The organism is Variovorax saccharolyticus (assembly GCF_030316765.1).
In the GTDB taxonomy this organism is placed as follows: domain Bacteria; phylum Pseudomonadota; class Gammaproteobacteria; order Burkholderiales; family Burkholderiaceae_C; genus Variovorax; species Variovorax saccharolyticus.
The window spans coordinates 1-55,742 of record NZ_JASZYT010000008.1 but is presented as its reverse complement, the minus strand read 5'-3'; the positions used below and the strand labels follow the sequence as shown (position 1 = coordinate 55,742).

General features: G+C 68.4%; 54 protein-coding genes and 1 riboswitch (1 of these 55 running past the window's edge). Of the genes, 17 read left to right on the top strand and 37 right to left on the bottom strand.

What is annotated here, in order from left to right:
• The 13 genes from QTI45_RS23000 to QTI45_RS22940 all read right to left on the bottom strand — a co-directional run.
• Positions 1–695, bottom strand: partial view of an MFS transporter gene (locus QTI45_RS23000; protein ID WP_286370124.1) — the start only. 997 nt of this gene lie to the left of the window's left edge; the window shows 695 of its 1,692 coding nt (coding positions 1–695); its start codon is at positions 693–695; the stop codon falls past the left edge of the window.
• Positions 696–838: 143 nt separating this feature from the next.
• A complete protein-coding gene (locus QTI45_RS22995; RefSeq protein WP_286370125.1) occupies positions 839–1,483 on the bottom strand; it encodes a 2-hydroxychromene-2-carboxylate isomerase in 645 nt (214 codons plus the stop codon).
• On the bottom strand, positions 1,480–1,674 hold the full coding sequence (locus tag QTI45_RS22990) for a DUF1289 domain-containing protein (protein WP_286370190.1): 195 nt from the start codon (positions 1,672–1,674) through the stop codon (positions 1,480–1,482). Before QTI45_RS22990 ends, QTI45_RS22995 begins: the two co-directional genes overlap by 4 nt.
• Positions 1,675–1,727: 53 nt before the next feature.
• Entirely contained in the window at positions 1,728–2,216 is a 489-nt protein-coding gene (locus QTI45_RS22985; protein WP_286656004.1) for a YbaK/EbsC family protein, read from the bottom strand.
• A gap of 60 nt (positions 2,217–2,276) precedes the next feature.
• On the bottom strand, positions 2,277–3,197 hold the full coding sequence (locus tag QTI45_RS22980) for a hydroxymethylglutaryl-CoA lyase (RefSeq protein WP_286370127.1): 921 nt from the start codon (positions 3,195–3,197) through the stop codon (positions 2,277–2,279).
• 118 nt (positions 3,198–3,315) lie between these two features.
• Positions 3,316–4,245: a 2-hydroxyacid dehydrogenase gene (locus tag QTI45_RS22975; RefSeq protein WP_286370191.1), complete on the bottom strand. Its 930-nt coding sequence runs from the start codon at positions 4,243–4,245 to the stop codon at positions 3,316–3,318.
• 24 nt (positions 4,246–4,269) lie between these two features.
• Complete coding sequence (locus QTI45_RS22970; RefSeq protein WP_286370128.1) at positions 4,270–6,264, bottom strand: acetyl/propionyl/methylcrotonyl-CoA carboxylase subunit alpha; 1,995 nt, start codon at positions 6,262–6,264, stop codon at positions 4,270–4,272.
• Positions 6,257–6,928 carry a DUF4126 domain-containing protein gene (locus QTI45_RS22965; protein ID WP_286370129.1) on the bottom strand — a complete coding sequence of 224 codons (672 nt, stop codon included), beginning with the start codon at positions 6,926–6,928 and terminating at the stop codon, positions 6,257–6,259. The genes QTI45_RS22970 and QTI45_RS22965 overlap by 8 nt, the downstream gene beginning before the upstream one ends.
• The gene (locus QTI45_RS22960) at positions 6,925–7,719 is read right to left on the bottom strand and encodes an enoyl-CoA hydratase/isomerase family protein (protein ID WP_286370130.1); all 795 of its coding nucleotides are present in this window, start codon (positions 7,717–7,719) and stop codon (positions 6,925–6,927) included. The genes QTI45_RS22965 and QTI45_RS22960 overlap by 4 nt, the downstream gene beginning before the upstream one ends.
• Positions 7,716–8,228, bottom strand: coding sequence for a DinB family protein (locus QTI45_RS22955; protein ID WP_286370131.1), 513 nt, complete (start codon positions 8,226–8,228; stop codon positions 7,716–7,718). Before QTI45_RS22955 ends, QTI45_RS22960 begins: the two co-directional genes overlap by 4 nt.
• Positions 8,229–8,233: 5 nt before the next feature.
• Positions 8,234–9,844 carry a carboxyl transferase domain-containing protein gene (locus QTI45_RS22950; protein ID WP_286370132.1) on the bottom strand — a complete coding sequence of 537 codons (1,611 nt, stop codon included), beginning with the start codon at positions 9,842–9,844 and terminating at the stop codon, positions 8,234–8,236.
• Complete coding sequence (locus tag QTI45_RS22945; RefSeq protein ID WP_286370133.1) at positions 9,841–11,544, bottom strand: AMP-binding protein; 1,704 nt, start codon at positions 11,542–11,544, stop codon at positions 9,841–9,843. The genes QTI45_RS22950 and QTI45_RS22945 overlap by 4 nt, the downstream gene beginning before the upstream one ends.
• Positions 11,545–11,554: 10 nt before the next feature.
• Positions 11,555–12,727 (bottom strand): isovaleryl-CoA dehydrogenase, encoded by a 1,173-nt coding sequence (locus tag QTI45_RS22940; protein WP_286370134.1) that lies wholly within the window; start codon positions 12,725–12,727, stop codon positions 11,555–11,557.
• A gap of 171 nt (positions 12,728–12,898) precedes the next feature.
• Between QTI45_RS22940 and QTI45_RS22935 the strand changes: the two genes are divergently transcribed.
• Both QTI45_RS22935 and QTI45_RS22930 read left to right on the top strand, forming a co-directional pair.
• Positions 12,899–13,891 (top strand): AraC family transcriptional regulator, encoded by a 993-nt coding sequence (locus tag QTI45_RS22935; RefSeq protein ID WP_286370135.1) that lies wholly within the window; start codon positions 12,899–12,901, stop codon positions 13,889–13,891.
• 89 nt (positions 13,892–13,980) lie between these two features.
• A complete protein-coding gene (locus QTI45_RS22930; protein WP_286370136.1) occupies positions 13,981–14,184 on the top strand; it encodes a hypothetical protein in 204 nt (67 codons plus the stop codon).
• A gap of 9 nt (positions 14,185–14,193) precedes the next feature.
• Here the strand turns inward: QTI45_RS22930 and QTI45_RS22925 are convergent, their stop codons facing one another.
• The 13 genes from QTI45_RS22925 to QTI45_RS22865 form a co-directional block, all read right to left on the bottom strand.
• A complete protein-coding gene (locus QTI45_RS22925; protein WP_286656003.1) occupies positions 14,194–15,570 on the bottom strand; it encodes a patatin-like phospholipase family protein in 1,377 nt (458 codons plus the stop codon).
• Between the two features lie 5 nt (positions 15,571–15,575).
• A complete protein-coding gene (locus tag QTI45_RS22920; RefSeq protein ID WP_286370138.1) occupies positions 15,576–16,268 on the bottom strand; it encodes an HAD family hydrolase in 693 nt (230 codons plus the stop codon).
• Between the two features lie 55 nt (positions 16,269–16,323).
• The gene (gene thiC, locus QTI45_RS22915) at positions 16,324–18,204 is read right to left on the bottom strand and encodes a phosphomethylpyrimidine synthase ThiC (protein WP_286370139.1); all 1,881 of its coding nucleotides are present in this window, start codon (positions 18,202–18,204) and stop codon (positions 16,324–16,326) included.
• 81 nt (positions 18,205–18,285) lie between these two features.
• A riboswitch (TPP riboswitch) is annotated at positions 18,286–18,391 on the bottom strand.
• Between the two features lie 27 nt (positions 18,392–18,418).
• Positions 18,419–19,399 (bottom strand): rhodanese-like domain-containing protein, encoded by a 981-nt coding sequence (locus tag QTI45_RS22910; RefSeq protein ID WP_286370140.1) that lies wholly within the window; start codon positions 19,397–19,399, stop codon positions 18,419–18,421.
• A 43-nt stretch (positions 19,400–19,442) separates the two neighbouring features.
• Positions 19,443–20,279: a DUF3047 domain-containing protein gene (locus QTI45_RS22905; RefSeq protein WP_286370141.1), complete on the bottom strand. Its 837-nt coding sequence runs from the start codon at positions 20,277–20,279 to the stop codon at positions 19,443–19,445.
• Between the two features lie 216 nt (positions 20,280–20,495).
• Positions 20,496–20,933 (bottom strand): YchJ family protein, encoded by a 438-nt coding sequence (locus QTI45_RS22900; RefSeq protein WP_286370142.1) that lies wholly within the window; start codon positions 20,931–20,933, stop codon positions 20,496–20,498.
• 81 nt (positions 20,934–21,014) lie between these two features.
• A complete protein-coding gene (locus QTI45_RS22895) occupies positions 21,015–22,145 on the bottom strand; it encodes an acyl-CoA dehydrogenase family protein (protein ID WP_286370143.1) in 1,131 nt (376 codons plus the stop codon).
• A gap of 22 nt (positions 22,146–22,167) precedes the next feature.
• Complete coding sequence (locus tag QTI45_RS22890) at positions 22,168–22,797, bottom strand: pyridoxamine 5'-phosphate oxidase family protein (RefSeq protein WP_286656002.1); 630 nt, start codon at positions 22,795–22,797, stop codon at positions 22,168–22,170.
• A 4-nt stretch (positions 22,798–22,801) separates the two neighbouring features.
• Entirely contained in the window at positions 22,802–24,052 is a 1,251-nt protein-coding gene (locus QTI45_RS22885; RefSeq protein ID WP_286656001.1) for a glutamate carboxypeptidase, read from the bottom strand.
• 47 nt (positions 24,053–24,099) lie between these two features.
• Positions 24,100–25,284, bottom strand: a complete 1,185-nt coding sequence (locus QTI45_RS22880; RefSeq protein ID WP_286656000.1) for an acetyl-CoA C-acyltransferase — start codon at positions 25,282–25,284, stop codon at positions 24,100–24,102.
• A gap of 34 nt (positions 25,285–25,318) precedes the next feature.
• Positions 25,319–27,130, bottom strand: coding sequence for a bifunctional isocitrate dehydrogenase kinase/phosphatase (gene aceK / locus QTI45_RS22875; protein ID WP_286370146.1), 1,812 nt, complete (start codon positions 27,128–27,130; stop codon positions 25,319–25,321).
• Between the two features lie 14 nt (positions 27,131–27,144).
• Complete coding sequence (gene can, locus QTI45_RS22870) at positions 27,145–27,846, bottom strand: carbonate dehydratase (RefSeq protein WP_286370147.1); 702 nt, start codon at positions 27,844–27,846, stop codon at positions 27,145–27,147.
• Positions 27,847–27,890: 44 nt separating this feature from the next.
• Positions 27,891–28,286 (bottom strand): MerR family transcriptional regulator, encoded by a 396-nt coding sequence (locus QTI45_RS22865; RefSeq protein WP_286370148.1) that lies wholly within the window; start codon positions 28,284–28,286, stop codon positions 27,891–27,893.
• Positions 28,287–28,381: 95 nt separating this feature from the next.
• Between QTI45_RS22865 and QTI45_RS22860 the strand changes: the two genes are divergently transcribed.
• The 4 genes from QTI45_RS22860 to QTI45_RS22845 all read left to right on the top strand — a co-directional run bounded on the left by QTI45_RS22860 (position 28,382) and on the right by QTI45_RS22845 (position 32,614).
• The gene (locus QTI45_RS22860; protein ID WP_286370149.1) at positions 28,382–29,440 is read left to right on the top strand and encodes an MBL fold metallo-hydrolase; all 1,059 of its coding nucleotides are present in this window, start codon (positions 28,382–28,384) and stop codon (positions 29,438–29,440) included.
• Positions 29,437–30,753, top strand: coding sequence for a leucine-rich repeat-containing protein kinase family protein (locus QTI45_RS22855; protein WP_444813144.1), 1,317 nt, complete (start codon positions 29,437–29,439; stop codon positions 30,751–30,753). Before QTI45_RS22860 ends, QTI45_RS22855 begins: the two co-directional genes overlap by 4 nt.
• 89 nt (positions 30,754–30,842) lie before the next feature.
• Complete coding sequence (locus QTI45_RS22850) at positions 30,843–31,745, top strand: pseudouridine synthase (RefSeq protein WP_286370151.1); 903 nt, start codon at positions 30,843–30,845, stop codon at positions 31,743–31,745.
• A 98-nt stretch (positions 31,746–31,843) separates the two neighbouring features.
• Complete coding sequence (locus tag QTI45_RS22845) at positions 31,844–32,614, top strand: SDR family oxidoreductase (protein ID WP_286370152.1); 771 nt, start codon at positions 31,844–31,846, stop codon at positions 32,612–32,614.
• Positions 32,615–32,650: 36 nt separating this feature from the next.
• Here QTI45_RS22845 and QTI45_RS22840 read toward each other — a convergent pair whose 3' ends face one another.
• From QTI45_RS22840 to QTI45_RS22815, 6 genes are all read right to left on the bottom strand, one after another.
• Complete coding sequence (locus QTI45_RS22840; protein WP_286370153.1) at positions 32,651–33,529, bottom strand: M48 family metallopeptidase; 879 nt, start codon at positions 33,527–33,529, stop codon at positions 32,651–32,653.
• Positions 33,530–33,538: 9 nt separating this feature from the next.
• The gene (locus tag QTI45_RS22835) at positions 33,539–34,306 is read right to left on the bottom strand and encodes a lysophospholipid acyltransferase family protein (RefSeq protein WP_286370154.1); all 768 of its coding nucleotides are present in this window, start codon (positions 34,304–34,306) and stop codon (positions 33,539–33,541) included.
• Positions 34,306–34,881 (bottom strand): D-glycero-beta-D-manno-heptose 1,7-bisphosphate 7-phosphatase, encoded by a 576-nt coding sequence (gmhB, locus tag QTI45_RS22830; protein WP_286370155.1) that lies wholly within the window; start codon positions 34,879–34,881, stop codon positions 34,306–34,308. The genes QTI45_RS22835 and gmhB overlap by 1 nt, the downstream gene beginning before the upstream one ends.
• A 10-nt stretch (positions 34,882–34,891) precedes the next feature.
• Positions 34,892–37,033 (bottom strand): glycine--tRNA ligase subunit beta, encoded by a 2,142-nt coding sequence (gene glyS, locus QTI45_RS22825; RefSeq protein WP_286655999.1) that lies wholly within the window; start codon positions 37,031–37,033, stop codon positions 34,892–34,894.
• 3 nt (positions 37,034–37,036) lie between these two features.
• A complete protein-coding gene (gene glyQ, locus QTI45_RS22820; protein WP_286370157.1) occupies positions 37,037–37,942 on the bottom strand; it encodes a glycine--tRNA ligase subunit alpha in 906 nt (301 codons plus the stop codon).
• Positions 37,943–38,155: 213 nt separating this feature from the next.
• Positions 38,156–39,223: an asparaginase gene (locus QTI45_RS22815; protein WP_286370158.1), complete on the bottom strand. Its 1,068-nt coding sequence runs from the start codon at positions 39,221–39,223 to the stop codon at positions 38,156–38,158.
• Between the two features lie 173 nt (positions 39,224–39,396).
• On the opposite strand from QTI45_RS22815, the gene QTI45_RS22810 reads away from it, so the two are divergent.
• The 7 genes from QTI45_RS22810 (at position 39,397) to QTI45_RS22780 (ending at position 46,007) form a co-directional block, all read left to right on the top strand.
• Positions 39,397–40,074, top strand: coding sequence for a TetR family transcriptional regulator C-terminal domain-containing protein (locus QTI45_RS22810; RefSeq protein WP_286370159.1), 678 nt, complete (start codon positions 39,397–39,399; stop codon positions 40,072–40,074).
• Between the two features lie 199 nt (positions 40,075–40,273).
• Positions 40,274–40,861, top strand: a complete 588-nt coding sequence (locus tag QTI45_RS22805; protein ID WP_286370160.1) for an NAD(P)H-dependent oxidoreductase — start codon at positions 40,274–40,276, stop codon at positions 40,859–40,861.
• A gap of 23 nt (positions 40,862–40,884) precedes the next feature.
• Positions 40,885–41,751 (top strand): creatininase family protein, encoded by an 867-nt coding sequence (locus tag QTI45_RS22800; protein WP_286370161.1) that lies wholly within the window; start codon positions 40,885–40,887, stop codon positions 41,749–41,751.
• A gap of 60 nt (positions 41,752–41,811) precedes the next feature.
• Positions 41,812–42,801: an ABC transporter substrate-binding protein gene (locus QTI45_RS22795; RefSeq protein WP_286370162.1), complete on the top strand. Its 990-nt coding sequence runs from the start codon at positions 41,812–41,814 to the stop codon at positions 42,799–42,801.
• Positions 42,802–42,839: 38 nt separating this feature from the next.
• Positions 42,840–43,676, top strand: a complete 837-nt coding sequence (locus tag QTI45_RS22790) for an ABC transporter ATP-binding protein (RefSeq protein WP_286370163.1) — start codon at positions 42,840–42,842, stop codon at positions 43,674–43,676.
• Between the two features lie 58 nt (positions 43,677–43,734).
• The gene (locus tag QTI45_RS22785; RefSeq protein WP_444813142.1) at positions 43,735–44,643 is read left to right on the top strand and encodes an ABC transporter permease; all 909 of its coding nucleotides are present in this window, start codon (positions 43,735–43,737) and stop codon (positions 44,641–44,643) included.
• A 5-nt stretch (positions 44,644–44,648) separates the two neighbouring features.
• Positions 44,649–46,007: an FAD-binding oxidoreductase gene (locus QTI45_RS22780; RefSeq protein ID WP_286370165.1), complete on the top strand. Its 1,359-nt coding sequence runs from the start codon at positions 44,649–44,651 to the stop codon at positions 46,005–46,007.
• Here the strand turns inward: QTI45_RS22780 and lnt are convergent.
• The 4 genes from lnt to QTI45_RS22760 all read right to left on the bottom strand — a co-directional run bounded on the left by lnt (position 46,004) and on the right by QTI45_RS22760 (position 49,892).
• Positions 46,004–47,572, bottom strand: coding sequence for an apolipoprotein N-acyltransferase (lnt, locus tag QTI45_RS22775; RefSeq protein WP_286370166.1), 1,569 nt, complete (start codon positions 47,570–47,572; stop codon positions 46,004–46,006). The two genes, QTI45_RS22780 and lnt, sit on opposite strands and share 4 nt — an antisense overlap.
• Positions 47,569–48,447 carry a CorC family transporter gene (locus QTI45_RS22770; protein ID WP_286370167.1) on the bottom strand — a complete coding sequence of 293 codons (879 nt, stop codon included), beginning with the start codon at positions 48,445–48,447 and terminating at the stop codon, positions 47,569–47,571. The genes lnt and QTI45_RS22770 overlap by 4 nt, the downstream gene beginning before the upstream one ends.
• A 137-nt stretch (positions 48,448–48,584) precedes the next feature.
• On the bottom strand, positions 48,585–49,310 hold the full coding sequence (locus tag QTI45_RS22765) for a GNAT family N-acetyltransferase (RefSeq protein WP_286370168.1): 726 nt from the start codon (positions 49,308–49,310) through the stop codon (positions 48,585–48,587).
• A gap of 108 nt (positions 49,311–49,418) precedes the next feature.
• Positions 49,419–49,892: an Lrp/AsnC family transcriptional regulator gene (locus tag QTI45_RS22760; RefSeq protein ID WP_286370169.1), complete on the bottom strand. Its 474-nt coding sequence runs from the start codon at positions 49,890–49,892 to the stop codon at positions 49,419–49,421.
• 141 nt (positions 49,893–50,033) lie between these two features.
• Here QTI45_RS22760 and hppD point away from each other — a divergent pair, with 141 nt between their 5' ends.
• Together hppD and QTI45_RS22750 are read left to right on the top strand one after the other, a co-directional pair.
• Positions 50,034–51,161, top strand: coding sequence for a 4-hydroxyphenylpyruvate dioxygenase (gene hppD / locus QTI45_RS22755; protein ID WP_286655998.1), 1,128 nt, complete (start codon positions 50,034–50,036; stop codon positions 51,159–51,161).
• A gap of 26 nt (positions 51,162–51,187) precedes the next feature.
• Positions 51,188–51,988: a transporter substrate-binding domain-containing protein gene (locus tag QTI45_RS22750; RefSeq protein WP_286655997.1), complete on the top strand. Its 801-nt coding sequence runs from the start codon at positions 51,188–51,190 to the stop codon at positions 51,986–51,988.
• Between the two features lie 20 nt (positions 51,989–52,008).
• Here the strand turns inward: QTI45_RS22750 and QTI45_RS22745 are convergent, their stop codons facing one another.
• Positions 52,009–52,893 (bottom strand): lipase family alpha/beta hydrolase, encoded by an 885-nt coding sequence (locus QTI45_RS22745; protein ID WP_286370172.1) that lies wholly within the window; start codon positions 52,891–52,893, stop codon positions 52,009–52,011.
• 106 nt (positions 52,894–52,999) lie between these two features.
• Between QTI45_RS22745 and QTI45_RS22740 the strand changes: the two genes are divergently transcribed.
• Together QTI45_RS22740 and QTI45_RS22735 are read left to right on the top strand one after the other, a co-directional pair.
• Positions 53,000–54,691, top strand: a complete 1,692-nt coding sequence (locus QTI45_RS22740) for an AMP-binding protein (protein WP_286370173.1) — start codon at positions 53,000–53,002, stop codon at positions 54,689–54,691.
• Positions 54,688–55,611, top strand: a complete 924-nt coding sequence (locus QTI45_RS22735) for an MBL fold metallo-hydrolase (RefSeq protein ID WP_286370174.1) — start codon at positions 54,688–54,690, stop codon at positions 55,609–55,611. Before QTI45_RS22740 ends, QTI45_RS22735 begins: the two co-directional genes overlap by 4 nt.
• The last annotated feature ends 131 nt before the right edge of the window (positions 55,612–55,742 follow it).

Genomic DNA, 55,742 nt, shown 5'->3' with positions numbered 1-55,742 from the left:
CCCTCGGCCTTCATCTTCTGGAAGGCCGGCGACTCGGACAGCGACAGCCGGATCCAGACCGAGATGCCGAGCAGCAGGATCGAGACCAGGAACGGAATGCGCCAGCCCCAATCGGCGAAGGCGGCTTCGCCCATCCCTTCACGGACACCCAGGATCACCAGCAGGCTCAGGAACAGGCCGAGCGTGGCGGTGGTCTGGATCCACGAGGTGTAGGCGCCGCGCTTGCCGTGCGGCGAGTGCTCCGCCACATAGGTGGCGGCACCGCCGTACTCGCCGCCGAGCGCCAGGCCCTGCAGCATGCGCAGCGCGATCAGGATCACGGGGGCCGCGACGCCGATGGTCGCGTAGCTGGGCAGCAGGCCGACGATGAAGGTCGACAGGCCCATGATCAGGATCGTGACCAGGAAGGTGTACTTGCGGCCGATCATGTCGCCGAGACGGCCGAACACGATGGCGCCGAAGGGGCGCACCAGGAAGCCGGCAGCGAAGGCAAGCAGCGCGAAGATGAAGGCCGCGCCGGCGTCGAGGCCGCTGAAGAACTGGCGCGCGATCACGGGCGCGAGCGAGCCGTACAGATAGAAGTCGTACCACTCGAAAACGGTCCCGAGCGACGAGGCGAAGATGACCTTCTTCTCCTCCTTGCTCATGGGCCGGGGAACGTTTGCCGCTCCCCTTGAATCTAGTGTGGCTGCCATGTCGTCTCCTGTTGAATTTGCGCCCACGGCGTGGGACGTGCAGCATTCTTGGAGTGGCGACTGACCCGAGGCTGTCGCGAAACTGAACGGCGGCTGACGAATTAGGGTGTAACCCGCGCCTTACGTTTCAGATCGCAGTAAAACTACTTATTGCTGCTGCGCAGCAGCGATGGACGCTGGTCGGCGGCCGCCCAATCCGGGCCGTCGAACCAGGCTTCGCCGCGCAGGTAGGCGCGCAGCATCGCGAGGCCGTCGAAGCCCCAGAACAGCCGGCCATCGACCTCGAAGGCCGGCACGCCGAAAACGCCCCGCGCGATGGCGTCGTCGGTACTGGCCTTGAGCTGCGACTTGACCGCGTCGCCGCCCGCGTCGCGCTGTTGCCGCAGCGACGCCGCCAGCGCCGCCAGGCGCGTCGCGTCGCCGGGCTCCTCGCCGCTGCGCCAGACATCGCGGAACACCGTCTCGGCCACCTGCCGGCTGATGTCGCCGTCGGCGCTGGTCGCCAGCGCCAGCCGCAGATGCGGCAAGGGGTTGTAGGGGTGGGTCGCGGGCATCCGGATCGGAATGCCGTGTGCCTGGCCGAGCCACAGCACGTGGCGGTAGGTCCAGCTGCGCTTGGCCGGGATCTCGGCCGGCCCGAGCTGGCCATGGTGCTTGAGCAGCGCACCGAGCAGCACCGGCCGGTAGGCCACGCTGTAGCTCGATCCCTCGAGCGCCTGCGGCAGGTGCTCGAAGGCCAGGTAGGCATAGGGCGAGATGAAGTCGAGATGGAAGCTGATGTGCTTCACGGCGTGCTCCCTGCGCCGAAGCCGGCCTCGGCGCGCAGTTCGATGGCGCGCCAGACGCTCCGCTTGCCGGCGTCGTCCATGCGGCTCCAGCCGGCGATCTCGGCGATGGTGCGCAGGCAGCCTTCGCAGAAGCCGCTGGAGGCGTCCATGCGGCAGATCGAGATGCAGGGCGACGGCAGGTCGCGGGCCATGGCGCGCGCTGCCAGCGCGCGCTCGGGCAGCGTCGACAACGTGGCGATGACGCTCACACCACATCCTCGACCGGCGCGCCGGTCAGGCCTTCGAGCTGCTGCGGATGCAGGCGCACCACCGCGCGCGGATGGCCGGCCGCGGCCCAGATCTCCTCGAAGCGGAACAGCTCGCGGTCGATCAGCATCACCGGCGCGGTGGCATGCGCGAAAGGCGAGACGCCGCCGATCGAGAAGCCGGTGCGGGACTTCACGAACTCGGCATCGGCGCGCCCCAGCTTGCCGACCAGCGCCTCGACCTTCTTCTCGTCGACGCGCTTGTCGCCCGAGGTCACGACCAGCACCGCGGCATCGTCCGACTTGCGCCGGAAGACGATGCTCTTGGCGATCTGCGCCACCTCGATGCCAAGGGCATCGGCGGCCTGCTGAGCGGTGCGCGCGGCGTCGTCGAGCATCTGCGGCGCGTGCGGATGGCCCTTGTCCTGCAGCAGTCGGGCGACGCGCTGCACGCCCTCGGGCAACGAGGTCAACTCGGCACCGCACATGTCAATGCCCGCCCGGCCACGGGCAGCGATAAGCGAAGCGATGAGCGTGGGGGCATGTCATCAGACGGTCCTCTTGTTGCGGATCGCCTTGGAGGCCCGCGAGTTCGGCTCGCGACTCAGCGCCTCGCTGATGTAGACGCCGGCGTCGATCAGCTTGTCGAGGTCGATGCCGGTCTCGATGCCCATGCCATGCAGCATGTAGACCACGTCCTCGGTCGCGACGTTGCCGGTCGCGCCCTTGGCGTAGGGGCAGCCGCCGAGGCCGGCCGACGAGGTGTCGTACTGCCAGACGCCCATCTCGAGGCTGGCCAGCGTGTTGCCCAGTGCCTGCCCGTAGGTGTCGTGGTAGTGGCCCGAGATGTCGTCGACGCCGAAGTGCTTGAGCGTGGCCTCGATCGCGCGCTGAACCTTGACTGGCGTGCCGACGCCGATGGTGTCGGCCACACCGACGTGCTGCACGCCGATCTCCTTCAGGAGGCCGGCCAGCATGTCGACCCGCGACGGTGCGATCTCGCCTTCGTAGGGGCAGCCCACGGCGCAGGACATGGCGGCGCGCACATGGATGCCGTGTTCGCGGGCCGCTGCCACCACCGGGCGGAAGCGCTCGATGCTCTCGGCGATCGAGCAGTTGATGTTGCGCTGGCTGAAGGCTTCGCTGGCGGCGCCGAAGACCACGATCTCGTCGGGCCACTCTTCGCGCGGCGCGGCGATCGCGGCCTCGAAGCCCTTCATGTTGGGCGTCAGCACCGAATAGCGCACGCCGGGCTTGCGGCGAATGCCGCGCATGACTTCGGCGTTGTCGGCCATCTGCGGGACCCACTTGGGCGAGACGAAGCTCGTGACTTCGATCTCCGTCAGGCCGGCGTCCTGCAGCCGGTGCACGAGGCCGATCTTGATCTCGGCCGGCACGGGTTGCTTCTCGTTCTGGAGTCCGTCGCGCGGGCCGACGTCGACGATCTTGACTTTGGAGGGGAGGTTCATGGGGCGCTCGCAGTCGGTGAGAAAGGTGCAGCAGCCATTTTCTCCGCATCCGGATCGGCATGGCGCTCAGTGGGATTTGGGCAGGCGGGGATCATCTGTGGGCCGAACCGGGCAATGTTCAATACCCCCGCGCCGCGTCCACCACGCCCGCCACCGCCTCCCCGCGCTCCATCGCCCGGATCTTCCCCGCGATCTGCGCGATCGACGTGTCGCGCTCGGTCCGCGCCGAGCCGTGCGGCGTCACCATGATCTTCGGATGCGACCAGAACGGATGTCCGGCCGGCAGCGGCTCGACATTGAAGACATCGAGCGTGGCGCCCGCGAGCTGGCCGCTGTCGAGCAGCGGGATCAGGTCGTCGTCGACCAGGTGGGCGCCGCGCGCCACGTTGATCAGGTAGCCGCCGGAGCGGCCGCCGTTCAACTTCGACAGCGTGTCGCGGTTCAGGATGCCGCGCGTCTCGGGGGTCAGCGGCAGCAGGTTCACGAGCACGCGGCTGGCACCGAGGAAGTCGTCGAAGCGGGACTCGCCGGCGAAGCAGTGCAGCCCTTCGATCCGCTTGGGCGACCGGCTCCAGCCGTTGACCGGAAACTCGAACTGCGCCACGGCCTTGGCCACGCGCTCGCCGAGCACGCCTAGCCCCATCACGCCGACCGCGAAATCCTTGCGCTCGCGCGGCTTGCGATAGCTCCAGCGGCCGGCTCGCGCCTCGGCCTCGTAGGCATCGAACTCGCGGAAATGCCGGAACAGCGCATGGCAGACGTACTCGGCCATCTGCACCGACATGCCGGCATCGTCGAGCCGAACGACCTGGGTCTGCGGCGCCACCTTGAGCTTGAGCAGCGCATCGACACCGGCGCCGATGTTGAACAGCCCGCGCAGTGCCGGCTGCTCGTCGAGGAATTGCTGCGGCGGCGCCCAGACCACGGCATGGTCGGCGGGTGCGGCGCCGGGGGTCCAGTTCTCCACCACGGCTTCAGGCAGGGCGGCGCGGAGGCCCTCGATCCAGGGATCGGGACGGTTGTCGGTCAGGCAGACGGTGATTCGGATCGGGGAGGAAGTCATCTCCGAAGCTTAAACCGCGATGCGCAGCAACTCGGCCCCCTCGGCGACCTGGTCCCCCGGCACGTACAGCAGCTCCTCGACCGTGCCATCCGCCGGCGCCGCGATCGTGTGCTCCATCTTCATCGCCTCCATCACGGCCAGCGGCTGGCCGCGGCTGACCTTGTCGCCGGCCTTGACCGCGAAGGACACGACCTTGCCGGGCATCGGCGCAGTCAGCCGGCCGCCTTCGGCATGGGTCTCGCCCGCATGCGCGAGGCGGTCGATGGCGAGGATCCGGGTCGCGCCCGCGGCGCCGAACACATAGGCCGTGTCTTCGTCCTGGTAGACATCGAGCGTGTGGCGCTGGCCATTGAACTGCAGTTCGAGCTCGCCCGAGGGAAAGCTGCCGATCACCAACGGCCCGGCCACGTCGCCGACCTGCAGCCACAGCGCGCCATCGTGCAGGTAGCGCAGCGTGGCGCTCTTCAGCTCGCCGCGGAACTCGAATTCGAAGGGCCGCGTCGCCACGCCATGCGACTGCCAACCATCGCGCCGGCTGAAGGGATCGCCATTGGCACTCGCCGCTTCGGCCAGCAGCGTGCGCGCGATCGATGCCGCGGCCGCCAGCGGCAGGCCCAGCGGCTCCTGGTCGAACAGCACGGCGCGCTCGCGCTCGATCAGTGCGGTGTCGAGCTTCGCGTTGGCGAACGAATCGGTGCGCAGGATGCCGCGCAGGAACTGCACGTTGGTCGCCACGCCGACGATGTGGGTCTGCGCCAGCGCGAGGTCGAGCCGGGCCAGCGCTTCCTCGCGCGTGGCGCCGTGCACGATCAGCTTGGCGATCATCGAATCGTAGAAGGGCGAGATCACGCCGCCTTCGCGCACACCGTCGTCGATGCGCACGCGGCTGCGCTGGAAGGCCGTCGCCTGAGGCTTGCGATAGACGCGCAGCGTGCCGGTGGCGGGCAGGAAATTGTTGTCGGGGTTCTCGGCGCAGATGCGCGCCTCGATCGCGTGGCCATGGATCTGCAGCTGCTCCTGCTTCAGCGGCAATGCCTCGCCCGAAGCCACGCGCAGCTGCCACTCGACGAGGTCGAGCCCGGTGATCGCCTCGGTCACGGGATGCTCCACCTGCAACCGCGTATTCATCTCCATGAAGAAGAAATTCATCTCGGCGTCGCCGCGCTGCTCGACGATGAATTCCACCGTGCCGGCGCCGACGTAGTTCACGGCCCGCGCCGCCGCCACGGCCGCCTCGCCCATCTGCCTGCGCATCGCCTCGGTCATGCCGGGCGCGGGCGCTTCTTCAAGCACCTTCTGGTGGCGGCGCTGCACCGAGCAGTCGCGCTCGAACAGGTAGACGTAGTTGCCCTGCGTGTCGCCGAAGACCTGGATCTCGATGTGGCGCGGCCGCTGCACGTACTTCTCGATCAGCACCGCGTCGTCGCCGAAGCTGTTGATCGCCTCGCGCTGGCACGAGGCCAGCGCCGCGGCAAAGTCCGCGGCCTTCTCAACCACCCGCATGCCCTTGCCGCCGCCACCCGCGCTGGCCTTGATCAGCACCGGGTAGCCGATGCGGTCGGCCTCGCGCTGCAGCAGCGCCGGGTCCTGGTCGCTGCCGTGGTAGCCCGGCACCAGCGGCACACGGGCCTTCTCCATGAGCTGCTTCGACTCCGCCTTGAGGCCCATGGCCTTGATCGCCGACGGCGGCGGGCCGATGAAGACCAGGCCCGCATCGGCGCAGGCCTGCGCGAATTCCTCGTTCTCGCTCAGGAAGCCGTAGCCCGGGTGCACCGCCTCGGCGCCCGTGGCCTTGGCGGCCTCGAGGATCTTCTCCCAGCGCAGGTAGCTGTCCTTGGGCGCACTGCCGCCGAGGTACACCGACTCGTCGCAGGCGCGCACGTGGTTGGCGTGGGCGTCGGCGTCGGAGTACACCGCCACCGTCCGGATGGCCATGCGGCGCGCCGTCGAAGCCACGCGGCAAGCGATCTCGCCACGGTTGGCGATCAGGATCTTCTTAAACATTCGATGAGTCTCCAGGAGGATTTTTCTTGAGCTGGAAGGCGGGCACCACGCCGGGATCGGACCGGCCGCTGAAGATCCGCGCCACACGGCCTAACAAGGACTTGAGGAAGCGCCAGCTCTTGCGGATCAACCAGACGCTGAGCACCAGCACGGCGATGAACAGCAGCCCGAACACCAGCGGATGCGCCACCGCCAGCCACAGGCCGACCGGCACCGCCGTGTCCTCGACCAGCGAGGCGCCCACATTGGTGAAAGGCTCGGGCGAGGTGTTGATCGCGGCCCGCGTGGTGGCCTTGGCCGCATGCGCGGTGGCCGCGAAGCCGCCGCCGAGCAGGGCCGCCACCAGCGCCATCGCCGCGTGGTCGGCGCCGAACACACCCGCCGCGAGCGCAGCCCCGGCAGGGATGCGGATCGCCGTATGGACCATGTCCCAGATCGAATCGAGGCCCGGGATCTTGTCGGCGAAGAACTCGACGAAGACCATGAAGCCGCTGGCCGCCAGCACCACCGGGTGCGCGAGCAACTGCAGGCCGCTCGGCAACGGAATCCAGCCCAGATAGCCGGCGAGGCCGGTCAGCAGCACCACCAGGTACAGGCGCACGCCGCTGGCCCAGCCGAGCGCGGCGGCCAGCGCGAGCAGTTGCGGCATGTCGAGCGAGTTCATGGATTCAACCAGGAAGGCTTGCGCTTCTGCAGGAACGACTGCACGCCCTCGCGCCCCTCGTCGCTGGCGCGGATGTCGGCGATGCCCTCGACCGTCTTCGCGATCAGCGCATCGTCGATCTCCCGGCCCGCCACGTCGGCAATCAAGGTCTTGCAGGCCCGCACCGCGGCCGGGCTGGCACCGGTCAGCGCCCGCGCGATCTCGGCCACCTTGGCATCGAGCGCGTCGGCCGCCACCACTTCGTGCACCAGGCCGATGCGATGCGCCTCGGCGGCCGCGAAGCGCTCGGCCGTGAGGAACCAGCGCTGCGCCGCCCGCGTGCCCATCGCGCGCAGCACGTAGGGGCTGATGGTCGCCGGCACCAGGCCGATCTTGACTTCGCTCAGGCAGTACCAGGCGCTGTCGACGCTGACCGCGATGTCGCAGGCGGCGACCAGGCCCATGCCGCCGGCATAGACGTCGCCCTGCACGCGCGCGATGGTGGGCTTGGGGCAGTCGGCGATGGTGCGCAGCATCTCGGCCAGCTTGCCGGCATCGGCGATGTTCTCGTCGCGCGTGTAGTCGGCCATGCGCCGCATCCAGTTGAGGTTGGCGCCGGCGCAGAAGGCCGGGCCGTTGGCGCCGAGCACGATCGCCCTGACCTGCGGCGCGGCACCGGCCTCGGTGAAGGCCTGCGTCAGCTCGGCGATCACGATGTCGTCGAAGGCATTGCGCGCCTCGGGCTGGTCGAGCCAGATGCGGGCGATCGCGCCGTCGATCGACAGCTTCAGCTTGGTGAAGGACGTGCTCATGAGGATTTCGCTTCCTGTTGCAGCAGATAGACCCAGTCGAGCTCAGGGCCGGGCCGGGCCATGGCGGTCAGCGCGGCACTGAGCTGGCCGCGATGATGCGTCGCGTGGTTGAAGACATGGCCGAGCGCCGGTGCGAATGGAATGCGCACCGCGTCGCCGTTGTTGCGGGTGTAGGCGAGATCGCCGTCGAAACGCTCGGGCGCCTGCTCCGCCAGCCAGGGGCTCCATCGCTGCACGGCCCGACCCAGCGCATGGCAGGCCTCGCCGCGATCCGCGTGCAGCTCGGTGTCCAGCGGCAGGCGCAGCGACCGGCCTTCGGCGAAACGAGCGAACCAGATGTCGTCGGTCACCAGAAGATGGTTGACCGTGCGGTGCACCGAGCGAAAGTAGAGGCCGCATTCGCGGTGCCAGTCCGCATCGGACAGGCCCGCCAGGTTCGACCCGATCAACCGCTCGGTCGCCCACACGTGGTAGCGGGCCAGGCTGGCGAAGTAGTTCGCGAGCGTCATGGCGCTCACATGCGGAAGATGCCGAACTTCGGCTCGGGGATCGGCGCATTGCGCGACGCCGCCAGGCCCAGCGCCAGCACGCGCCGCGTGTCGGCCGGGTCGATGATGCCGTCGTCCCAGAGGCGCGCGGTGGCGTAGTACGGATGGCCCTGCACCTCGTACTGCTGGCGGATCGGCGACTTGAAGGCTTCTTCCTCCTCGGCGCTCCACTGCCCGCCCTTGGCCTCGATGCCGTCGCGCTTGACCGTGGCCAGCACGCTCGCGGCCTGCTCGCCGCCCATCACGCTGATGCGCGCGTTGGGCCACATCCAAAGGAAGCGCGGCGAATAGGCACGCCCGCACATGCCGTAGTTGCCGGCGCCGAAGCTGCCGCCGATGATGATCGTGAACTTGGGCACGTTGGCGGTGGCCACCGCGGTCACCATCTTGGCGCCGTGGCGCGCGATGCCCTCGTTCTCGTACTTGCGCCCGACCATGAAGCCCGTGATGTTCTGCAGGAACACCAGCGGCGTCTTGCGCTGGCAGCACAGCTCGATGAAGTGGGCGCCCTTCTGCGCCGACTCGCTGAACAGAATGCCGTTGTTGGCGACGATGCCGACCGGCATGCCCTCGATCTCGGCGAAGCCGCAGACCAGCGTGCTGCCGAAGCGCGACTTGAATTCGTGGAACTCGCTGCCGTCGACGATGCGGGCGATGATCTCGCGCACGTCGAAGGGCTTGCGGGTGTCGGTGGGGATGACGCCGTAGAGCTCGTCGACCGGGAAGGCCGGCGCGCGGATCGCAGCCGCCGGCGGCGCCTCGGCCGCGGCCTTGCGGGCGTTGAGGTTGGCGATCGCCGAGCGCGCCAGCGCCAGCGCATGCAGGTCGTTCTGCGCCAGGTGGTCGGCCACGCCCGACAGCCGCGTGTGGACGTCGCCGCCGCCCAGGTCTTCTGCGGTGACGACCTCGCCGGTGGCCGCCTTCACGAGCGGCGGGCCGCCCAGGAAGATGGTGCCCTGGTTCTTGACGATGATGCTCTCGTCGCTCATCGCCGGCACGTAGGCGCCGCCCGCGGTGCAGGAGCCCATCACGACCGCGATCTGCGCGATGCCCTGGGCGCTCATCTGCGCCTGGTTGTAGAAGATGCGGCCGAAGTGGTCGCGGTCGGGAAAGACCTCGTCCTGGTTCGGCAGGTTGGCGCCGCCGGAGTCGACCAGATAGATGCAGGGCAGCCGGTTCTGCTCGGCGATCTCCTGCGCCCGCAGGTGCTTCTTGACCGTGACCGGGTAGTAGGTGCCGCCCTTCACGGTGGCGTCGTTGCAGACGATCATGCAGTCGACGCCGCTGACCCGGCCGATGCCGGCGATCAGGCCCGCGCCGGGCGCTGCGCCGTGGTACATCGCATGCGCGGCGAGCGGCGCCACTTCGAGAAAGGGCGTGCCCGGGTCCAGCAGCTGGGCCACGCGGTCGCGCGGCAGCAGCTTGCCGCGCGCCGTGTGCTTGCTGCGCGCGGCCTCGCCGCCGCCGGCCTCGACCTTGGCGAACTGCACGTGCAGGTCGTCGACCAGCGCGCGCATCGCGGTCGCGTTGGCCTGGAATTCCGCCGAGCGGGCGTTGAGTTGGGTCTCGAGCTTCATGCAGTCTTGTCCTCGTCCAGCCCCAGCTGGTGCTTCATTGCTTCGCGAATCTTGAACTTCTGGATCTTGCCCGTGACCGTCATCGGAAACTCGGTCACGAACTCGATGTAGCGCGGCACCTTGTAGTGCGCGATCTGGCCCTTGCAGAACTTGCGCACCTCGTCGGCCGTCACGCTCTGGCCCGGCTTGGCGATGATCCAGGCGCAGAGCTCTTCGCCGTACTTCTTGTCGGGGAGTCCCACCACCTGCACGTCCTGCACCTTGGGATGGCGATACAGGAACTCCTCGATCTCGCGCGGGTAGATGTTCTCGCCGCCCCGGATCACCAGGTCCTTGATGCGGCCGACGATGTTGACGTAGCCCTCGGCGTCCATGGTGGCGAGGTCGCCGGTGTGCATCCAGCCCTCGGCGTCGATCGCCTCGCGGGTCTTCTCCGGATCTTCCCAGTAGCCGTGCATGACCGAATAGCCGCGGGTGCAGAACTCGCCCGAGCTGCCGCGCGGCATCAGCTCGCCCGTGACCGGATCGATGATCTTGATCTCCAGGTGAGGCTGCACCGTGCCGACGGTCGACACCCGCTTCTCGAGCGGCGTGTCGGTCGAGCTCTGGCAGCTCACCGGGCTGGTCTCGGTCATGCCGTAGGCGATCGTGATCTCGCGCAGGTGCATCTGGTCGACCACCCGCTTCATGACCTCGGTCGGGCACGGCGAGCCGGCCATGATGCCGGTGCGCAAGGTCGAGAAGTCGAATTCCTTGAAGCGCGGATGGTCGAGCTCGGCGATGAACATGGTCGGCACGCCGTGCAGGCCGGTGCACTTCTCGTCCTGCACGGTCTGCATGACGGCCAGCGGGTCGAAGCCGTCGTTCGGATAGACGATGGTGGCGCCGTGCGTGATGCAGGCCAGGTTGCCCAGCACCATGCCGAAGCAGTGGTAGAGCGGCACCGGGATGCACAGGCGGTCGACCGGCGACAGCCGCATGCATTCGCCGATGAAGAAGCCGTTGTTGAGGATGTTGCGATGCGTCAGCGTCGCGCCCTTGGGGAAGCCCGTGGTGCCGCTGGTGAACTGGATGTTGATCGGATCGCTCGCCTTGAGCGTCTTGGCGATCAGGTCGACCTGCGGGTCGTCGGCATCGCCGCTGTCGTGCAGCGCCGAGAAGCGCATCAGGCCCGGCAGCTCGCCTTCGGCGCCGGCCGCATCGATCCATGCCACGGTGCGCAGGTGCGGCAGCCGCGCCGCCTTCAGTGCGCCGGGCGCGGCATCGGACAGCTCGGGCGCCAGCTCGCGCAGCATGCCGACGTAGTCGCTGGTCTTGAAGCTCTTCATCGTGACCAGCGCCTTGCACGCCACCTTGTTGAGCGCGTATTCGAGCTCAGAGGTGCGGTAGGCCGGGTTGATGTTGACCAGCACGATGCCGACCTTGGCCGTGGCCAGCTGCATCAGGACCCAGGGCGCGTTGTTGTGCGACCAGATGCCGACCCGGTCGCCCGGCACCAGCCCCAGCCCCAGCAAGGCGCTGGCGAGACGGTCGACTTCGCGCCGGAGTTCGCGGTAGCTGTAGCGCTTGCCCTCGTGCACGCTGACCAGCGCTTCGTGGTCGCCCTGCCGGGCCGCCATGTCGTCGAAGAAGTCGCCGAGGGTCTGTTCGATCAGCGGTGTGTCGGTGGCGCCCTGCGCCATGCTCAGCGTCGGGTTCATCGCGCCTCCGTCAGGCGGTCTCGGCGAACAGTTCGCGGCCGATCAGCATGCGCCGGATCTCGCTGGTGCCGGCGCCGATCTCGTAGAGCTTGGCGTCGCGCCAGAGCCGCTCGACCGGGAAGTCCTTGGTGTAGCCCACGCCGCCCAGCGCCTGGATCGCCTCGCCGGCCATCCAGGTCGCCTTCTCGGCCGAGTACAGGATGGCGCCGGCCGCGTCCTTGCGGAAGGTGCGCGCGTGGTCGCTGCGGTCGCAGGCCTTGCCGACCGCGTACACGTAGGCGCGCGTGGCCTGCCAGGTCGAGTACATGTCGGCCAGCTTGCCCTGCATCAGCTGGAATTCGCCGATGCTCTGGCCGAACTGCTGGCGCTCGTGCACGAAGGGCAGCACCGCATCCATGCAGGCCGCCATGATGCCCAGGGGGCCACCGGAGAGCACCGCGCGCTCGAAGTCGAGGCCGCTCATCAGCACCTTGGCGCCCATGCCCTCGCCGCCCAGCACGTTTTCCTCGGGCACCTCGCAGTTGTCGAAGTAGAGCGGGAAGGTGTTGGAGCCGCGCATGCCGAGCTTGTCGAGCTTGGTGCCGGCCGAGAAGCCCTTGAAGCCCTTCTCGACGATGAAGGCGGTCATGCCGCGGGCGCCCATCTCGGGCTCGGTCTTGGCGTAGATCACCAGCGTGTCGGCATCGCCGCCGTTGGTGATCCACATCTTGCCGCCATTGAGCACGTAGCGGTCGCCCTTCTTCTCGGCCCGCAGCTTCATGCTGACCACGTCGGAGCCGGCATTGGGCTCGCTCATCGCCAGCGCGCCCACGTGCTCGCCGCTCACCAGCTTGGGCAGGTACTTCTTCTTCTGGGCCTCGCTGCCGTTGCGGTGGATCTGGTTCACGCACAGGTTGGAATGCGCGCCGTAGGACAGCCCGACCGAGGCCGAGGCCCGCGAGACTTCTTCCATGGCCACGATGTGCGCCAGGTAGCCGAGCTCGGTGCCGCCGTATTCCTCTTTCACGGTCATGCCATGCAGGCCGAGGTCGCCGAGCTTCTTCCAGAGGTCGGCCGGGAACAGGTTCTCGCGGTCGATGTCGGCGGCGCGCGGCGTGATCTCGTGGGCGGCGAAGTCCTGGATCGCGTCGCGCAGGGAATCGATGGTGTCGCCCAGGTCGAAGTTCAGGCCGGGATCGTGCATGGGTTTGTCTCCTTGGTCGGGTCCGCGCCGGAACTCTCCCGGGCGGCAGCTCGCAGCTTACGCTGTGTGCCGGTGCATTTGGCGCCACAATGGTTGCAAATCGCGCCACCCAATCTGCCAATCCGCATGCCCTCGTCACCCCTCCAGAGCACACGACGCGCAGCCACGCCGATGGCCTTCGTGCAAGCGATCGTGCGGGCCTACGAGCGCTATGGGGTCGACCCTTGCGCGGCCCTCGCGGAGGCACAGATCGCGCCGCATGAACTCGCCGATCCGGCCGCGCGCGTGACCGCCGCCCAGTTCGAGCTGCTGTCCGGTTTCGCGATGCAGCAGCTCGACGACGAGGCGCTCGGATGGTTCCGGCGCCGGCTGCCCTGGGGCAGCTACGGCATGCTGTGCCGGGCCTCGCTGGGGGCGCCCGACCTGGGCGTGGCGATCAAGCGCTGGTGCCGGCACCTGCGCTTGCTGACCGACGACATCGGGCTGGACCTCTCGGTCGCCGATGGCCTGGCGACGGTGTCGATCACCGAGCACCGCCCGCTCGGCGACTTCCGCGAGTTCTGCCTGGTGTCGAACCTGCGCTTCCTGCATGGCTACGCCTGCTGGGCCATCGATTCGAGGGTGTCGCTGAACGCCGCCGCCTTTCCGTTCGAGGCGCCGCCGCACCGCGAGGCCTACCCGCTGATGTTCGGCGGCAGCCTGCGCTTCGGCGCCGACAAGGCCAGCTACAGCTTCGACCCGCGCTACCTGGCCTTGCCGCTGCGGCGCGACGAGGCGTCGCTGCGCACCATGCTGCGCCGCGCCCTGCCGCTCACGGTGCTCCAATACCGCCGCGACCGCCTGCTCGGCCAGCGGGTGCGCGAACTGCTGCGCAGCCGTACCGCCGAAGCCGCCACCGCCGAGGCGCTGGCGACCTTGCTGAACCTGTCCAGCCGCACCCTGCACCGACAGCTGATGGAGGAAGGCGTGTCGCTGCAGGCGCTGAAGGACGAGATCCGGCACGAAACCGCGGCCGACCAGCTGCGCCGCACCGACCGGCCGATCAAGCAGATCGCGCTGGCGGTCGGATTTCGCAATGAGAAAAGCTTCTCCCGCGCCTTCCGCGCCTGGACCGGCGTCGCGCCCGGCACCTTCAGGCGCCAGGGACTGCCCTTGCGTAACTGAAAGGCAGATTCGTGAAATAGTGTGCCCGGAACCGTCTGGTGCGATGCCGTCCGACAGGAAGGCGTCACGGCCCGCCCTACCATCGCCGCATGCAGCAGATCCCCGACACCGACAGCGACGCTTTCGCAGACCTGATGGACTTCATCGCCACCTCGGGCCGCACCCGCAACAGCGGCTTCGTGACCGAAAACGCCGACCTGCTGGTGTCGCGCATGTGGGCCGACCGGGCCCAGGCGATGACGCTGTCGCTCACCACGATGGCGAAGGCCACGCTGCCGCGCGGCAACGCCTGAGCCTGCGCCTCAATCCCGGGCCGCGCCCAGCGATCTCTTCAAGGCCAGGAAATCGGGCGAGCGCTGCAGCACGCTGCGGCCCGCCGCGATCAGCCGCGTCACTTCTTCGTCGGTGATCGAGAACGCGGTCGGCACCTGCAGCAGCCGCTGCCGCAATTCGCCGTCGGCGGCGTCGCGCAGGTTGACCTGCACCACATGGATCTCGGCATCGGGCGCGAAGGCATCGAAGCCTTCGGGGCTGCGCGTCTTGAGGTCCTCGCGCCACTGCCGGGCGGTGTCGAGCAGGAACTCCTGCGTCTCGAGCGTGGCGCGCGCGCCGGCACCGAACAGCAGCGTGTCGGCCACCCCCCGAACGCCGGGAACGCGGTCGCTCTGGTCGATGTTGTTGGCCGGATCACGGGCCGAGTTCACGCTGATCACGATCAGCTTGCGCACGCTGCCGCGCGGAATGCCGACCTCCTCGAAGCTCTCGCGCAGGCCGCCGCCGACCAGCGCGCGGTCGAGCAGGCGGCGCACCGCCAGGTTGTCGGCCACGCCGCCATCGACCAGGTGGATGAACGGACGGCTCTGGGCATCCAGATAGCTGTTGGCCTGCATGCGGAACATGCGGGCCCGGTAGTTGCCGCCGCCGCGCATGGCGAGCCGCGGCACGATGCCCCGGTCGCGGCATTCCTGCGAATAGTTCTTGAGCGTCAGCGGGCTCAGCAGGATCGGCACCGCCGACGACGCGGCGACCGCGAAGGACAGCGGGACGCTCTGCAGGTCGGAGCAGATCAGCTCGAACTGGTCGGCAGTGAACTCGAAGGGCGTGCCCAGCGACATGTCGGTGGCGGCGATCACCAGCTGCGGATGGCGCGTGTTGCGCTCGATGTCGGCGTAGGTCTTGCCCTCGTAGATCTCGTCGAGGCGCCGCGCCAGCAGGTGGCTGCGGCCATACCAGGGCGAGGTCAGGTCGTACAGGCTGCCGGGACGCAGCGCCTGCAGGATCAGGCTGTTCTGGAAGTTCTGGCGCAGGAAGTCGCGCTCGAAGTTCTGCAGCTTGTCGGCGCCGAAGGCCGCGTAGTAGGCCGCCAGGATGCTGCCGCCCGAGACGCCGCTGATGACGTCGGTGGCGTCGAGCAGGTCGGAGTGGCGGCCGTTGAGGTCGAACTTGGTGCGCCGCAGCTCCTCGAGCACCCCGTAGCCGAAGGCGGCGGCGCGCGCACCGCCGCCGGACAGCGCAACGGCCACCAGGATCGTCGGGTCGCGGCCCGACTCCGGCGCCATGATCACGGAGGCCGGTGGCGCCCGCTCGGTCAGGGGCTCGTTGAGCCAGGGCCGCAGCGACGAGCAGCCCGCCACGCAGGCAGCGATCAAGAGACCACAGAGCGCGCGCAAGCCGTGCACGGCTCTCAGGCGGAGGCGGGGCGCCAGTCGGCGAGCAGTGCCGGCAGCTGCGCCATGTCGGTGAAGATCTGCGCCACGCCGACCGCACGCAGCGCCTCGGGCCCGCTGTGGCCCAGGTCGGTCGGGCTGTAGCCGAAGACGGTGGCGCCCGCCGCAACGCCCGCCATGGCGCCGGTGACCGTGTCCTCGACCACGGCGCAGCGCGCCGGGGCTACACCCAGCGCGGCGGCCGCGGCCAGGTAGACGTCGGGCGCCGGCTTGGAGCGCGGCGTTTCGTGGCCGCTGAAGATGCGGCCCTCGAAGCAGTCGAGGATGCCGATCTTGGCCAGCTGCAGTTCGACCTTGTGGCGGTCGGCCCCCGAGGCGCAGGCGATGCGGCCGTCCAGCGCCGCATGCAGGGCGCGCACGGCCGGCGCGGCGTTCGGGATGGCGACGAGGTCGCGCTCGAGCGCCTCGTTGCGTCGGCCCCGGAAGCCGTGCAGCCACTCGGGCGTGATCGCGAAGCCGGTCCTGGCCTCGATCAGCGCGGCCTCGTCCTTGACCGCCTTGCCGGTGAAGATCCGCATCGACTCCTCGGTGCTGAGCTTCCAGCCGAGCTCGCCGAGCATCTCGGCGAGCACCCGGTTGGTGATGGGTTCGGAATCGACCAGGACGCCGTCGCAGTCGAACAGGACGGCGTCGAAGGGAGGTGCTTTCATGGGAGCGATCCTAACAAGCTCGCCCCACGGCAGCATGACGACTCAGTGCTTCAAGCTACGCCGGCTGGATCGGAATGTAGATCTCGCCGCCCGCGGCCTTGAACTCGGCCGACTTGCCGGCCATGCCGTCCTCGACCGCATCGGTCGCCTCGATGCCGCGCTGCGCCGCGTATTCGCGCACCTCCTGCGTGATCTTCATCGAGCAGAACTTCGGTCCGCACATCGAGCAGAAATGCGCCACCTTGCTGCTGTCCTTGGGCAGGGTCTCGTCGTGGAACTCGCGTGCGGTGTCGGGGTCGAGGCCGAGGTTGAACTGGTCCTGCCAGCGGAACTCGAAGCGCGCCTTCGACAGCGCATCGTCGCGCGAGCGCGCGCCCGGATGGCCCTTGGCGACATCGGCCGCATGCGCCGCGATCTTGTACGCGATGATCCCCTGCTTGACGTCGTCGCGGTCCGGCAGGCCCAGGTGTTCCTTGGGCGTGACGTAGCACAGCATCGCGGTGCCGGCCCAGCCGATCATCGCGGCGCCGATCGCGCTGGCGATGTGGTCGTAGCCGGGCGCGATGTCGATGGTCAGCGGGCCCAGCGTGTAGAACGGCGCCTCGTGGCAATGCTTCAGCTGCTCGTCCATGTTGGCCTGGATCAGGTGCATCGGCACGTGGCCGGGCCCTTCGATCATGGTCTGGACGTCGTGCTTCCAGGCGATCTGCGTCAGCTCGCCCAGGGTGCGCAGCTCGGCGAACTGGGCTTCGTCGTTGGCATCCGAGGCGCAGCCCGGGCGCAGGCCGTCGCCGAGCGAGAAGCTCACGTCGTAGGCCTTCATGATGTCGCAGATGTCTTCGAAGTGGGTGTAGAGGAAGCTCTCCTTGTGGTGCGAGATGCACCACTTGGCCATGATCGAGCCGCCGCGCGAGACGATGCCGGTACGGCGGTCGGCCGTCAGGTGGATGAAGGGCAGGCGCAGCCCGGCGTGGATGGTGAAGTAGTCGACGCCCTGCTCGGCCTGCTCGATCAGCGTGTCGCGGTAGATCTCCCAGGTCAGGTCCTCGGCCACGCCGCCGACCTTCTCGAGCGCCTGGTAGATCGGCACGGTGCCGATCGGCACCGGGCTGTTGCGCACGATCCAGTCGCGCGTGGTGTGGATGTTGCGGCCGGTCGACAGGTCCATCACGTTGTCGGCACCCCAGCGGATCGCCCACACCAGCTTCTCGACCTCTTCCTCGATGCTCGAGGTGACCGCCGAGTTGCCGATGTTGGCGTTGATCTTGACCTTGAAGTTGCGCCCGATCGCCATCGGCTCGACTTCCGGGTGGTTGATGTTGGCCGGGATGATCGCGCGGCCGCGCGCCACTTCGTCGCGCACGAATTCGGGCGTGATGATCTTCGGGATGCGGGCGCCCATGGGGTTGCCGGCCAGCCGCTTCTCGCGCGCCTCGTCGGCCATGTACTCGGCCATCCATTCGCGGCGGCCGTTCTCGCGCAGGGCGACGTATTCCATCTCGGGCGTGACGATGCCGCGGCGTGCGTAGTGCATCTGCGTCACGTTGGCACCGGCCTTGGCGCGCCGCGGCGTGCGCTGCAGCGCGGCGGCGCCGGCGCGCAGTTCGGCGATGCGCTGGGCATCGCGGTCGGCATGCGTGGCGCCGTCGTCGAGCGCCAGGTGCACGCGGCCCTCGTAGCTTTCGGTGTCGCCGCGTTCGGAGATCCACCCGTCGCGCACGCCGGGCAGACCGCGGCGGACGTCGATGTCGGCCGCCGGATCCGTGTAGGGGCCCGAGGTGTCGTAGAGCGAGACCTGCTCGCCGTTGGTCAGCGCCACTTCGCGCACCGGCACCCGCAGGTCGGGCCGGCTGCCGGCGATGGCGCCCTTGGTCGAGGCCGGGAAGGGCTCGCGCGTGAGCGTGAGCAGGGAAGCGAACTTGTCGATGGCATTCATGCGGGGCACTCCTGTTTGGAAAAACAACGGGTGCTCCGCGATGCCTCTGGACGGCATCCTTCCTCGAACGGGAATGGGGGTGCCGGGAGTCGCAGCTCTTCTTACGCTGGTATGAACCAGTTCAAGTTCGCGGGTTCGGCCACTTGGCCATCTCAGCACGCAACTGCGTACACCCCGGAGCGGGGCCGATTCTAGGCCGCCTGCCGGCGCGGGATCAAGTGGAGTGTGCGGCCGCGAGCGGCGCGACCACCCGGATCGGCTCGGTCTCCGGCGCCTCGACCGCATGCAGCGCCATCCAGGCGTCGAGCCCGCCGGCCAGCACGCGCACGCGCGGCAGCCCGGCAGCCGTCAGCACACGGGCTGCCGCGATCGCCGAGGCGTCGTCGGGGCAGTCGCAGAAGACCACCAGCTCGCGGCCGTCGGCGAAGGCACCGAGCCGCTTGGGCAATTGCTTGAGCCCGATGCCGATCGCGCCCGGGATGGCCCGTGCATCGAGCGCGCGCGCCTCGTCGGAGCGGACGTCGATCAGCGTCGGGCCGGCGCCCGCCGCCAGTGCTTCGCGCAGGGCCTCGACCTGGATGTGCTCGATGTCGTCGGCCTGCTGCGCCAGCCGGCGTTGCCGATAGCGCCAGCCGATGAAAGCCGCCAGCAGCAGCACGCCGATCGCCAGCGCGCCCAGGCCGATGTTGGAGATCACCGCCAGCACGTCCTGGATCGCCGCGTGAAAGATCCGGCCGACGAACAAGAAGCCCAGCGTCCAGATCAGCGCCGCCACGGTTTCATAGGACAGGAAGCGCAGGTTCGACATGCCGAGCGCACCGGCCATCGGCGGCGCCACCACCGACACGCCGGGCACGAACTTGGCCGCGATCAGCGACAGGCCGCCCCAGCGCCCGAGGATCGACTCGCTGCGCTTGACGCAGGAGTCCGCCGACAGCGAGATCCGGCACAGCAGCCGCATCACGCGATAGCCCCATCGCCGCCCGGCCAGGAACCAGACGCCGTCGCCGAGGATGTTGCCGAGCACCGCGGCCAGCACCACCGCGACGACCGACAGCTGGCCGCCGACCGTCAGCCCGCCGGCGACGATCAGGAAAGGCACCGCCGGCACCGGCGCGCCGAGGCGCGTCGCCAGCGTGGCGGCAAACACCAGCAAGGCGCCCTGGCTGGCGAGGAGTGCGACGAAGTCGTTCATGGGAAACGGAACCGATGGCTTCAGAGTGTGGGCAAGAACTGCGCTATTCCCCCTGGGTGGGCCGCTCGGGCGCGGTCGTGGCCTGCTGCGCGGAGGCGCTGCCCAGGAGCACCAGGTCGGAAAAATAGGCAATGCCGTGGCCGTGCGTATTGTCCGCATCGGCCGAGATCGCCACCGCCACCACGTCGGGCGTGGCGTCGCCGGCCTCGTCGCCGAAGGCGCGCTTGTAGTCGGCCAGCAGGTTGCGGCGTTCCGCGACCCAGGCACCCGGACGCGCGGCCGGCCCCGATTCGAGCACCACCATGCGCACCCGCTTGGTGAAGGCGTTCACCAGCGAACTGCCCTTGGGCTCCTTGTTGTCCCAGACATAGCACAGGGCCTCGCTCGGAACCTGCTCGCCGGTCGTGCGGCGCGCCAGGGCGAGCCGGGTGCGCTCGCCGACCGGCAGCCGGTCGGTCGGGAAATCGAAGAAGACGCAGACCTTGGCCGCACCATCGTCCCCGGCGCGGGTCCGCAGGTCGGCGTCCTGCACGAAGGCCTCCACGCGCCAGCGCCAGGCCAGCGTCGTGTTGGCGTTCAGTACCGTTTGGGTCGGATGCACCAGATTCCCGTAGGACTGGTCGGCGTCCACCTTCAGCACCCGCTGGCCGTCCTGCTGCACCACTTCGAAGCGGGTGGCGGCCTTGTTCGGCAAGGTGGTGAAGCGCCAGGGCGCAGGGGCTTCGCTGCCGCGGGCGCTGGAGAACGGCGTCAGGACCATGCCATCGTCGGCGCTGGCGGCGGCCGGAGCGGCCATCGACAGCAGCGCCGCGAGGGCCGGCAACACCAAGGCGGCGACCCGGCGCCGCAAGCCTGTCTTCGGCATCGTCCTGCTGTGCATGGGTGACCTTTTCGTCCTGGGTTGGGGGCCGGACGAAACGCCTTGGACGCTCTACCGACTGGCACGAAGTGTGAGGCCGGCGGGCGCCGAAATAAATAGGCCAAAAGGAATCGCACTGTCTCCCCTTCGGACACAATCGACCTCGATTGCTACCAAATAAATAGCAACCGAGCCAAGCCCCACATGGCTGAAAGCTGCTTCCGGCCGCCTGCGCGCTCAGTTCAGATCGCCGTCGACGTAATACCAACGATTGTGGAGGCCGGCTTCCTCGCGCACGAAGCGGCTGCGCTCGTGCAAGCGGGTCGCCACGCCGGCGCTGCTGCGCTGCCGGGCCACGAACTCGACCTCCGCATGGTCGGCGTCGAGTACCGAGCGCGACCGGACGTCCAGCCCAAGCCATTTCACGCCCGATTCGAAATCCAGCGTCGCCGGGCGCGTCGAGGCGTGCCAGGTGGCCAGCAGGTACCCGGCCTGTTCGCGCACGAAGGCGGTATAGCGCGAGCGCATCAGCGACTCGGCGTCCGGTGCCGGCGTGTTCTCGAAATCGTCCACGTAGCGCCCGCAGCACTGGGCGTAGACCAGCGGCAGCTCCCTCCGGTCACGACGCCCGCAAGGGCAGGGAACACGGGCGGGGCTGGAGGGGGATGCGGACATGAAGGAGGGGTAGGTGGGGGAAAGTTCCCAGGGGGTATTGTGCAGACCCCGGAGGACCCCCACGCAGCGGAGCGTGGCGGCTCACCCCAAGGCGCGCTGAATCAGCAGCTTCTGGATGTCCGAAGTGCCTTCGTAGATCTGGCAAACGCGCACGTCGCGGTAGATGCGCTCGAGCGGGAAGTCGTTGACGTAGCCATAGCCGCCCAGCGTCTGGATCGCCGCGCTGCAGACGCGCTCGGCCATCTCGCTGGCGAACAGCTTGGCCATCGCCGCCTCCTTGAGGCAGGGCCGGCCGGCGTCGCGCAGGCTGGCCGCATGCCAGATCAGCTGGCGCGCGGCCTCCAGCTGGGTGGCGCAGTCAGCCAGCCGGAAGCCCACCGCCTGCTGCTCGAAGATGCTGCCGCCGAAGGCCTGGCGCTCCTTGGCATAGGCCAGCGCCACGTCGAAGGCGCTGCGCGCCATGCCCACGCTCTGCGCGGCGATGCCGATGCGCCCGCCCTCGAGCGCGCCGAGCGCGATCTTGTAGCCCTCGCCCTCTTGCCCGATCAGGTTCTCCAGCGGGATGCGGCAGGCGTCGAAATTGATCTGCGCGGTGTCGCTCGAATGCTGGCCCAGCTTGTCCTCGAGCCGCGCGACCTTGTAGCCGGGCGCATCGGTCGGCACGATGAAGGCGCTCATGCCGCGCTTGCCCGCAGCCTTGTCGGTGACCGCGATCACGATCGCGACCTGGCCGTTCTTGCCGCTGGTGATGAACTGCTTGACGCCGTCGATCACCCAGCCGTCGCCGTCCTTGCGCGCCGTGGTGCGCAGCGACGACGCGTCGCTGCCGGCCTGCGGCTCGGTCAGGCAGAAGGCGCCCAGCATGCGGCCCTGCGCCAGCGGCTGCAGCCACTGCTTCTTCTGCTGCGCGTTGCCGTAGCGCATCAGGATTGCATTGACCGGGCAGTTGGTGACGCTGATCGCAGTGCTGGTGCCGCCATCGCCGGCGGCGATCTCCTCGAGCACCAGGGCCAGCGTCAGGTAGTCGAGGCCGGCGCCGCCGTCGTCCTCGGGCACGCAGATGCCGTAGGCGCCGAGCGCCGCCAGGCCTTCGTGGGCGGCCTTCGGAAAGCTGTGCTCGCGGTCCCACGACGGCGCGTGGGGCCAGAGCTCGGCTTGGGCGAAGGCGCGCACGGCGTCGCGGATGGCTTCTTGGTCGGGAGTCAGCAGCATGATGGTGGCCTCGTTGAGGGCTTCAGGGCGTGGGCTTGCGCTCTTGCGCGATCTGGTCGCGGTAGCGGGCGACCATGTCGGCGACCGGTTCGGGCGCTTCCGTCACATGGGTCTGGTCGTGGATCATCTGGTTCAAGGTCGGCAGAACGGTGCGCGGCGGCCAGCTCCGGGGCTGCCAGAGGTCCGAGCGCATGAAGGCCTTGGGGCAGTGCAGGTAGGCTTCCCTCACCTGCACTTCGATCACCAGTTTCGGCCGCTGGCGCTCCTGCGCGAATGCACCGACGAAGTCGGCTTCGTCGCGCAGGCGGGCGATGCCGTTGACGCGCAAGGTCTCTTCCACGCCGGGGATCATGAAGAGCAGGCCGATGCGCGAATCGACCAGCAGGTTCTCGAGCGTGTCGAGACGGTTGTTGCCGCCACTGTCCGGCACCAGCAGCGTGTTCGCGTCGGCGACCTTGACGAAGCCCGCAGGCCCGCCGCGCGGAGAGGCATCGAGCAATCGATCAGGCGCACCCGCGCTGGCGATCACGCAGAACGGAGACAGCTCGACGAAACGCCGGCAATGCACATCGAGCTGGGCGAGCTGCTTGCGCAGCGCCCGCTCGCCGGGTGCTGCGTAGATCGCGCGCAGATCGTCGAGCGTCCGGATCATGGGCCTACTTGCCCTGGCCCAGGTCCATGATCAGCTTGCTGGCCATGTAGAGCCGACGCGGGATCGCGCTGGTGTCGACGTACTCGGCCTTGTCGCTGTGGTAGCCGAAGCCAGGCAGGCCCAGGCTCTCGATGACCGGCTTGCCCGCCAGCGCAGCGTAGGCGGCGTCGGTGCCGCCGCCGGTGCGCTCGACGATGCCGAGCTCGCCACCGGCCTCCTTGTAGTAGGCCACCGCCTTGTCGACCAGCTTGCGGCCGCCGTCGCCGGCGTTGAAGGCCGGGCGACCGCGCGTGGTGAGCACCTTCACCTCGGCATCGGGCAGCTTCTTCTGCTGGGCCCGGGTTTCGAGCGTCTTCATGGCGGCGTCGAAATCCTCGTTTCTGGCGTAGCGCACATCGGCATTCAAGGTGGCGCTGGCCGGGATGATGTTGGACACCGCGCCGGCCTTGGCGACGGTCCAGTTGAAACGCAGCCCCTTGGCCTTGTCGTCGATGTCCGTGGTGCGCAGCACCAGGTCGGAAGCCTCGACCAGCGCATTCACGCCGAGTTCGGGGGCCGCGCCCGCATGCGAGGCCTTGCCCGTGATGTTGACCTGCACGTAGGCGATGCCCGAGGTGCCGAGCGAGAGGTCTTCCTTGCCCGCGCCGGTGGGCTCGAAGGAGAGCACGTAGTCGGCCTTGGCCGCCTCTTCCTGGATCAGGTCGCGCGAACCGAAGGAGCCTTTCTCCTCGTCGGTGTTGAACAGCACCGTGATGCTGCCGAAGTCCTGGAAGCCGCGCGCCTTGAGCACCTTGAGCGCATGCACGATGACCGCATTGCCGCCCTTGTCGTCGGCGATGCCGGGGCCATAGGCCTTGTCACCCTCGACCCTGAACGGCGCCTTGGCCAGGATGCCCTTGGGGTAGACGGTGTCCATGTGCGAGAGCAGCAGCAGCTTCTTGCCGCCCTTGCCCTTGAGCGTGCCGACGATGTTGTCGCCGACCACGATGCCGGCCGATTTGCTGCGCGTGACCGTGAAGCCCAGCGACTTGAGCTGCGACTCGAGATAGTTGCCGGCCGCTGCGAGGCCTTCGGCATCGCCGGTTCCGGTCTCGATGTTGACCAGCGCCTCGAGCGTCTTGATGACGGCGGGCTTCTCGGCCGTGGCGGCGTCGAACAAGGCCTGGTCGCGGGTCTGGCTCCAGGCGGCGGGGGTGATGAAAGCGCTGACGAGCAGCGCGGCGAGCGCGCTGCGGGGGAAGGCCGAATGACTCAACAGTAGCTCCAGTGGAAACAGGACAAATTCCGATTCTAGGCAGCGCTTCAGAGCAGCTCGATCGCCACCGCAGTGCCTTCGCCGCCGCCGATGCACAGCGTGGCGACGCCGCGCTTCTTGCCGCGCTGCTGCAGCGCGTGGATCAGCGTGACCATGATGCGCGCGCCGCTGGCGCCGATCGGGTGGCCCAGCGCGCAGGCGCCGCCGTGCACGTTGACGATGTCGTGCGACACGCCCAGCTCGTGCATCAGCGCCATCGGCACCACCGCGAAGGCTTCGTTGACCTCCCAGAGGTCGACGTCCTTGACGCTCCAGCCGGTCTTCTGGAACAGCTTGGCGACCGCACCCACCGGCGCGGTCGAGAACCACTCGGGCTGCTGCGCGTGGGTGGCATGGGCGACCAGGCGGGCGATCGGCCTGGCGCCGTTCTTCTTCGCGCCGCTGGCGGTCATCATCACCAGCGCCGCGGCGCCGTCGTTGATCGACGAGCTCGAGGCCGCGGTGATGGTGCCGCCGTCTTTCTTGAAGGCCGGCTTGAGCGTCGGGATCTTGTCGAGCTTGACCTTGCCCGGGCCTTCGTCGATGTCGATGACCGTCTCGCCGCCGCGGCCCTTGACCGTCACGGCCGCGATCTCGGCCTTGAAGGCGCCCGAGCTGGTCGCCGCCTTGGCGCGCTCGACGCTGGCGATCGCGAACGCATCCTGCTGCTCGCGCGTGAACTTGTACTTGGCCGCGCAGTCCTCGCCGAAGGTGCCCATCGAGCGGCCCGGCTGGTAGGCGTCTTCCAGGCCGTCGAGCATCATGTGGTCGAAGATGCGGTCGTGGCCCATCCGGTAGCCGCCGCGGCCCTTGAGCATCAGGTAGGGCGCATTGGTCATGCTCTCCATGCCGCCGGCCACCATGACTTCGTGGGTGCCTGCCAGCAGCATGTCGTGCGCCAGCATCGCGGCCTTCATGGCCGAGCCGCACATCTTGCTGAGCGTGACCGCGCCCGCGCTGTCGGGCAGGCCGCCCTTGTAGGCCGCCTGGCGCGCCGGTGCCTGGCCCTGACCGGCCATCAGGCAGTTGCCGAACAGCACCTCGCCGACACTGTCGGCCGGGATGCCGGCGCGCTCGACCGCGGCCTTGATGGCGACGCCGCCCAGGTCGTGGGCCGAGAGGGAAGAGAAGTCGCCCTGGAAGCCGCCCATCGGGGTGCGGGCGGCGCCGACGATCACGATCGATTCGCTCATTTGAATTGCTCCTTCAGTGGTTGTCAGTCAGAAATCAGAAATACGGGGTCGCGTTGTCGTGCTTGAAGCGCTGGGACTCATCGTAGGGAAAGACATCGAGCATCTGCCCGGCCTGGATGCGCTGCTTGTGGCTCTGCCAGAAAGCGGCGTCGAGCAGGTCCGCATGGTGGGCCATGAAGGCCTCGCGCACCGCCGGATTGCCGAGCAGGAAGGGCTCGAAGGTCTCGGGGAACACATCCTTGGGCCCGACCGAGTACCAGACCTCGCCGCTCATCTCGTCCTCTTCGGTGCGCGGCGCCGGCACCTTGCGGAAGTTGCAGTCGGTGAGGTATTCGATCTCGTCATAGTCGTAGAACACCACCTTGCCGCCGCGCGTGACGCCGAAGTTCTTCCACAGCATGTCGCCCGGGAAGATGTTGGCCGCCACCATGTCCTTGATCGCGTTGCCGTATTCGATCACCGCGTGCTCCAGTTGCTTGCTCGCGCGCCTCGCGTGCTCGGGCTGCGCCAGCAGGTCGAAGGACTCCTGCAGGAAGAGGTTCAGCGGGATCATGCGGCGCTCGATGTAGACGTGCTTGACCACGATCTCCATTTCCCCGTTGCCGTCGCGGTCGCCGATCTCGAGCTGGCTCGGGGCGAAGCGGCGGATCTCCTCGATCAGTTCGGGCTCGAAGCGGTCGAACGGAAAGCCGACGTCGCTGTACTCGAGCGTGTCGGCCATGCGGCCCACGCGGTCGTGCTGCTTCACCAGCAGGTACTTGCTCTTGATCTGCTCGCGCGTGGTGTCCTTCTGCGGCGGATAGAAATCCTTGATGACCTTGAACACGTACGGGAACGACGGCAGGTCGAACACCAGCATCACCATGCCCTTGATGCCCGGGGCGATGCGGAAGCGGTCGGTCGAATAGTTCAGATGGGAGAGGAAGTCGCGGTAGAACAGCGTCTTGCCCTGCTTGGCCAGGCCCAGCGCGTTGTAGATCTCGGCCCGCGGCTTGCGCGGCATCAGCGAACGCAGGAACTGCACATAGGCCGAGGGCACTTCCATGTCGACCATGAAGTAGGCCCGCGCGAAACTGAACAGCATCTGCAGGTCTTCCTCGCCGAACAGCGCCGCGTCGACGTAGAAGCGGCCCTGCTCGTCGTGCAGGATCGGCAGCGCGAACGGCATCTCGACGAAGCCGTTGTTGATCTTGCCGACCACATAGGCGCCCTTGTTGCGATAGAACAGCCCCGACAGCACCTGCAGCTGGAAATTGGCGCGCAGCTTGACCTGGTGGAAGCGCCCCAGGATGGCGGCCGCGACCCGCTCGGCATCGCGCCGGCGATCGGCATGGCGGCCCTGCAGCGCGAAGTCCTCGAGCATGCGTTCGACCGTGTCGGCCAGCGTCTCGCGCTCGGGGTAGTAGGCGCGGTAGGTCGGCGCGTCGCGCGGCTCGATGTACTCGGTGCTGATCGCCGGCCGCACGAAGATGAAGTCGTTCTGGAAATAGGCCCGGTGCAGGATCTTGGTGGTCACCGAGTTGAAGAAGCTCTCGGCCAGTTCGGGCTGGTGGTGGTCCACCAGGAGGCCGATGAAGTGGAGCTTGACCTGGTGCCAGACCTCCATCGACTGCTCGCCGGCCTTGAACTCCTTCTCGAGGCGGGCCACCGCCTCGCCCACCCGCAGGTCGTAGAACTCGATGCGCTCGCGCTGGGCCCGCTGCTGGCCATGCCAGTCGGCGGTCTCGAAGCGGTGCTTGGCGCGCGCCGACTCGGCGCGAAAGAGCCGATAGTGCCGATCGAAGCCGTCGCGCATCGCCCGCGCGATGTCATAGGCGAGCGGCGAATCGAGGCGCTGCGGGAACATGGGCCGATGCCGGACTACTTGATGTATTCGGAGGTGCCCGTGTCGGCCGGCTTGCTCCACTTGTAGCGGATGCGCTGCACGGCGGCGCGGTACTGGTTCTCCATCGGCTTGGTGCCGTCCACGGTGAGCTCCAGGTCCTGGATGAGTCCGTCGTGCACGCCGAAGGCCCAGCCGTGGATCGTGACCGACTGGTTGCGGCTCCACGCATCCTGCATCACGGTGCTGACGGCCACGTTGACCACCTGCTCCGCCACGTTCAGCTCGCACAGCGCGTTGGCGCGCGCGGCCTCGGGCAGGCTGTCGAGCATCACGTGGTGGCGGTCGCGCACGTCCTGGATGTGGCGCAGCCAGTTGTCGGCGATGCCGATGCGCGCGCCTTCGAGCGCGGCCTGCACGCCGGAGCAGCCGTAGTGGCCGACCACCATGATGTGCTGGACCTTGAGCCGCTCGACCGCGAACTGGATCGCCGACAGCGCGTTGAGGTCGGAATGCACCACGATGTTGGCGACGTTGCGGTGCACGAAGACCTCGCCCGGCTCGAGGCCGGTGATCTGGTTGGCGGGCACCCGGCTGTCGGAGCAGCCGATCCACATGTACTTGGGGGTTTGCTGCTTCACCAGGCTGGTGAAGAAGCCGGGCCGGTCGCGCTCCATGCGCGCCGACCAGGAGCGGTTGTGAGCGAACAGGTCCTCGAGGGAATCGGGCGATTTTTCCATGGTCTATTTCCGTGATGAAGGGGTTTGTGGGGCTCCGTCAGGGCTCAGCGTACTTTCGGCTTCGAGGCGCGCGCCAGCGCGGTCCGGGCCTGCTTTTCCTGGGCGCGAACCTCCTCCAGGTTCGACTGCAGCTCGGCCAGCTGCGCCTCGAGCTGCTCGCGGTGGGCGCCGAGCACGCCAAGGAAGCGCTCCAGCTGCACGGCGGTGTCGCGCGGACTGTCGTACATGTCGAGTATCTCGCGCGCCTCGGTCAGCTTCAGGCCGAGCCGCTTGGCGCGCAGCGTCAGCGTCAGGCGGGCGCGGTCGCGCGAGGTGTAGATGCGCTGCAGCCCGGCGCGGCGCGGCGCCAGCAGGCCCATGTCTTCATAGAAGCGGATGGCTCGCGTGGTGAGATCGAACTCCTTGGCGAGCTCGCCGATGGTGAAGGTCTGCGAAGGCATGGTTGGGGGCTGGAAGCTTTGCGACAGCAGGTTCGGGCGGCACTGCCTACAATGTGGGCTCAAAGCCATGACGTTTACGTTAACGTCAATCGTACATGAACCTTCTCGAACGCGAACTCCATTACCCCCTCGGCGACACCTTGCCGGCACCCGGCCAGACGGTCGAAGTGGCGCCCGGCATCCGCTGGATCCGCATGGCGCTGCCCTTCGCGCTCGATCACATCAACCTCTGGCTGCTGCGCGACCGCATCGACGGCGTCGAGGGCTGGAGCGTGGTCGACTGCTGCATCTCGCATGACGCGGCCCGCGCGCAGTGGGAACAGATCTTCGAGACCCAGCTCGAGGGCCTGCCGATCCTGCGCGTCATCGTGACCCACATGCACCCGGACCACATCGGCCTGGCGCACTGGCTGTGCGAGCGCTGGAAGGCGCCGCTGTGGATCAGCTCGACCGACTACCACGTGGCACGCGTGCTCACCACCGCCGGCGACACGCTGGCCGGCGGCGACGCGGCGGCCGACTTCTTCGCCTCGCACGGCCTGACCGACCCCGAGGCGGTCGCCAAGATCCGCGCCCGCACCAGCTACTACGCCAACATGGTGCCCTCGGTGCCGGCGAGCTTCGTGCGCATGCTCGACGGCGACGACGTCCTGATCGGCGGCCGCGCCTGGCGCTGCATCAGCGGCTACGGCCATGCGCCCGAGCACATCGCGCTCTACTGCGAAGAGCTCAACGTGCTGCTGGGCGGCGACATGATGCTGCCGCGGATCTCCACCAACGTGAGCGTGCATGCGGGCGAGCCCGAGGCGAATGCGCTGCGGCTCTTCCTCGACAGCATCGAGCGCTTCAAGTCGCTGCCGGTCGACACGCTGGGGCTGCCCTCGCACGGCAAGCCCTTCACGGGCATCCACCGCCGGGTCGAGCAGCTCCAGGAGCACCACCGCGACCGCCTGGCCGAACTGCTCGAAGCCTGCACGGCGCGGCCGCACAGCGCGTCCGAGGGCCTGCCGATCCTGTTCAAGCGCGCGCTCGACCTGCACCAGATGACCTTCGCGATGGGCGAGACCGTGGCCCACCTGCACCTGCTGTGGTTCTCGGGCCAGTTGCAGCGGCGGCTGGGCACCGACGGCATCTACCGCTTCGGCGTCTTCTGATGGACGAACTGGGCCGCTTGCGCGCGGGCGAGCTGGCCGGGGCGCGGCGGCTCGACCTCGGCTGCGGCCTCACCGAGTTCCCCCCAGAGATCTTCGATCTGGCGGATTCGCTCGAGGTGCTGAACCTCTCGGGCAATGCGCTGAGCGCGCTGCCGCACGACCTGCACCGGCTGCACCGCCTGCGGGTCCTCTTCTGCTCCGACAACCGGTTCACCGAACTGCCCGAGGCCGTCGGCCGGTGCGACGGGCTCGAGATGGTCGGCTTCAAGGCCAACCGCATCGCCCGCGTGCCGGCCACCGCGCTGCCGCCGGCACTGCGCTGGCTGATCCTGACCGACAACCAGGTCGGCATGCTGCCGGCCGAGATCGGCGAACGCCCGCGGCTGCAGAAGCTCATGCTCGCGGGCAACCAGCTGCAGGCCCTGCCGGATTCGATGGCGGCCTGCCATGCGCTCGAACTGCTGCGCATCTCGGCCAACCGCTTCGAGGCGCTGCCGGGCTGGCTCGGGTCGCTGCCGCGGCTGTCCTGGCTGGCCTTCGCGGGCAATCCCTTCGACGACGGGCCGGAAGCGATGGCGATGGATGCGCAGCCGACGCCGGCCATCGACTGGCAGCAGCTCTCGCCCGGGCGCAAGCTGGGCGAAGGCGCCTCGGGCGTGATCCACCAGGCCGATTGGCGCCAGCCGGACGGCAGCCTCCGGCCGGTGGCGGTGAAGCTCTTCAAGGGCGCCGTGACCAGCGATGGCTGGCCGCACAGCGAGATGGCCGCCTGCATCGCGGCCGGCGAGTACCCCGGGCTGATCCCGGTGCTGGGCCGGGTCCGGAACCATCCGGATGCGACCCCGGGCCTGGTGCTCGAACTGGTCGACGCCAGCTTCGGCAACCTGGCCGGCCCGCCGAGCCTGCAGTCGTGCACCCGCGACGTCTACGCCGACGATGCCCGCTGGACGCCGCAGACCGCGTTGCGCATGGCCCGCGGACTGGCTTCAGCGGTCGCCCGGCTGCACGCGCGCGGGATCCTGCATGGCGACCTCTACGGCCACAACATCCTCTGGAACCGCCGGGGCGACGCCCTGCTCGGCGACTTCGGCGCGGCCTCGTTCCTGCCCCGTGACGACGACGCCCAGTCACGCGCGCTGCAGCGCCTCGAGGCGCGCGCCTTCGGCTGCCTGCTCGAAGAACTGCTGCAGCGCTGCGCGCCGGCGGATCCCGCAGCGCAGGCCTCGCTCGACGAAATGCGTTCGCGCTGCCTCGACGACAACGCTGCCGCGCGCCCGCTGTTCGACGAGATCGCCGCGGCCCTCGGCCCCTGAGATGAATCGCCCCCACGCTCATCACTTCGTGTATCGCTGCCCCCCGAGGGGGTGCTCAGAGCCCTTCGGGCGGCCGGGCGGCCCCTGACATGAGCCGCCTGCCGCTGCCCGTGCGCGACGGCGTCGGCCCGAGCTGCGTCGCGCTGCCCGAGGGCGGCGACTGGCCGACGATCGCGGCCTTCCTGCTGCAGCGCTTCGCGGCGATCCCGCGCGCCACCTGGGAAGCCCGCATCGAGGCCGGCGACGTGGTCGACGAGCATGGCCTTCGTGTCACCCCCGGACGGCCGTACCAGCCCCGGCTTCGGGTCTACTACTACCGCTCGCTCGACACGGAGCCCGTGATCCCGTTCGACGAACAGGTGCTGCACCAGGACGCACACCTGCTGGTGGTCGACAAGCCCCACTTCCTGCCGGTCACGCCGGTCGGCAAGTACGTGCAGCAGAGCCTGCTGGTGAGGCTCAAGCGCAAGCTCGGCCTCGACCATCTCGCGCCGCTGCACCGCATCGACCGCGAGACCGCGGGCATCGTGCTGTTCTCGGTACAGCCGGAGGGGCGCGGCCCCTACAGCGCGCTGTTCGCCGAGCGCGCCATCCACAAGCGCTATGAGGCCATCGTGCCCTGGCGGCCCGGCCGCGTGCTGCCGGCCATCCGCCAAAGCCGGCTCGCACCCGACCGGCATTTCATGCGCATGGCCGAGGTCGATGGCGAGCCCAACGCCGAGACCCACTTCGAACTGCTGGAGGCGCGCGAGGGCTGGGCCCGGCTGGGCCTGTCGCCGTTCACCGGCCGCCGACACCAGCTGCGGGTGCACTGCGCGGCGCTCGGCATGCCGATCCGCAACGACGCGATCTATCCGGTGCTGCTGCCCGAAGGCAGCGACGACTTCGACCATCCGCTGCAGTTGCTGGCGCGCGAGATCTCCTTCGTCGACCCGATGACCGGCGCCGAGCGGTGCTTCACGAGCCTGCGCTCGCTGGACCTGCCGGCCTGAACTGGCACCAAGGTGACGCCCGCCGACGCCGGGCCGCACTAAGCTCCCGGAAGCCGCATCGTCCGGCACCCGCACCGAACACCCAGGAGACACACCGCATGGACACCACCCAACTCTTCTCGCTCAAGGGCCGCACCGCGCTCATCACCGGCGGCTCGCGCGGCATCGGCCGGATGATCGCCGAGGGCTTCCTGGCCCAGGGCGCCCGCGTCTACATCTCGGCGCGCAAGGCCGCGGCCTGCGACCAGACCGCCAAGGAGCTGTCGGTCTTCGGCCACTGCGTCTCGCTGCCGGCCGACGTCTCGACGCTGCAGGGCGCGCAGGCGCTGGTCGATGCCTATGCGAAGCACGAAGGCTCGCTCGACATCCTGGTCAACAACGCCGGCGCGGCCTGGGGCGCGCCCTACGCCGAGTTCCCCGAAAGCGGCTGGGACAAGGTGGTCGACCTGAACCTCAAGACGCCCTTCTTCCTGACCCAGGCCCTGACGCCGATGCTCAAGAAGGCGGCCACCGACCACCTGGCCAAGGTCATCAACATCGCCTCGATCGACGGCATCTCGGTCAACCCGCAGGAAACCTATTCGTACGCCGCCAGCAAGGCCGGCCTGATCCAGCTCACGCGCCGCATGGCGCTGCGCCTGGCGCAGGAGCGCATCGTGGTCAGCGCGATCGCGCCGGGCGCCTTCGCATCGGACATGAACAAGGATGCGCGCGACCATGGGGAAGAGGTCAAGGCGCGCATCCCGGCAGGTCGGATCGGCGAGCCGGAGGACATGGCGGCAGCGGCGATCTACCTGGCTTCGCGGGCCGGCGACTACGTGATGGGTTCGACCCTGGTGGTGGACGGCGGCGTCACCCACGCGAGGTAGATCACGCCTGGGCGGCCGGTGCCAGCCTGACTCCAGCTACCAGCGCGGCACCGGCTCGTCCTTGAGCTGCCGGCGCAGCTGCTCGTAGTCTGGCATCACGCTCTCGACCGTCTCCCAGAAGCGCGGGCTGTGGTCCATCACGCGCAGGTGGCTCAGTTCGTGGGCGACCACGTAGTCGATCACCGACATCCGGAAATGCACCAGCCGCCAGTGCAGCCGGATCGCACCGTCGGCGCTGGCGCTGCCCCAGCGCGTCGAGGCATTCGACAGCGACAACTTCTTCCAGGCCACGCCCAGGCGCGGCGCGAAATGGTCCAGGCGCTCGATGAAGATGCGTCGCGCCTGGCGCATCAGCCAGGCCTGCGCGGCATCGCGGATCTGCGCCGCGCTGGCGGTCTTCGCCAGCGCCAGCCGCAGCACCGGCGCATCGCTGCCGGCGGCGCCGGCGTCCAGCACCCCGCCGACGCCATCGAAGGCATGATGCGGATCGAGCTGCACGGTCACCTGCTGACCCAGGAAAGGAAAGGCCACGCCGTCCTTCCATTCGATGCGCGCCGATTCCAGCCGCGCATGGCGCTGCCGGGTCTCGTTCAGCTTGCGCAGGATCCAGTCGCCCTTCTCCTTGACCGCGGCATCGACGTCGCGCAGCGCCACCCAGCGCGGCGCCCGCACCGAAAGCCCCTCGACCCCGACCACGAAGCCGATGGTGCGGCGCTTGCCGCGCGTGAACTCGTAGGCCACGCGGGCATTGCCCAGCGTGACTTCGCGCGAGGCCCGCGGATGGGTGAAGCTCGCGGGACTCAGCGCGTCGGCCAGCGGGATCGCCGGCGTGTGCGGTCCGGCGGGCGGCCGCGGATCGGGGGCGGCCGCAGGAGCGTCGAACAGGTCGAGCGTGAACTGCAGCAGGCCGCGCATGATCGAGCTTCAGGCAGCGGTCGATGCCGCCGGGGTCGCGTCCGGCGCGTAGGCCTCGGGATCGAGCCGGCGCATCTCGGACTCGATCCAGGCCTCGACTTCGCGCATCAGTTCGTCGGGCTTGCGGCCCACGCTCGAGATCGCCGGGCCGATCGAGACGTCGACCACGCCCGGACGCTTGATGAAGGCCTTGCGCGGCCAGACCTTGGCCGAGGTCACGGCGATCGGCACCACCGGCACGCCGGTCTCGCAGGCGAGCCGCGTGCCGCCGCTCTTGTAGTTGCCCTTCTGGCCGCGGGGAATGCGCGTGCCTTCGGGGAACATGATGATCCAGATGCCCTGCTCGAGCAGCTTGCGGCCCTGCACCACAACCTTGTTGAAAGCCTGCGTACGCTGGCTGCGGTCGATGTGAATCATGTCGAGCCGCGCCATCGCCCAGCCGAAGAACGGCACGTAGATCAGCTCCCTCTTGAACACGAAGGCCAGCGGATGCGGCATCAGGGTGGGCATCAGGAAGGTCTCGAAGGTCGACTGGTGCTTGACCAGCAGCACGCAGCCGGCGAGTTTGTCGGTCGGCAGGTTCTCCATGCCGCTGACGCGGGTGCGGATGCCCAGCAGCACCCGCGCGCCGCCGATCGCCCAGCTGAGCCAGGTCACGGCCATCCAGTACAGCGGGATGCCGCGCTTCCAGAGCGAGCTGACGCACATGATGATTCCCCACGGAACCACGGTGACAAGCATCCACAGCGCGTGGATCACGGATCGGACAAAGGCCATCAGACAGCTACTTTCAGGGTCGCGCGCTCTTCGCGTTCCAGCAGGAAATCGACGAAGGCCGCCAGGTCCTCGTGGACTTGGGTGTTGGACGGGTAATCGGGGGGCAGCGGCACGCCGCGGCAGGCCTGGCCCATGCCGGTCAGCAGCAGGTGCGGCTCGCAGCCCGCGGCGGCGCCGGCCTGCAGATCGCGCAGGCTGTCGCCTGCGGTCGGCACGTGGGCCAGGTCGACACCGTAGCGCTCGCCGATCTGCAGGAACAGGCCGGGCTTGGGCTTGCGGCAGTCGCAGCCCTCGTCGGGACTGTGCGGGCAATAGAACACCGCATCGACCCGGCCGCCGACGGCCGCCAGCATCTTGTGCATCTTGGCGTGCATCGCGTTGAGCGAGGCGACGTCGAACAGCCCGCGGCCCAGGCCCGACTGGTTCGAGGCGATCACCACGTGCCAGCCCGCATGGTTGAGCCGCGCCACGGCCTCGAGCGCCCCGGGCAGCGGCGTCCACTCGACGTCGCTCTTGACGAAGTCTTCGCGGTGCACGTTGAGCGTGCCGTTGCGGTCGAGGATGACGAGTTTCATGGTGTCCCGATCAGGTCGCCAGCCGCTCGAGCTGCGCCACCCGGTTCATCGCCGCATGCAGCAGCATCAGCAACCCGAGCCGGTTGAGCCGCAGGTCGGCCTGTTCGGCATTCACCATCACGCCGTCGAAGAAGGCATCGACCGGATCGCGCAGCGCGGCCAGCGTCTGCAGCGAAGCGGTGTAGTCGCCCTTGTCGAACTGCGCGTCGGCCACCGGCACGATCTGCCGCATCGCGGCATGCAGCGCCTTCTCGGCCGGCTCGTGCAGCAGCAGTTCGCTGACGTGGGCATCGGCCTCGGGCGACTTCTTGAGGATGTTGCCGATGCGCTTGTTGGCCGCGGCCAGCGCCGGCGCCTCGGGCAGGGCGGCGAAGGCACGCACCGCCGCCAGCAGCTGCGGCACCTCGCCCAGGCGCTGCGGGCGCGGCGCCAGCACGGCGTCGACTTCCTGCGCGCTGGCGCCCTGCTCGCGCAGGCTGCCGGCGAGACGGTCGTAGACGAAGGCCTCGAGCGCGTCGGTCGGGTCGCTGAGCGCGATCTCGCCGGCCTTGTGGCCTGCGAAAACCGCAAAAGCGCTGCCCAGCACGGCGCGCAGTTCGAGCGGCAGCCGGCGCTCGATCAGCATGCGGATCACGCCCAGCGCATGGCGGCGCAGCGCGAAGGGATCCCGGTCGCCGGTCGGCAGGTTGCCGATGCCGAACATGCCCACCAGGGTCTCGAGCTTGTCGGCCAGGGCAACCACGATGCCCACGGGGTTGCGCGGCAGGTCGTCGCCCGCGAAGCGCGGCTTGTAGTGGTCTTCGATCGCGTCGGCCACCGCGGGCTCGAGGCCGTCGTGCAGCGCGTAGTAGCGGCCCATCGTGCCTTGCAGCTCGGGGAATTCGCCGACCATGTCGGTCACCAGGTCGGCCTTGGCCAGCTGCGCGGCCTGCGTGGCCTGGCGCGCCAGCGTGGTGTCGCCGAGCTGCTCGGCCAGCGCGCGCGCGATGCGCATCACGCGCTCGACGCGCTCGCCCTGGGTGCCGAGCTTGTTGTGATAGACCACCTTGGCCAGCGATTCGACCCGCGAGGCCAGCGACTTCTTGCGATCCTGGTCGAAGAAGAACTTGGCATCGGCCAGCCGCGGGCGCACTACGCGCTCGTTGCCGCCGATCACCGCGCTGGCGTCGTCGGGGCGGATGTTGCTGACCACCAGGAACTTGTTGGTCAGCTTGCCCGCGGCGTCGAGCAGCGGGAAGTACTTCTGGTTGGCCTTCATCGTGAGGATCAGGCACTCCTGCGGCACGTCGAGGAACTCGCGCTCGAACTCGCACACCAGCACGTTCGGCCGCTCGACCAGCGCCGTGACCTCGTCCAGCAGCGCATCGTCGTGGATGGCCTGCGTGCCGCCACCGACGGTCACGGCCGCCTCGGCGAGTTGCCGGGCGATCTCGAGCCGGCGCGCCTCGAAGCCCGCGATGACCGCACCCTGCTCGCTCAGCTGTTCGGCATAGCTGTTGGCGTCACGCAGCTCGATCGGGTCGACCGCGGCCTCGAAGCGATGGCCGTGCGTCTGCCGGCCGGCCGTCAGTCCGAGCGCGCCGACCGGCACGACCGCATCGCCGTGCAGCGCCACCAGCCCGTGCGCCGGCCGCACGAAGCTCACGCTGCTCCAGCCCGGCAGCTCGCAGTTGGCCTCGAGCTGGTAGCTCATGACCTTCGGGATCGGCAGCTTGGCGATCGCCTCGGCCAGCGCCTTCTGCAGCCCTTCGGCCAGGGTAGCGCCCTTGGCGGTGCTCTGGAAGAACAGCGCCTCGGCCTTGCCGTCCATCGCGCGCTGCAGCCCGGGCACCGCGCTCGCATCGGCGCCCAGCGCCGCCAGCCGCTTGAGCAGCGCGGGCGTGGCCTGGCCCGCGGCGTCGAGGCCCACGCTCACCGGCATGAGCTTCTGCGACACCGCCTTGTCGGCCGCCTGCGCCAGCACGTCGGTCAGGTGGGCCGCCAGCCGGCGCGGCGACGCATAGGCGGTGAGCACCGAGCCGGCATCGGCCAGCCCCTGCGCGACCAGCTGGTCGCGCAGCACCGTGGCGAAGGCCTCGCCGAGCTTCTTGAGCGCCTTCGGCGGCAGTTCCTCGACGAAAAGTTCGACCAGCAGGTTGTTGTTCGTGGTCATCGCTCAGGCCGCCTTCTTCGTCATCTGTGCAACCCACTCGCGCGGCGCCATCGGGAAACCGAGCCGCTCGCGGCTCTCGTAGTAGCTCTGCGCGACGCTGCGCGCGAGGTTGCGGATGCGGCCGATGTAGGCGGCGCGCTCGGTCACGCTGATCGCGCCGCGCGCGTCCAGCAGGTTGAAGCTGTGGGCCGCCTTGAGCACCTGCTCGTAGGCCGGCAGCGCCAGTTGGGCTTCCATGAGGTGCTTCGCCTGCTTCTCATGGGCGGCGAAGGCGGTGAACAGGAACTCGGCGTCGCTGTGCTCGAAGTTGTAGGTCGACTGCTCGACCTCGTTCTGCTTGAAGACGTCGCCGTAGCTGAGGCCTTCGGTCCACTTGAGGTTGTAGACGTTGTCCACGCCCTGCAGGTACATCGCCAGGCGCTCCAGGCCATAGGTGATCTCGCCGGTGATCGGCTTGCAGTCGATGCCGCCGACCTGCTGGAAGTAGGTGAACTGCGTCACCTCCATGCCGTTGAGCCAGACCTCCCAGCCCAGGCCCCAGGCGCCGAGCGTCGGGTTCTCCCAGTCGTCCTCGACGAAGCGGATGTCGTTCTTCTTCAAGTCGAAGCCGAGCGCCTCGAGCGAGCCCAGGTAGAGCTCCAGGATGTTGCTCGGCGCCGGCTTCAGCACCACCTGGTACTGGTAGTAGTGCTGCAGCCGGTTCGGGTTCTCGCCGTAGCGTCCGTCCTTGGGGCGGCGGCTCGGCTGCACATAGGCAGCCTTCCAGGGCTCGGGGCCGAGCGCGCGCAGGAAGGTCGCGGTGTGCGAGGTGCCGGCGCCGACCTCCATGTCGTAGGGCTGCAGCAGGGCGCAGCCCTGGGCGTCCCAGTAGGCTTGGAGCTTGAGGATGATCTGTTGGAAAGTCAGCATGTTTGGCCTGGTGGCCGCAGGAGGGCAAAGCGCCCGCCGAGGCGGCGAACCGGCCATTTTAAGAGCCACAACCCGACCGCAGGATTCGCCCCGCGCCAGCCGGGGCGTGTTCGTGAAATACCGCGGAACCGGCTCCGCCGGGCCGCTGGTATTGCCCCCCGGTCAGGGGGGTGGGCGCCCGGACACGAAGTGCCGGGCAACCTGGGGGGCGAGTCAATACTCCCAGAAAATGCGCTGCAGTTCCTTGGTGTCCTTCGTCTTGGTCAAGGCCACCATCGCCAGGATCCGCGCCTTCTGCGGCCGCAGGTCGTGCGCCACCACCCAGTCGTACTTGTCGTCGGGCTGCTCGGCGTTGCGGATCACGAAGCCGTCGGGCACGCGCGAGCTGCGGATCACCGGAATGCCGTCGGCGCGCACCTTCTGCAGGTGCGGCACGATCCGGTCGGCCACCGAGCCGTTGCCGGTGCCCGCATGCACCAGCGCCTTGATGCCGCTCGCGCCCAGCGCGTTGATGGCGACCGGCGTCACGCCTTCGTAGCCCAGCGCGATCTCGACCGGCGGCAGGGCGTCGATGCTGTCGATGTTGAACTCCGACTGCATCGTGTGGCGCTTCACCGGCGCCCGGAACCAGTAGTTGCGGCCTTCCACGATCATGCCGAGCGGGCCCCACTGGCTCTTGAAGGCCTCGGTCTTGATGTTGACCGTCTTGCTGACATCGCGGCCGCTCTGGATCTCGTCGTTCATGGTCACCAGAACGCCGCGGCCCCCCGCGTCCTTGCTGGCCGCCACATTGACCGCATTGAACAGGTTCAGCGCGCCGTCGGCCGACAGCGCGGTGCCCGGGCGCATCGAGCCGACCACGATGATCGGCTTCGGCGTATGGACGGTCAGCGTGAGGAAATAGGCGGTCTCCTCGAGCGTGTCGGTGCCGTGGGTGATCACGATACCGTCGACGTCGGCCTGCTTGGACAAGGCCGAGACGCGCTTCGCGAGGGTCACCAGGTTGTCGTTGGTGAGGCTCTCGGAGGCGATCTGGAACACCTGTTCGCCCCGCACGCTGGCCACCTTGGACAGTTCGGGCAGCCCCGCGATCAGCTTGTCGACCGGCACCTTGGCCGCCGAATAGGTGGCGCTGTTGACCGCCGACGCACCGGCGCCGGCGATGGTGCCGCCGGTGGCGAGGATCACGACGTTCGGCAGCGACTGGGCATGCGCGACGGTGGCGGCCGCCAGCAAAGCGGCGGCGCCTGCCATGGCGCGGAATCGGGAAGCGATAAACATCAGGGACTCCTTGGGGTGTGGTGCGCAGGGGCGAAAAGATACCGGAACGCGGGCGCTTCGGCACGGCCCCCCGATGCCATGCACGCATGCGGTCATGCCGGCCGGACGGGCACGGTGGCGCTGCAAGATCCGGGCAAGCGCTACCATCGCGAAGCGGCCCGCCGCCGAAACAGATGACTTCCGAGATTCTTTCCTCCGAGCCCCCGGCCGCGCAGCAGATGCCGGCTCCCACCGGTCCGCTGTCGCGGGCGCGGCCCGGGCGCGAGCGCATCCTGGCCGCGATCCGCAGCGCGGCGATCGCCGAATTCAGCCTGCACGGCCTCAAGGGCGCCTCGACGCAGGCGATCGCGGCCCGCGCCGGCCTGACCAAGCCGCAGCTGCACTACTACATCGCCGGCAAGGAAGAGCTCTACGAAGAACTGCTGATGCAGGTGCTGCACGACTGGAAGGTGGTGTTTTCCTTCGACGACCACGCCGGCGCCCCCGGCGCGGTGCTCGGCGACTACATCCGCAAGAAGCTGGACCACGCCTTCGACAATCCCGAGATCTCGCGCATCTTCACGCGCGAGGTGCTCGACGGCGGCCGCAACCTCGAGCGCTACTGGCCCAACGCCCGGCTCTGGACGCAAAAGAAGGTCGACATCATCAACGGCTGGATCGCGCGGGGCCTGATGCGGCCGCTCGATGCCCGGCTGCTGCTGATGCACATCTGGGCCATGACCCAGAGCTACGCCGACTACGCGCTGCAGACGCGCGTGATGCTCGGCCTGCCGCCCGATGCGCCGATCGAGCGCGAGCCGATCGCGCGCGAACTCGTCGCCTTCGTCTTAAGCGGCTGCGGGATCAAATAGCCCCCACGCTCCCCCACTTCGTGTGGGTCGCTGCCCCCCGAGGGGGCCGCAGGCCGCCTTGGGGCGGCCCGGCGCCGGCCTGATCGCCCCTTCCACGACTGCATTGCGCGAGCGCGCACCTCCCGCTTTTGGTGCGGCGGCCTTGGCACGTCGCTTGCATAACCTGACCACTTGCTCTGATTAAGCGGTCAAACACACCATGCGCGTGCTCGTCGTCTACTGCCATCCGGTCGAAACCAGCTTCCATGCGGCGCTGCACCAGGAGGTGCTGCGCCAGTTGCGGGAGGCCGGCCACGAGGTCGACGACTGCGATCTCTATGCCGAGGGCTTCGACCCGGTGCTCTCGCGCGAGGAGCGCCTGGGCTACCACGAGGTGCCGAGCAACCAGCTGCCGCTGAAGCGTCATGTCGAGCGGCTGCAATGGGCCGAAGGCATCGTGTTCTGCTTCCCGACCTGGTGCTTCGGCCTGCCGGCGATGCTCAAGGGCTACTTCGACCGGCTCTTCATGCCCGGCGTCGCCTTCGATCTCAGCGACCCGAAGAACGTCAAGCCGATGCTCACCCACATCAAGCGCATCTCGGCCGTCGTCACCTACGGCCGCCCGCGCTGGGTCGCCTGGTACATGGGCGACCCGCCGCGCAAGATCGTCACGCGCTACATGCTGCGCCTCACGGGCAAGCAGGCGCGCGTCGACTACCACGCCCACTACCACATGAACGTGGCGACCGAGCCGCAGTTGAAGCGCTTCATGCAGCGCGTCGGCCAGGCCATGGCGCGCTTCGCCTGAACCCTTCCCGCTACAGGACTCCCATGCTCCACGGCTACATCCCGCCCCACCGCTTCCTGCCCTACCTGAGCTGGACCGAGATCGACGCACTGCCGGACCGCGAGAACACGGTCATCGTGCTGCCCTGCGGCGCGATCGAGCAGCACGGCCCGCACCTGCCCTGCTCGGTCGACAGCGTGATCGCCTCGGGCGTGATGGGCAAGGCGCTCGAACGCCTGCCGGCCGAGGTTCGGGCCTTCGCGCTGCCGACCATCACCTACGGCAAGTCGGAGGAGCACCTGCACTTCCCCGGCACGATGACGCTCACCGGCACCACGCTGCTCGCGACCGTGATCGAGATCGGCGAGTCGGTCTACCGCTCGGGCTTTCGCAAGCTGCTGTTCGCCAACGGCCACGGCGGCCAGCCGCAGGTGCTCGAGATGGCGGCGCGCGAGCTGCGCCTGCGGCATGGCGACTTCGTGGTCGTGCCGCACGGCGTGTCGCGGCTGCCGAACGCCTCGAGCAGGCAGATCAGCGACCAGGAGAAGCGCCTGTCGATGCACGCCGGCCATTCGGAGACCGCGCTGATGCTCGCGCTGGCGCCCGACACGGTGCACATGGAACGCGCCGCCGCCAATTTCCCGCCGCCCTTCCCGATCAAGCTGCTGTCGCCCGACGGCCGTCCGGCCTGCGCATGGACCGCACGCGACTTCGGCCCCAGCGGCGTCATCGGCGACCCGACCAGCGCCACCCGCGAGCAGGGCGAGGAGATCCTCGACACGCTCTCCGCCAGCTGGGTGCAGGCGCTGACCGAGCTGCACGCGCTGCGCTGGGTGGTGCGCGAGGAGCCCACCTGGGGCCGCGGCCACGAGCAGGGCTTCATCCAGTCGTCCGCCGGAGCCGGCGCCTGAGAGGCCCGCTCCTTGCATCCGTTCCCGTTTCGCTTCCAACCCCTCAGAGAGGTCCTCACCATGCGCCTTCCCCACGCCCTTCGTCTCGCCCCCCTGGCCGCGGCCCTCGCGCTGGCCGTCGCCGCGCCGGCCCAGGCCCAGGACAAGTTCACCTACATGACCAACTGGTACGCGCAGGCCGAGCACGGCGGCTTCTACCAGGCGGTCGCCCAGGGCATCTACAAGAAGCACGGCCTCGACGTCACGATCAAGATGGGCGGCCCGCAGGTCAACATCACGCAGATGATGGCCGCCGGCCAGGCCGACTGCATCATGGGCTCGAGCGACATCCAGATGATGCAGGTGCGCGAAGGCGGCGTGCCGGTGGTCAACGTGGCGGCCTTCTTCCAGAAGGACCCGCAGGTGCTGATCGCGCATGACGACGTCAAGAAGTTCGAGGACCTCAAGGGCAAGACGATCCTGATCGGCGCCCAGGCCAACCGCGGCTACTGGCCCTGGCTGAAGGCCAGGTTCGGGCTCACCGACGAGCAGACGCGCCCCTACACCTTCAACATCCAGCCCTTCGTCGCCGACAAGAACACCGCGCAGCAGGGCTACCTGACCTCGGAGCCCTACGCGATCCAGAAGGCCGGCGTGAAGAGCACCGTGCTGATGTTCAGCGATCACGGCTTCCCGGCCTACGCGACCACGGTCTCGTGCATGGACAAGACCGTCAAGGAGCGCAGCAAGCAGGTGGCGGCCTTCGTCAAGGCCTCGGCCGAGGGCTGGAAGAGCTACCTCAACGATCCGGCGCCCGCCAACGCGCTGATCAAGAAGGACAACCCCAACATGACCGACGACCAGCTCGCCTACAGCGTCGCCAAGCTGAAGGAGATGGGCATGGTCACCGGCGGCGACGCGGCCACCCAGGGCATCGGCGTCATCACCGACGCGCGCGCCAAGGCCAGCTACGACTTCCTGGTCTCGGCCAAGCTGCTCGACCCCACCAAGGTCGAGATCGCCAAGACCTACACGACCGACTTCGTGAAGGACGCCAAGGTCCTGCCCTGACACACCGGGCGCTTCGGCGCCCTCTCGAAAGGCTCCGCATGAACGACACCGAATCCGCCTCCTACACGCTGCCGCCGCAGCCGCGCTTCACCGTCCCGGCGGTCGAGGTCCTGTCCGCCGAGAAGACCTATCCGAACGGCACCCAGGCGCTGCTGCCGGTCGACCTGAGCATCGCCGAAGGCGAATTCGTCACCTTGCTCGGGCCTTCGGGCTGCGGCAAGAGCACCTTGCTCAAGATGGTCGCGGGCATGCTCGAGCCGACCGACGGCCGCCTGCTGGTCTGGCGCAAGCCGGTGGCGCAGATCGACGAGAGCGGCCGCCGCATGGCCTTCGTGTTCCAGTCGCCGACGCTGATGCCCTGGGCCAGCGTGCGCACCAACGTGCGGCTGCCGCTGGACCTCGCCGGCGTGCCGCGCAAGGAGGCCGAGGAGCGCGTCGCCGAGGCGCTCGAACTGGTCGGCCTCGACAAGTTCGCTTCGGCCCTGCCGCGCGCCCTGTCGGGCGGCATGCAGATGCGGGTGTCGATCGCGCGCGGCCTGGTGACGCAGCCCGACCTGCTGCTGATGGACGAGCCCTTCGGCGCGCTCGACGAGATCACGCGCCACAAGCTCGACGCCGAACTGCTCGACCTCTGGCGCAAGAAGAAGCTCACGGTCATCTTCGTGACCCACTCGATCCACGAGGCGGTGTTCCTGTCGAGCCGCGTCGTCATGATGGCCGCGCGCCCGGGCCGCGTGGTCGAGCAGTTCCGCATCGACGAGCCCTATCCGCGCAGCGCCGACTTCATGGTGTCGCCGCAGTTCAGCCGCTATGCGAAGACGCTGCAGGACAGCCTGCTGCGCGCCAGCAGCGCGCATGACGAGGTTCAAGCATGAGCGCCGCCCGGCCGCCCGAAGGCGCTCGCACCGCAGTGCGCAGCACGGAGGTTTCTCCATGAGCGCACTGGCACCGACAACCGCCGCGGGAACGACCACGATGACCCCCTCCGCAACGCCAGCCAGGCCACGCCCCGCGCCGCAGCCGACACCGAAGAAGCAGCCGGCCCGCACGCCGCTGCTGCAGCAGCCGCGCGTCCAGCGCGTGATCTACCCGCTGCTGGTCGGCGTGGTGCTGATCGCGCTCTGGCAGGGCCTGGTCACGGCGCTGGAGCTGCCGCCCTACCTGGTGCCCTCGCCGTACCTGATGATGCAGACGCTGGTCACCGACTGGGTGCCGCTCGGCATGGCCCTGCTGGTCACGCTCAAGATCACGGTGCTGTCCTTCGTGGCCGCCACCGTCGCCGGCGTGCTGATCTCCTTCCTGTTCGTGCAGAGCAAGCTGATCGAGACCGCGCTGTTCCCGTACGCGGTGCTGCTTCAGGTGACGCCGATCGTCGCGGTCGCGCCGCTGATCATCATCTGGGTCAAGAACCCGACCGCCGCGATGGTGGTCTGCGCGGCGCTGGTCGCGCTGTTCCCGATCATCAGCAACACCACGCTGGGCCTGCGCAGCATCGAGCCCGACCTGCAGAGCTACTTCAAGCTCAACCGCGCGACCCGCTGGCAGCAACTGGTGCGCCTGCGCATCCCGAGCGCCCTGCCCTACTTCTTCGGCGGCCTGCGCATCTCCAGCGGCCTGGCGCTGATCGGCGCCGTGGTGGCCGAGTTCGTCGCCGGCACCGGCGGCTCGGGCGCCGGGCTGGCCTACCAGATCCTGCAGGCCGGCTTCCAGCTCAACATCCCGCGCATGTTCGCGGCGCTGCTGCTGATCTCGCTGACCGGCGTCGCGCTGTTCGTGCTGATGGCCTGGCTCACCAAGCTCGCGCTCGGCTCCTGGCACGCGAGCGAACTCTCCCAAGACTGATTCCGATGAATGCACCCATGACCTCGATCGAGCGCCTGCACCTCGAACTGCCCGAACTCGACTGGATCACCGACCCGAGCCGCATCGCACGGCTGTCGCAGGACTTCGCCTGGTTCAGCCCGGTGCTCGACCGGCAGCTGAAGGACAAGCGCGCCGACGCCGTCGTGCGGCCGCGCACCGAGGACGAGATCCGCGCGCTGGTCGGCGCCTGCGCCCGGCTCGGCGTGCCGATCACGATCCGCGGCAGCGGCACCGGCAACTACGGCCAGACCACGCCGCTGGCCGGCGGCGTGGTGCTCGACATGACCGGCTACAACGCGCTGCAATGGGTGCGTCCCGGCGTCGCGCGGGCGCAGGCCGGCATCCGGCTCGGCGAACTCGAGAAACACACGCGCCCTTCCGGCCAGGAGCTGCGCTGCATTCCGTCGACCTACCGCAGCGCGACGCTCGGCGGCCTGTTCGGCGGCGGCTTCGGCGGCGTCGGCTCGATCAACTACGGCCCGCTCGGGGCCCCGGGCAACGTGCTCGGCCTGCGCGCGATGACCATCGAGCCCGAGCCGCAGATCGTCGAACTGCGCGGCGCCGAGGCGATGCGCATGCACCACCTGTGGGGCACCAACGGGCTGGTGCTCGAACTCGAGGTGGCGCTGGCGCCGGCCCATCCGTGGCTCGAAAGCCTGGTGGTCTTCGACGCCTTCGCCCCGGCGCTGGCCTTCGCCGACGCACTGGCGCATGCGCCCGGCATCGTGAAGCGCGAAGTGGCCTTCTTCGCCAGTCCGGTGCCGGACCACCTGGCGCAGCTCGCCGAGCATCTGCCTCAGGGCTGCCACGCGGTGCTCTCGCTGGTGGCGGAATCCTCCGAAGACCCGATGCGCGCGCTCGCCGAGGCGCACGGCGGCCGCATGACCTACCGCAAGACCGCCGAGGAAGTGAAGAAGAGCAACCGCACGCTGATGGAGTTCACCTGGAACCACACGACGCTGCATGCGCTCAAGGTCGACAAGTCGCTGACCTATCTGCAGAGCAGCTTCGTGCCGGGCCGGCATGTGGCCCAGATCACCGAGATGGAGCAACTCTTCGCCGGCGAGGTGCTGATGCACGTCGAGTTCCTGCGCAATCTCGACGGCCTCCTCACCTGCAGCGCCTTGCAGCTGGTGCGCTTCACCACCGAGGAGCGACTCGACGAGATCATCCGCATGCACCGCGAGCGTGGCGTGCGCATCAACAACCCGCATGTCTTCATCGTCGAGGACGGCAAGGCCGGCGGCGCGCTGCCGCCCGAGATCGTCGAGATGAAGACGCGCTTCGATCCGCGCGGACTGCTGAACCCGGGCAAGCTGCGCGACTGGCCGGTGAAGCCCTAGCCTGGACGCCGGCGCAGCGCCAGGGTCGCCGCAACGACGGCCAAGGCCAATCCCCACAGCGGCCAGAGCCCGAGGTGCGACACCCACACGGCGTAGGGCGTGCGTCCGCCCCGGCCTTCGACCTCGGCCTTCAGCACGCCGCGCGTGAGCCGCGGCAGTTCGTGCGTCACGCGGCCGCGATGGTCGATCACCACCGTGGCGCCGGTGTTGGTGGCGCGCACCATCGGGCGCTGGAACTCCAGCGCCCGCATGCGCGAGATCGCCAGATGCTGGTCGATCGCGATCGAGTCGCCGAACCACGCGATGTTGCTGACGTTGAGCAGCACCGTGGGCGCCGACTCCTCGCTGCGGAAGTTGGCGCCGATCTCGTCGCCGAACAGATCCTCGTAGCAGATGTTCGGCGCGATCCTCTGGCCGAGCCACAGGAACGGCGGCTGCGCCAGTCCGCCGCTGCGGAAATCGCCGAGCGGGATGTTCATCATGTCGGTGAACCAGCGGAACAGGCCCGGGATGAACTCGCCGAAAGGCACCAGGTGATGCTTCTCGTAGCGGTAGGGCGCCGGCTCGCCGGGCCGGAAACCGAGCACTGCATTGCTGTAGGAACGGCCGTCGCCCATCGGCAGGCCGACGATCGCCGCCTGCTTGCCGCTCGCGTAGCGCGCGGCGATCGCATCGAGATAGCCGGGAGGCAGTTGCGAGGGCAGCAGCGGCAAGGCGGTCTCGGGCGTGATCACCAGCGGCGCGTCGGCATCGCGCAGCTTCTCGCCGTACCACTGCAGCGCGGTCGCGATGCCGCCGCCCGGAATGAACTTCTCGTCCTGCGGGATGTTGCCTTGCAGCAGCTCGACCGCGATGCGCCCTCGCGACCGCGCCGCATCGTCGGCCGGCAGGCCGCGCGCCAGCGCGATCAATGCCGGCACGCAGAACAGGACCAGCGCCAGCCCGACCGGCAGCGCGAAGGCGCGCCCGCGCGCATGGCGGAAGGCCAGCGGCACCAGGGTCGCGATGGCGGCAGCCACGGCGCCGATGCCGTAGACGCCGATCCACGGCGCATAGACCGCAAGCGGCCCATCGACGTGCGCATAGCCGCCCGCACCCCACGGAAAGCCCGTGAACCAGCTGCCGCGCAGCAGTTCGGCCAGGGTCCACAGCGCGGCGAAGAAGGCCGCCGAGCGCAAGGGATTCGACGGCGCGAACGCCGCGTACAGCGCGCAGGCGGCCGCGTAGTAGAGCGACAGCGCCGCAGCCAGCGCGAACACCGCCAGCGCGGCCAGCGGGGCCGCCAGTCCGCCGTAGGTGTGCATCGAGATGAACAGCCACCAGAAGGTGCCGCAGAGCCAGGCCGTGGCGAAGACCCAGCCGAGCAGGCCCGCGGCGCGCCAGGGCCTGGGCGAAGCGTCGGCTGCGGCGCCGGCGGGGCGCAGCGCGTCGAGCAGCCACACCAGCGCGGCGAGCGACAGCAACTGCAGCCACCACTGCGGCCGTCCGTCCCAGGGGGCGGCGATCGACGCCGCCTGGGCCAGCCCCGCGAGCCCGAAGCCCAGCGCCCGCGCCAGCGTTTTCAATCGGAAGCGTCGTCGCCGCGCGCCGGCGAGACCTTGAACCAGCGCACCGCGCCGCCCTTGGTGTGCAGCACCACGAAGTCGAAGGCACCGAGCCCGAAGTGCTCGCCGCGCTTGGGCACGTGGCCCATCTTGTGCGCGATCAGGCCGCCGATGGTGTCGAACTCCTCGCTCAGCGCCTCGTCGTCGAAGGTGATGCCGAAGGCTTCGGCGACGCGCTCGATCGGCGTGTCGCCGGCCACGCGGTAGGTATGGTCGGCGAGGCCGAAGATGTCGCCCTCGTCCTCGGGGATGTCGAACTCGTCCTCGATTTCGCCGACGATCTGCTCGAGCACGTCCTCGATGGTGATCAGGCCGGCCACGCGGCCGAACTCGTCGATCACCACCGCCAGGTGGTTGCGGTTGCCGCGGAACTCGCGCAGCAGGTCGTTGAGGCCCTTGCTCTCGGGCACGAAGGTCGGCGGACGCAGCAGCGCGCGGATGTTGAGGCCCGGCGCGCGCTGCAGCTTGAGCAGGTCCTTCGCGAGCAGGATGCCGATGATGTTTTCCTTCTCGCCCTCGTAGACCGGGAAGCGCGAGTGGGCGGTGTCGATCACCAGGTGCAGCAGCGCGTCGTAGGGCGCGTCGATGTTGACCAGGTCCATCCGCGGCGCGGCCACCATCACCTCGCCCGCGGTCATGTCGGCCATGCGCAAGACGCCTTCGAGCATCACTCGCGATTCGGCGCCGATGACATCGTTGTCCTCGGCATCGGCGAGCGTTTCGATCAGTTCGTCGCGGGAATCGGGCCCGGGGTGGATGAATTCGGCGAGCTTCTGGAGAAAGCTGCGCTTGTCTTCGCGTTCGACGGGCGCGCGATCAGGGTGAGGGTCGGCCACTGCGGGAGGCGGAGTTTGGGAAACGCAAGGATAACCCACCCCCACTGGCACAGCCGAATGCCAGGGATACCGCGGAACCGGCTTTGCCGGGCCGCTGGTATCGCCCGGCGCCGCAGGCGCTTCGGGGGAGTTCTGTTTCAAGCCGCGGATTTGTCGCGCGCGGCGCGTACGCCGCTGCGGATTTCCTGCAGCTCGCCCAGGAAGGACCAGAACTGCTTGGCGCGCGTCTTGAGCTGGTAGTCGACCTGCGCGAAGTGCTGCAGCGCGATCTCGCTCATGCGGCTGTCGAAGGTGGCGGCGGGCAATTCGAGATGGGCCTCGGACTCGGAGCCGCTGCGCACCACGGTCGCGCCGGCATTGCGCGCGATCTTCAGCATCGCGGCGTTTTCGCTCAAGGCATGGATGAACAGCATGCCCACGCCTTCGTTGCGGGCGACCACCACCGCGCGCTCGAAGAGGCGCGCGCCGTAACCGCGTCCGCGCGCATGTACCGCGACCGAGACGCCGAATTCCGCGCAGTCCTGCTGCTGGTCGGCCGGCGCGAAGGCCAGGTGGGCCATCGCGATCAATTCGAGGCGGCGGTTGTAGATGCCGAACAGCTCGTCGCGCTCGAAATCGAGGCCGTCGACGTAGCGCTGGACTTGTTCATCGGAGGCGGCGTAGCCGAAACGCAGATAGCGGTCGTGCTGCGGCAGCGCCAGCAGGTGCTGGGCGATGCGCTCGCGCTCGCGCGGGCCGATCGAACGGATCGGCACCATGACGGGGTGCGGCGCGGCGGCGCGCGGCTGCGCCTCAACCATCGGCGCCTTCAGGAACGAGCCGACGCCGAGAGAGGCTAGAAAGAGGGCCTTGGCGGTAAGCATGCATGGAATATAAGGGTTTTCCCTAAACCTTCAAGCGCACGGGGTCTGCTCCCGGACGATTCAGTGACGAAATTCCGCTCCTGCCTTATCGGCAGCCGACGCACGTTGTTACAGGGGCACGGCCGTCGTCGCCTTGACCCGGTCGAGCACGAAGCTGGTCTTGCAATCCTGGACGCTCGGGTGCTTCAGCAGCGTGTTCATGATGAAACGGCTGTAGTGCGCCATGTCGGCCACCACCACGCGCAGCAGGTAGTCCATCTCGCCCGTCAGCGCCACGCATTCGACCACCTCGGGCCAAGTCTGCACGCTGGCCCGGAACAAGTCCATCGGATTTCGCTTGTGGCTCTCGGTCAGTTTCTCGAGCCGCACGTTGAGATAGGCGGTGAGCCCCAGGCCCACCGCCTCAGGCTTGACGAGGGCCACATAGCGGTCGATGACCCGGCTTTCCTCCAGCCGCTTGACCCGCCGCAGCACCGCGCTCGGCGACAGGCTCACCTGCTCGGCGAGTTCGTCGTAGGTGGCCCGCCCATCCGACTGAAGCGTGCGCAGAATTTGCCGATCGATCTTGTCAAGTGCATCCATGAACGACATTTTGCAGTTTTCCTGCATCGCATGGCGACCTCATGCCCAAAAACGCCGAAATCATGAGTTCCTGCGCTTTTACAGTTCCATACGGACGCCGCCCGGACGCGGCCGCACACTGAATCCCACGGAGATCCAACCATGAGCACCACCGACACCGCCGCCTTCACGCCCTGGGAGAACCCGATGGGCACCGATGGCTTCGAATTCATCGAGTACGCCGCGCCCGATCCGGCCGCGATGGGCAAGGTCTTCGAGCAGATGGGCTTCCGCCCGATCGCGCGGCATCGCCACAAGAACGTGCTGCTTTACCGCCAGGGCACGATCAACTTCATCATCAATTCGGAGCCCGACTCCTTCGCCCAGCGCTTCGCCCGCCAGCATGGCCCGAGCATCTGCGCGATCGCCTTCCGCGTGCAGGATGCCAAGGCGGCCTACGAGCGCGCGATCGGCCTGGGTGCCTGGGGCTTCGCGCCGGGCGCGGGCCCGGGAGAACTCAACATCCCGGCCACCAAGGGCATCGGCGACAGCCTGATCTACTTCGTCGACCGCTGGCGCGGCAAGAACGGCGCGGCGCCCGGCGACATCGGCAACATCGGCTTCTACGACGTCGACTTCGAGGCGCTGCCGGGCCTGTCGGCGGCCGAGGCGCTGGCGCCCGAAGGCCATGGCCTCACCTACATCGACCACCTCACGCACAACGTGCACCGCGGCCGCCTCAAGGAATGGGCCGACTTCTACGAGCGCCTGTTCAACTTCCGCGAGATCCGCTACTTCGACATCGAGGGCCAGGTCACCGGCGTCAAGAGCAAGGCCATGACCAGTCCCTGCGGCAAGATCCGCATCCCGATCAACGAGGAAGGCAACGAGAAGGCCGGCCAGATCCAGGAGTACCTCGACAACTACCACGGCGAGGGCATCCAGCACATCGCGATGGGCTCGCGCGAGCTCTTCCACACGGTCGACGCATTGCGTGCCTCGGGCGTGAAGCTGCTCGACACCATCGACACCTACTACGAGCTGGTCGACAAGCGCATCCCGGGCCACGGCGAGAACGTGGCCGAGCTCAAGAAGCGCAAGATCCTGGTCGACGGCAAGAAGGGCGCGCTGCTGCTGCAGATCTTCAGCGAGAACCAGCTGGGGCCGATCTTCTTCGAGTTCATTCAGCGCAAGGGCGACGATGGTTTCGGCGAAGGCAACTTCAAGGCGCTGTTCGAGAGCATCGAGCTCGACCAGATCCGCCGCGGGGTGCTTGCCGCCGCACAATAGGCGCTCCGTTTCACTCTGGAGCCTCCATGCGCCCGACGCCCCCGCTTCGTTCCTTGCTCTGGATCGCCGTCGCGGCGATGACGCTCGGAGGCTGCGCGATGGCGCCGCCCCAGGGGGCCGCGACGTCCCGCCTGGATGCCGTCCAGAAGGCCGGCGTGCTGCGCATCTGCACGCCGGGCGACTACAAGCCCTTCAGCTTCCAGAAGCCCGACGCCAGCTACGAAGGGATCGACGTCGATCTCATGGCGGGCTTCACCGCCAGCCTCAGCGTCAAGCCCGAATGGGTCAAGACCACCTGGGCCAATCTGCTGCCCGACCTGCGGGCCGGGAAATGCGACATGGCGGTCGGCGGCATCTCGGTATCGACCGACCGCCAGAAGGTGGCCTTCTTCAGCACCGCCTACATGGTCAACGGCAAGACCCCGATCGCGCGCTGCGCCGACGTCGCCAAATACCAGACGGTGGCCCAGATCGACAAGCCCGAGGTGCGCGTGATCTTCAATCCGGGCGGCAGCAACGAGCGCTTCGCCCGCGCCAACTTCAAGCAGGCCAAGCTCACGCTGCATGGCGAGAACGTCACGATCTTTGACGAGCTCCTGGCCAACCGCGCCGATGTCTTCGTGACCGAATCGGCCGAGGCCATCACTCAGCAGAAGCTCAAGCCGGGCCTCTGCGCGATCAACCCCGACAAGCCGCTGCAGTACGGCGAGATGGCCTGGCTGCTGCCGCGCGACGACGTGGCCTTCAAGGCCTACGTCGACCAGTGGCTGCACCTGTCGCTGGCCAGCGGCGAATTCCAGCGCGTGATGGACCGCTGGCTCAAGTAGCCGGCCGCCTGCGCGCTCGGTCAGTCTTCGAGCAGTGCCAGCACCTCGCGCCTGATCGGGTCGTCGAAGGCCATCTCCACGTGGCCGCGCCCGTCGGCGAGCCGGTTGTCGGCCCCCGGCAAGGTCGCCACCGAGGTCGGGAAGACGATGTTGTCGCTGTTCGAGTACCAGCAGGTGAAGGGCACCTGCCGCACGCTGTCGCTTTCGCCGTCGATGCGCTGGAGCCACTCGCCGCCCATGCGCATCTGGCGGCCATTCGCCGTCCGGCCGAAGCGCGCCAGCCAGGTGCCGCGGTGCGGCGTTCCGAGGGTCACGATGCGATGCACGCGCGCGCCATCGGCATCGCGCAGCCAGGCCCGGGCCGCGAGCCCGCCCATGCTGTGGCAGATCAGCAGCGGCGGCTGACCGGTGGCTTCGGTCACCCGGACGATGGCGGCCTCGATGGTCTGCACGTAGCGATCGATCGAGCCGAACACGGGCTCGAGATCGACCGCCACGAAGGCACGGTCGGCGGCGCGCAGTTCGCGCAGCCACGGGTTCCAGAACGCGCGATTGCAGACGAAGCCGTGGATCAGCACCACGCCGCGGCGCGGCGCATTCGGCAGGTGGTCGGGCTGCGCGTGCCAGCGAAAAGGCTGATGCCAGCAGAACACGCGCGGCGCCACCGCGCTCTCGGCCAGCCAGGCCTTGAAGCACTGCCAGGCGCTGGCGCGCGGCAAGGGGTCGCTCGCGCCGACGCGAAAGCACAGCACGAATTCGAGCGCCAGGAAGGCGGCATGGGAGCAGGTCAGCACCAGCAGGCCGGCGATCGCGATCGCGGGCGAGCGACTGCCCCACCAGGCCGTCCACGCCACGGCGACGAGCAACCATCCGAAGACCAACCAGCGCTGAACACGTGCAACCATGTGTCGACTATCTCACGCGCCTCGCACCGGGCGGAGCGCACACTAGGACAAGCCCGCTGGCGGCGGCACGCAGGTCGCTCCGACAATCCGCGCCAAAGGAGATCGCATGCAGTCATCTGTGCTTCAGAGTTACCCGGCCGGCGTGCCGCACGAAGTCCACCCCGAACAGTACCGCTCGCTCGGCCAGCTGTTCGACGAATCGTTCGCGCGTTATGCCGAGCGCCCCTTCTCGGTCTGCATGGAACAGTGGATGTCCTATGGCGAGCTCGACACGCTGTCCAAGGCGATGGGTGCCTGGCTCCAGTCCCTGGGGCTCGAGCCCGGCGCGCGCGTCGCGGTCATGCTGCCCAACATTCCCCAGTTCGCGGTCACGATCTGCGGCGTGCTGCGCGCCGGCTACACCTGCGTCAACGTCAACCCGCTCTACACGGCGCGCGAACTCGAGCACCAGCTCAAGGACTCGGGCGCGACGGCCATCGTCATCCTCGAGAACTTCGCGACCACGCTGGAGCAGGTGATCGAGCACACGGCCATCAAGCATGTGTGCGTCACCTCGATGGGCGACCTGCTGGGCGGCATGTACGGGGCCTGGATCACGTTCGCTGTGCGCCATCTGGCCAAGATGGTGCCGCCCTACAAGATCGCGCTCACCGAAGGTCGAACCGTCACGCCGTTTGCCCAGGCGCTCGCGGCCGGCCGCGGCCGCAGCCTGGCGGCCGACCCGAGCACGCTCGACTCGATCGCCTTCCTGCAGTACACCGGCGGCACCACCGGGCTGTCGAAGGGCGCGGTGCTCACGCATCGCAACATCGTCGCCGCCACGCTGCAGGCCGAGGCCTGGTTCACGCCGGCGCTGGCGCGGGCGGGAGACCTGTCCAAGGTCAACAGCATCGCCGCGCTGCCGCTCTATCACATCTTCGCGCTGACGCTGTGCCTGCTGGCCATCCGACAGGGCTCGCACCTGACGCTGATCCCCAATCCGCGCGACATCGACAAGTTCATCGCGGTGCTCAAGAAGCGTCCGTTCCACATGTTCCCCGCAGTCAACACGCTGTTCAACGCGATGCTGGTCCATCCGGAGTTCAAGTCCCTGGACTTCTCGAAACTGTTCGTCTCGCAGGCCGGCGGCATGGCGGCCTCCGAGGGCACCGCGAAGCGCTGGTTCGAGGTCACGGGCTGCCCGATGATCGAAGGTTGGGGCATGAGCGAGACCTGCGCCATCGGCACCAACAACCCGGTCACCAACACCGCCTACAGCGGCAACATCGGCCTGCCCCTGCCGGGCATCGAGATCGCGATCAAGGACGACGAGGGACGCTCGCTGCCCGCCGGTGAAGCCGGCGAGCTCTGCATCAAGGGCCCCAACGTCATGATCGGCTACTACAACCAGCCGGCCGAGACCGCGGCCGCCTTCACCGCCGACGGCTTCATGCGCACCGGCGATGTCGCTGTGATGCAGGAAGACGGCTACAGCCGGATCGTCGATCGCAAGAAGGACATGATCATCGTCAGCGGCTTCAACGTCTATCCGAACGAGCTCGAGAACGTGATTTCTCTGTGCCCTGGCGTCGTGGAGTGCGCCGCTGTCGGCGTGGCCGACGAGAAGCAGGGCGAGGCGATCAAGGTCTTCGTCGTCCGCAAGGACCCGGCGCTCACCGAAGAGGCGGTGCTGCGCTATTGCCACGACCAGCTCACCGGCTACAAGCGGCCCAAGCAGATCGAGTTCAGGGATGCGCTGCCCAAGACCAACGTCGGCAAGATCCTGCGGCGCGAACTGCGAACGAGTGCCAACGCTTGACGCCTCCCGACGGACTCCCGGCGCAGCTGCAGGTCTTCGAGCGCGGTTGGCTTTCGGCCAACAACGTGCTGTTCAAGGGCAGCGACCAGACGGCGGTGATCGATACCGGCTACCTGACCCACGCCCCGCAAACCGTGGCGCTGATCGAAGGGGCACTGGACGGACGGCCGCTCGATCTGCTGCTCAACACGCATCTGCACAGCGACCATTGCGGCGGCAACGCCGCGCTGCAGCAGCGCTACCCGGCGCTGTGCTGCCTCATCCCGCCTGGCGAGGCCGAGGCGGTCAGGACCTGGGACGAAGAAGCCTTGAGTTATCGCGCCACCGGCCAGCTCTGCGACCGCTTCCGTGTCGACGGCCTGCTGCAGCCGGGCCACGAGGTCCGGCTCGGCGATCTGCGCTGGGAGATCCATGCCGCGAAGGGCCACGATCCGCATTCGATCATCCTGTTCGAGCCCGACTCCCGGACGCTGGTGTCTGCGGATGCGCTATGGGAAAACGGCTTCGGTGTCGTCTTTCCCGAACTGCTGGGCGAGCCTTCGTTCGACGAAGTTGCCGGAACGCTGGATCTGATCGACGCGCTTGCACCGCTTCATGTCATTCCGGGGCATGGAAGCGTCTTCCATGACGCCCCCGCCGCACTGCGCAAGGCCCGAAGCCGGCTCGAGGGCTTTCAGCGCGATCCAGCCAAGCATGCACGCCATGCGCTGAAGGTGCTGCTGAAGTTCAAGCTGCTCGAATTGCAGACCATTCGGCTGGCCGATTGGAGCGCATGGCTCGCGCGAACGCCCTATTTCGCGACCATCCAGGCCCGCTTCTTCGAAGGCGCATCTGTCGACGCATTGGCCGGGGAGATCCTGCAGGAACTGGTGGGCGTCGGAGCCGCGGCAATCGACGGCACGCATATCCACAATCGCTGAAATTCGCGATCGCTGAATCGGGTCCCCCAAAGCAAAACGCCCAGCCTTTTGAGGGGCTGGGCGGTTTGGGCTGTAAGAGCCTGACGATGACCTACTTTCACACGGGAACCCGCACTATCATCGGCGCTGAG

What these genes read in the sequence shown, in the direction of transcription:
- QTI45_RS22990 (WP_286370190.1), bottom strand. Translation starts at nt 1,674, where the DNA reads ATGGCCCGCGACCTGCCGTCGCCCTGCATCTCGATCTGCCGCATGGAC.
- QTI45_RS22985 (WP_286656004.1), bottom strand. Translation starts at nt 2,216, where the DNA reads ATGTGCGGTGCCGAGTTGACCTCGTTGCCCGAGGGCGTGCAGCGCGTC.
- QTI45_RS22980 (WP_286370127.1), bottom strand. Translation starts at nt 3,197, where the DNA reads ATGAACCTCCCCTCCAAAGTCAAGATCGTCGACGTCGGCCCGCGCGAC.
- QTI45_RS22970 (WP_286370128.1), bottom strand. Translation starts at nt 6,264, where the DNA reads ATGTTTAAGAAGATCCTGATCGCCAACCGTGGCGAGATCGCTTGCCGC.
- QTI45_RS22965 (WP_286370129.1), bottom strand. Translation starts at nt 6,928, where the DNA reads ATGAACTCGCTCGACATGCCGCAACTGCTCGCGCTGGCCGCCGCGCTC.
- QTI45_RS22960 (WP_286370130.1), bottom strand. Translation starts at nt 7,719, where the DNA reads ATGAGCACGTCCTTCACCAAGCTGAAGCTGTCGATCGACGGCGCGATC.
- QTI45_RS22955 (WP_286370131.1), bottom strand. Translation starts at nt 8,228, where the DNA reads ATGACGCTCGCGAACTACTTCGCCAGCCTGGCCCGCTACCACGTGTGG.
- QTI45_RS22950 (WP_286370132.1), bottom strand. Translation starts at nt 9,844, where the DNA reads ATGAAGCTCGAGACCCAACTCAACGCCCGCTCGGCGGAATTCCAGGCC.
- QTI45_RS22945 (WP_286370133.1), bottom strand. Translation starts at nt 11,544, where the DNA reads ATGAACCCGACGCTGAGCATGGCGCAGGGCGCCACCGACACACCGCTG.
- QTI45_RS22940 (WP_286370134.1), bottom strand. Translation starts at nt 12,727, where the DNA reads ATGCACGATCCCGGCCTGAACTTCGACCTGGGCGACACCATCGATTCC.
- QTI45_RS22935 (WP_286370135.1), top strand. Translation starts at nt 12,899, where the DNA reads ATGGCCTTCGTGCAAGCGATCGTGCGGGCCTACGAGCGCTATGGGGTC.
- QTI45_RS22930 (WP_286370136.1), top strand. Translation starts at nt 13,981, where the DNA reads ATGCAGCAGATCCCCGACACCGACAGCGACGCTTTCGCAGACCTGATG.
- QTI45_RS22920 (WP_286370138.1), bottom strand. Translation starts at nt 16,268, where the DNA reads ATGAAAGCACCTCCCTTCGACGCCGTCCTGTTCGACTGCGACGGCGTC.
- thiC (WP_286370139.1), bottom strand. Translation starts at nt 18,204, where the DNA reads ATGAATGCCATCGACAAGTTCGCTTCCCTGCTCACGCTCACGCGCGAG.
- QTI45_RS22910 (WP_286370140.1), bottom strand. Translation starts at nt 19,399, where the DNA reads ATGAACGACTTCGTCGCACTCCTCGCCAGCCAGGGCGCCTTGCTGGTG.
- QTI45_RS22905 (WP_286370141.1), bottom strand. Translation starts at nt 20,279, where the DNA reads ATGCACAGCAGGACGATGCCGAAGACAGGCTTGCGGCGCCGGGTCGCC.
- QTI45_RS22900 (WP_286370142.1), bottom strand. Translation starts at nt 20,933, where the DNA reads ATGTCCGCATCCCCCTCCAGCCCCGCCCGTGTTCCCTGCCCTTGCGGG.
- QTI45_RS22895 (WP_286370143.1), bottom strand. Translation starts at nt 22,145, where the DNA reads ATGCTGCTGACTCCCGACCAAGAAGCCATCCGCGACGCCGTGCGCGCC.
- QTI45_RS22890 (WP_286656002.1), bottom strand. Translation starts at nt 22,797, where the DNA reads ATGATCCGGACGCTCGACGATCTGCGCGCGATCTACGCAGCACCCGGC.
- QTI45_RS22880 (WP_286656000.1), bottom strand. Translation starts at nt 25,284, where the DNA reads ATGAGCGAATCGATCGTGATCGTCGGCGCCGCCCGCACCCCGATGGGC.
- aceK (WP_286370146.1), bottom strand. Translation starts at nt 27,130, where the DNA reads ATGTTCCCGCAGCGCCTCGATTCGCCGCTCGCCTATGACATCGCGCGG.
- can (WP_286370147.1), bottom strand. Translation starts at nt 27,846, where the DNA reads ATGGAAAAATCGCCCGATTCCCTCGAGGACCTGTTCGCTCACAACCGC.
- QTI45_RS22865 (WP_286370148.1), bottom strand. Translation starts at nt 28,286, where the DNA reads ATGCCTTCGCAGACCTTCACCATCGGCGAGCTCGCCAAGGAGTTCGAT.
- QTI45_RS22860 (WP_286370149.1), top strand. Translation starts at nt 28,382, where the DNA reads ATGAACCTTCTCGAACGCGAACTCCATTACCCCCTCGGCGACACCTTG.
- QTI45_RS22850 (WP_286370151.1), top strand. Translation starts at nt 30,843, where the DNA reads ATGAGCCGCCTGCCGCTGCCCGTGCGCGACGGCGTCGGCCCGAGCTGC.
- QTI45_RS22845 (WP_286370152.1), top strand. Translation starts at nt 31,844, where the DNA reads ATGGACACCACCCAACTCTTCTCGCTCAAGGGCCGCACCGCGCTCATC.
- QTI45_RS22840 (WP_286370153.1), bottom strand. Translation starts at nt 33,529, where the DNA reads ATGCGCGGCCTGCTGCAGTTCACGCTCGACCTGTTCGACGCTCCTGCG.
- QTI45_RS22835 (WP_286370154.1), bottom strand. Translation starts at nt 34,306, where the DNA reads ATGGCCTTTGTCCGATCCGTGATCCACGCGCTGTGGATGCTTGTCACC.
- gmhB (WP_286370155.1), bottom strand. Translation starts at nt 34,881, where the DNA reads ATGAAACTCGTCATCCTCGACCGCAACGGCACGCTCAACGTGCACCGC.
- glyS (WP_286655999.1), bottom strand. Translation starts at nt 37,033, where the DNA reads ATGACCACGAACAACAACCTGCTGGTCGAACTTTTCGTCGAGGAACTG.
- glyQ (WP_286370157.1), bottom strand. Translation starts at nt 37,942, where the DNA reads ATGCTGACTTTCCAACAGATCATCCTCAAGCTCCAAGCCTACTGGGAC.
- QTI45_RS22815 (WP_286370158.1), bottom strand. Translation starts at nt 39,223, where the DNA reads ATGTTTATCGCTTCCCGATTCCGCGCCATGGCAGGCGCCGCCGCTTTG.
- QTI45_RS22810 (WP_286370159.1), top strand. Translation starts at nt 39,397, where the DNA reads ATGACTTCCGAGATTCTTTCCTCCGAGCCCCCGGCCGCGCAGCAGATG.
- QTI45_RS22805 (WP_286370160.1), top strand. Translation starts at nt 40,274, where the DNA reads ATGCGCGTGCTCGTCGTCTACTGCCATCCGGTCGAAACCAGCTTCCAT.
- QTI45_RS22800 (WP_286370161.1), top strand. Translation starts at nt 40,885, where the DNA reads ATGCTCCACGGCTACATCCCGCCCCACCGCTTCCTGCCCTACCTGAGC.
- QTI45_RS22795 (WP_286370162.1), top strand. Translation starts at nt 41,812, where the DNA reads ATGCGCCTTCCCCACGCCCTTCGTCTCGCCCCCCTGGCCGCGGCCCTC.
- QTI45_RS22790 (WP_286370163.1), top strand. Translation starts at nt 42,840, where the DNA reads ATGAACGACACCGAATCCGCCTCCTACACGCTGCCGCCGCAGCCGCGC.
- QTI45_RS22785 (WP_444813142.1), top strand. Translation starts at nt 43,735, where the DNA reads ATGAGCGCACTGGCACCGACAACCGCCGCGGGAACGACCACGATGACC.
- QTI45_RS22780 (WP_286370165.1), top strand. Translation starts at nt 44,649, where the DNA reads ATGAATGCACCCATGACCTCGATCGAGCGCCTGCACCTCGAACTGCCC.
- QTI45_RS22765 (WP_286370168.1), bottom strand. Translation starts at nt 49,310, where the DNA reads ATGCTTACCGCCAAGGCCCTCTTTCTAGCCTCTCTCGGCGTCGGCTCG.
- QTI45_RS22760 (WP_286370169.1), bottom strand. Translation starts at nt 49,892, where the DNA reads ATGGATGCACTTGACAAGATCGATCGGCAAATTCTGCGCACGCTTCAG.
- hppD (WP_286655998.1), top strand. Translation starts at nt 50,034, where the DNA reads ATGAGCACCACCGACACCGCCGCCTTCACGCCCTGGGAGAACCCGATG.
- QTI45_RS22750 (WP_286655997.1), top strand. Translation starts at nt 51,188, where the DNA reads ATGCGCCCGACGCCCCCGCTTCGTTCCTTGCTCTGGATCGCCGTCGCG.
- QTI45_RS22745 (WP_286370172.1), bottom strand. Translation starts at nt 52,893, where the DNA reads ATGGTTGCACGTGTTCAGCGCTGGTTGGTCTTCGGATGGTTGCTCGTC.
- QTI45_RS22740 (WP_286370173.1), top strand. Translation starts at nt 53,000, where the DNA reads ATGCAGTCATCTGTGCTTCAGAGTTACCCGGCCGGCGTGCCGCACGAA.